This is a genomic window from Butyrivibrio fibrisolvens, from assembly GCF_023206215.1.
Taxonomy (GTDB): domain Bacteria; phylum Bacillota; class Clostridia; order Lachnospirales; family Lachnospiraceae; genus Butyrivibrio; species Butyrivibrio fibrisolvens_C.
This window is the reverse complement of sequence record NZ_CP065800.1, coordinates 1,384,115-1,441,785: the sequence shown is the minus strand read 5'-3', so window position 1 is coordinate 1,441,785 and position 57,671 is coordinate 1,384,115. Positions and strand designations below refer to the sequence as shown.

40 protein-coding genes, 7 tRNA genes and 3 rRNA genes (2 of these 50 running past the window's edge) are annotated in these 57,671 nt (G+C 39.8%); 9 read left to right on the top strand and 41 right to left on the bottom strand.

What is annotated here, in order from left to right:
• The 16 genes from ptb to I7804_RS05780 all read right to left on the bottom strand — a co-directional run.
• On the bottom strand, positions 1–830 hold the 5' portion of the coding sequence (gene ptb / locus I7804_RS05855) for a phosphate butyryltransferase (RefSeq protein ID WP_248405442.1). Its footprint begins 97 nt before the window's first position; 830 of the gene's 927 nt are visible here — the first part of the coding sequence; the start codon lies at positions 828–830; its stop codon lies beyond the left edge, outside the window.
• 143 nt (positions 831–973) lie between these two features.
• Complete coding sequence (locus I7804_RS05850) at positions 974–1,477, bottom strand: acyl-CoA thioesterase (RefSeq protein ID WP_022754405.1); 504 nt, start codon at positions 1,475–1,477, stop codon at positions 974–976.
• Positions 1,478–1,839: 362 nt separating this feature from the next.
• Positions 1,840–1,925, bottom strand: a tRNA-Leu gene (locus I7804_RS05845).
• A 25-nt stretch (positions 1,926–1,950) separates the two neighbouring features.
• Positions 1,951–2,023 (bottom strand) — tRNA-Val (locus I7804_RS05840).
• 26 nt (positions 2,024–2,049) lie between these two features.
• A tRNA-Ile gene (locus I7804_RS05835) sits at positions 2,050–2,123 on the bottom strand.
• A gap of 38 nt (positions 2,124–2,161) precedes the next feature.
• Positions 2,162–2,233 (bottom strand) — tRNA-Glu (locus tag I7804_RS05830).
• 55 nt (positions 2,234–2,288) lie between these two features.
• Positions 2,289–2,361: transfer RNA gene (locus I7804_RS05825), tRNA-Asn, on the bottom strand.
• A gap of 58 nt (positions 2,362–2,419) precedes the next feature.
• Positions 2,420–5,332, bottom strand: a 23S ribosomal RNA gene (locus tag I7804_RS05820).
• Positions 5,333–5,666: 334 nt separating this feature from the next.
• A 5S ribosomal RNA gene (gene rrf, locus I7804_RS05815) occupies positions 5,667–5,784 on the bottom strand.
• A 164-nt stretch (positions 5,785–5,948) separates the two neighbouring features.
• Positions 5,949–7,492: ribosomal RNA gene (locus tag I7804_RS05810) — 16S ribosomal RNA — on the bottom strand.
• Together the 16S, 23S and 5S rRNA genes with 7 tRNA genes alongside form the textbook arrangement of a ribosomal RNA operon.
• A gap of 275 nt (positions 7,493–7,767) precedes the next feature.
• A tRNA-Ser gene (locus tag I7804_RS05805) sits at positions 7,768–7,856 on the bottom strand.
• 101 nt (positions 7,857–7,957) lie between these two features.
• Positions 7,958–8,043: transfer RNA gene (locus I7804_RS05800), tRNA-Ser, on the bottom strand.
• Positions 8,044–8,838: 795 nt separating this feature from the next.
• A complete protein-coding gene (locus I7804_RS05795; RefSeq protein ID WP_248404858.1) occupies positions 8,839–10,131 on the bottom strand; it encodes an IS110 family transposase in 1,293 nt (430 codons plus the stop codon).
• Between the two features lie 174 nt (positions 10,132–10,305).
• A complete protein-coding gene (locus tag I7804_RS05790) occupies positions 10,306–11,430 on the bottom strand; it encodes an acyltransferase family protein (protein ID WP_248405440.1) in 1,125 nt (374 codons plus the stop codon).
• Positions 11,431–11,577: 147 nt separating this feature from the next.
• Positions 11,578–12,780 (bottom strand): IS110 family transposase, encoded by a 1,203-nt coding sequence (locus I7804_RS05785; RefSeq protein ID WP_248405439.1) that lies wholly within the window; start codon positions 12,778–12,780, stop codon positions 11,578–11,580.
• Positions 12,781–13,385: 605 nt separating this feature from the next.
• Positions 13,386–14,024, bottom strand: coding sequence for a hypothetical protein (locus tag I7804_RS05780; RefSeq protein ID WP_248405437.1), 639 nt, complete (start codon positions 14,022–14,024; stop codon positions 13,386–13,388).
• Positions 14,025–14,435: 411 nt separating this feature from the next.
• On the opposite strand from I7804_RS05780, the gene I7804_RS05775 reads away from it, so the two are divergent.
• The 4 genes from I7804_RS05775 (at position 14,436) to larC (ending at position 18,889) form a co-directional block, all read left to right on the top strand.
• The gene (locus tag I7804_RS05775; RefSeq protein WP_248405435.1) at positions 14,436–15,563 is read left to right on the top strand and encodes an aldo/keto reductase; all 1,128 of its coding nucleotides are present in this window, start codon (positions 14,436–14,438) and stop codon (positions 15,561–15,563) included.
• Positions 15,564–15,676: 113 nt separating this feature from the next.
• Positions 15,677–16,489: an ATP-dependent sacrificial sulfur transferase LarE gene (gene larE, locus I7804_RS05770; protein ID WP_248405945.1), complete on the top strand. Its 813-nt coding sequence runs from the start codon at positions 15,677–15,679 to the stop codon at positions 16,487–16,489.
• 108 nt (positions 16,490–16,597) lie between these two features.
• Complete coding sequence (gene larB, locus I7804_RS05765) at positions 16,598–17,407, top strand: nickel pincer cofactor biosynthesis protein LarB (RefSeq protein WP_331477860.1); 810 nt, start codon at positions 16,598–16,600, stop codon at positions 17,405–17,407.
• Positions 17,408–17,428: 21 nt separating this feature from the next.
• Positions 17,429–18,889, top strand: coding sequence for a nickel pincer cofactor biosynthesis protein LarC (gene larC, locus I7804_RS05760; RefSeq protein ID WP_282570493.1), 1,461 nt, complete (start codon positions 17,429–17,431; stop codon positions 18,887–18,889).
• 719 nt (positions 18,890–19,608) lie between these two features.
• On the opposite strand, the gene I7804_RS05755 is transcribed toward larC, so the two are convergent.
• The 3 genes from I7804_RS05755 to I7804_RS05745 all read right to left on the bottom strand — a co-directional run bounded on the left by I7804_RS05755 (position 19,609) and on the right by I7804_RS05745 (position 25,051).
• On the bottom strand, positions 19,609–22,590 hold the full coding sequence (locus tag I7804_RS05755; RefSeq protein WP_248405434.1) for a TOTE conflict system archaeo-eukaryotic primase domain-containing protein: 2,982 nt from the start codon (positions 22,588–22,590) through the stop codon (positions 19,609–19,611).
• 40 nt (positions 22,591–22,630) lie between these two features.
• Positions 22,631–22,741: a hypothetical protein gene (locus tag I7804_RS05750; RefSeq protein WP_331477884.1), complete on the bottom strand. Its 111-nt coding sequence runs from the start codon at positions 22,739–22,741 to the stop codon at positions 22,631–22,633.
• Positions 22,742–24,076: 1,335 nt separating this feature from the next.
• Positions 24,077–25,051 (bottom strand): glycosyltransferase family 2 protein, encoded by a 975-nt coding sequence (locus tag I7804_RS05745; RefSeq protein ID WP_248405432.1) that lies wholly within the window; start codon positions 25,049–25,051, stop codon positions 24,077–24,079.
• Between the two features lie 250 nt (positions 25,052–25,301).
• On the opposite strand from I7804_RS05745, the gene I7804_RS05740 reads away from it, so the two are divergent.
• A complete protein-coding gene (locus I7804_RS05740; protein ID WP_248405430.1) occupies positions 25,302–26,480 on the top strand; it encodes an SGNH/GDSL hydrolase family protein in 1,179 nt (392 codons plus the stop codon).
• 152 nt (positions 26,481–26,632) lie between these two features.
• On the opposite strand, the gene I7804_RS05735 is transcribed toward I7804_RS05740, so the two are convergent.
• From I7804_RS05735 to pseB, 12 genes are all read right to left on the bottom strand, one after another.
• The gene (locus tag I7804_RS05735; protein WP_248405428.1) at positions 26,633–27,793 is read right to left on the bottom strand and encodes a DegT/DnrJ/EryC1/StrS family aminotransferase; all 1,161 of its coding nucleotides are present in this window, start codon (positions 27,791–27,793) and stop codon (positions 26,633–26,635) included.
• Positions 27,794–27,942: 149 nt separating this feature from the next.
• Positions 27,943–28,890, bottom strand: a complete 948-nt coding sequence (locus I7804_RS05730; protein ID WP_248405427.1) for a glycosyltransferase family 2 protein — start codon at positions 28,888–28,890, stop codon at positions 27,943–27,945.
• Positions 28,887–29,303: a sugar 3,4-ketoisomerase gene (locus I7804_RS05725; RefSeq protein ID WP_248405425.1), complete on the bottom strand. Its 417-nt coding sequence runs from the start codon at positions 29,301–29,303 to the stop codon at positions 28,887–28,889. The genes I7804_RS05730 and I7804_RS05725 overlap by 4 nt, the downstream gene beginning before the upstream one ends.
• A 223-nt stretch (positions 29,304–29,526) precedes the next feature.
• Positions 29,527–31,428, bottom strand: coding sequence for a DUF6044 family protein (locus I7804_RS05720; protein ID WP_282570492.1), 1,902 nt, complete (start codon positions 31,426–31,428; stop codon positions 29,527–29,529).
• 158 nt (positions 31,429–31,586) lie between these two features.
• Complete coding sequence (locus I7804_RS05715; protein ID WP_248405422.1) at positions 31,587–32,588, bottom strand: radical SAM/SPASM domain-containing protein; 1,002 nt, start codon at positions 32,586–32,588, stop codon at positions 31,587–31,589.
• A gap of 154 nt (positions 32,589–32,742) precedes the next feature.
• Entirely contained in the window at positions 32,743–33,708 is a 966-nt protein-coding gene (locus I7804_RS05710; protein WP_248405420.1) for a glycosyltransferase family 2 protein, read from the bottom strand.
• 137 nt (positions 33,709–33,845) lie between these two features.
• Positions 33,846–34,928 carry an NAD-dependent epimerase/dehydratase family protein gene (locus tag I7804_RS05705; RefSeq protein ID WP_248405418.1) on the bottom strand — a complete coding sequence of 361 codons (1,083 nt, stop codon included), beginning with the start codon at positions 34,926–34,928 and terminating at the stop codon, positions 33,846–33,848.
• Positions 34,929–35,088: 160 nt separating this feature from the next.
• Positions 35,089–35,865: a glucose-1-phosphate cytidylyltransferase gene (gene rfbF / locus I7804_RS05700; protein WP_248405417.1), complete on the bottom strand. Its 777-nt coding sequence runs from the start codon at positions 35,863–35,865 to the stop codon at positions 35,089–35,091.
• Positions 35,866–35,980: 115 nt separating this feature from the next.
• Positions 35,981–37,309: a lipopolysaccharide biosynthesis protein RfbH gene (rfbH, locus tag I7804_RS05695; protein WP_248405415.1), complete on the bottom strand. Its 1,329-nt coding sequence runs from the start codon at positions 37,307–37,309 to the stop codon at positions 35,981–35,983.
• 95 nt (positions 37,310–37,404) lie between these two features.
• Complete coding sequence (locus tag I7804_RS05690; protein WP_282570520.1) at positions 37,405–37,908, bottom strand: GNAT family N-acetyltransferase; 504 nt, start codon at positions 37,906–37,908, stop codon at positions 37,405–37,407.
• Positions 37,909–38,053: 145 nt separating this feature from the next.
• Positions 38,054–39,394 (bottom strand): sugar phosphate nucleotidyltransferase, encoded by a 1,341-nt coding sequence (locus tag I7804_RS05685; protein ID WP_248405412.1) that lies wholly within the window; start codon positions 39,392–39,394, stop codon positions 38,054–38,056.
• An 87-nt stretch (positions 39,395–39,481) separates the two neighbouring features.
• A complete protein-coding gene (pseB, locus tag I7804_RS05680) occupies positions 39,482–40,477 on the bottom strand; it encodes a UDP-N-acetylglucosamine 4,6-dehydratase (inverting) (protein WP_248405411.1) in 996 nt (331 codons plus the stop codon).
• Between the two features lie 204 nt (positions 40,478–40,681).
• Between pseB and I7804_RS05675 the strand changes: the two genes are divergently transcribed.
• Together I7804_RS05675 and pseC are read left to right on the top strand one after the other, a co-directional pair.
• Entirely contained in the window at positions 40,682–41,740 is a 1,059-nt protein-coding gene (locus I7804_RS05675) for an SGNH/GDSL hydrolase family protein (protein ID WP_248405409.1), read from the top strand.
• Between the two features lie 90 nt (positions 41,741–41,830).
• Positions 41,831–43,027, top strand: coding sequence for a UDP-4-amino-4,6-dideoxy-N-acetyl-beta-L-altrosamine transaminase (gene pseC / locus I7804_RS05670; protein WP_248405408.1), 1,197 nt, complete (start codon positions 41,831–41,833; stop codon positions 43,025–43,027).
• A gap of 364 nt (positions 43,028–43,391) precedes the next feature.
• Here the strand turns inward: pseC and I7804_RS05665 are convergent, their stop codons facing one another.
• The 7 genes from I7804_RS05665 to I7804_RS05635 all read right to left on the bottom strand — a co-directional run bounded on the left by I7804_RS05665 (position 43,392) and on the right by I7804_RS05635 (position 51,657).
• The gene (locus I7804_RS05665; protein ID WP_248405405.1) at positions 43,392–44,732 is read right to left on the bottom strand and encodes a lipopolysaccharide biosynthesis protein; all 1,341 of its coding nucleotides are present in this window, start codon (positions 44,730–44,732) and stop codon (positions 43,392–43,394) included.
• 63 nt (positions 44,733–44,795) lie between these two features.
• Positions 44,796–45,746 carry a glycosyltransferase family 2 protein gene (locus tag I7804_RS05660; RefSeq protein WP_248405404.1) on the bottom strand — a complete coding sequence of 317 codons (951 nt, stop codon included), beginning with the start codon at positions 45,744–45,746 and terminating at the stop codon, positions 44,796–44,798.
• A gap of 173 nt (positions 45,747–45,919) precedes the next feature.
• The gene (locus I7804_RS05655; protein ID WP_248405403.1) at positions 45,920–46,570 is read right to left on the bottom strand and encodes a hypothetical protein; all 651 of its coding nucleotides are present in this window, start codon (positions 46,568–46,570) and stop codon (positions 45,920–45,922) included.
• 55 nt (positions 46,571–46,625) lie between these two features.
• Positions 46,626–47,783, bottom strand: a complete 1,158-nt coding sequence (locus I7804_RS05650) for a hypothetical protein (RefSeq protein WP_248405402.1) — start codon at positions 47,781–47,783, stop codon at positions 46,626–46,628.
• Between the two features lie 20 nt (positions 47,784–47,803).
• Positions 47,804–48,853, bottom strand: coding sequence for a hypothetical protein (locus I7804_RS05645; protein WP_080659061.1), 1,050 nt, complete (start codon positions 48,851–48,853; stop codon positions 47,804–47,806).
• Between the two features lie 62 nt (positions 48,854–48,915).
• Entirely contained in the window at positions 48,916–50,115 is a 1,200-nt protein-coding gene (locus tag I7804_RS05640) for an ATP-grasp domain-containing protein (RefSeq protein WP_248405399.1), read from the bottom strand.
• Positions 50,116–50,163: 48 nt separating this feature from the next.
• On the bottom strand, positions 50,164–51,657 hold the full coding sequence (locus I7804_RS05635; protein WP_248405397.1) for a DUF6056 family protein: 1,494 nt from the start codon (positions 51,655–51,657) through the stop codon (positions 50,164–50,166).
• Positions 51,658–51,844: 187 nt separating this feature from the next.
• Between I7804_RS05635 and I7804_RS05630 the strand changes: the two genes are divergently transcribed.
• On the top strand, positions 51,845–53,716 hold the full coding sequence (locus I7804_RS05630) for a hypothetical protein (RefSeq protein WP_248405395.1): 1,872 nt from the start codon (positions 51,845–51,847) through the stop codon (positions 53,714–53,716).
• Between the two features lie 48 nt (positions 53,717–53,764).
• On the top strand, positions 53,765–54,478 hold the full coding sequence (locus I7804_RS05625; protein WP_248405394.1) for a glycosyltransferase family 2 protein: 714 nt from the start codon (positions 53,765–53,767) through the stop codon (positions 54,476–54,478).
• An 84-nt stretch (positions 54,479–54,562) separates the two neighbouring features.
• On the opposite strand, the gene I7804_RS05620 is transcribed toward I7804_RS05625, so the two are convergent.
• The 3 genes from I7804_RS05620 to I7804_RS05610 form a co-directional block, all read right to left on the bottom strand.
• On the bottom strand, positions 54,563–55,594 hold the full coding sequence (locus I7804_RS05620; protein WP_248405392.1) for an acyltransferase: 1,032 nt from the start codon (positions 55,592–55,594) through the stop codon (positions 54,563–54,565).
• On the bottom strand, positions 55,581–57,149 hold the full coding sequence (locus I7804_RS05615) for a hypothetical protein (RefSeq protein ID WP_248405387.1): 1,569 nt from the start codon (positions 57,147–57,149) through the stop codon (positions 55,581–55,583). Before I7804_RS05615 ends, I7804_RS05620 begins: the two co-directional genes overlap by 14 nt.
• Before the next feature lie 67 nt (positions 57,150–57,216).
• On the bottom strand, positions 57,217–57,671 hold the 3' end of the coding sequence (locus tag I7804_RS05610; protein WP_248405385.1) for a hypothetical protein. The gene runs 1,609 nt beyond the window's last position; the window shows 455 of its 2,064 coding nt (coding positions 1,610–2,064); its start codon lies off the right edge, out of view; it ends in the stop codon at positions 57,217–57,219.

Genomic DNA, 57,671 nt, shown 5'->3' with positions numbered 1-57,671 from the left:
ACAGGAGCCTTAGTTCCAAGAAGAATGTTACCATTCTTAACTTTAGCAAGACGAACGATTGTCTTGTATGTAAGGTTACCAGCGTGAATATCAGGGAAAAGAAGGATATCAGCATCACCAACGATCTTACGGCTCTCAGCACCTGGTTTGAACTTAGCAGCTTCAGGATCAATAGCAAGATCCATGGAAAGAGGTCCATCAACTATGCAGTTCTTGATCTCTCCTGCTTCGCAAGCCTTAGTAAGCTCATCAGCTTCTACAGTAACTGGCATCTTAGGATTTACAACTTCTACAGCTGCAAGAGGAGCTACCTTAGGCATATCTACGCCGCAAGCTCTTGCAACATTAACTGTATATTCTATGATCTGTTTTTTATCTTCAAGTGTTGGATAAGGAAGGAATGCAACGTCTGTAAGGAACAGAAGTCTGTCGATACCCGGAATTTCGAAAACGCAAACGTGAGAAAGTGTCTGTCCTGTACGAAGACCAACTTCTTTGTTAAGAACACTCTTAAGGAAAGTCTTGGAATCAAGAGAACCCTTCATGTAAATATCAGCCTTGCCATCATGTACAAGCTTAACAGCACATATAGCAGCTTCCTGCATATCCTTAACATCAATTACTTCATACTCATCAAGGTTCATGTTAAGAGACTTAGCGATCTCAGCGATCTTCTCAGCATCGCCTACAAGAACTGCGTCAACAATCCCCTTCTGGTGTGCAAGCTCTACAGCCTCCAGTACATGCTCATCCTGTGCATATGCAACAGCAAGCTTCTTCTTGCCTGTTGTCTTGAGCTTAGACAGGATATCATCAAAACTCTTACTCATTTTAAAACTTCTCCTTTCACATATCCGTGCTTTTATGAGTGCTCATGAAATATGACACTCTTTTATTCATGCATTTTGTTAAAATAATAACACACCACATTTTAATTTTCAATACTGCCATCTATATGGCTTATATTTAGTAATTAAAATCCCTCTGCCCTACGCTTCTTGCGCATTGCGATTCTCTTTAGAGCACCTTCCCATTCTGCTTTCTGGCACTCAGTCTCTATCTTAAGACCATAAGGAATGGTAAGAGGCTTTTCGTCATCATCAAGACACACTTCTGTAAGATAAGCTCTGTTTATGACATGACGAAGACCTGTCTTTCGATCCTCAACATAGGTATCAACTCTGACTTCCATAGAAGTTCTGCCAACATAGGTAAGATATGCTTCAATGACTACTATATCCATAAGAAATGCCGGTTTCTTGAACTGAAGATTATCAACTGCAGCTGTTGTAACAGTATGAGCACAGTGTCTTGTAGCAACAATACCTGCCGCTTCATCTATCATAAGCATCAGGTTGCCACCAAATAAACGTCCATAGCCATTGATATCTTCGTGCATCATTACTTTATATCTTTCGACTTTAGAATCTTCCACTGTTTTATATCCAAGTTCGCGTTCAATCTTATCTTCTACCATAAATACCTCCAAAATAAGAACTTTATCTTTTATGAATTCTATATTAATCCTATCGATACATGTTATGTCAGATCTCTATATAAGAGTTATATCACATACCTCTAAGACACATTATATTTACTTTTGATAATAATATATCTATCTTTGTTGTATATCGTATTTATTTATACAAGCTATATTATCTATCTTTGTTGAATATCGTATTTATGTAAGTCATATTATCTATCTTCAAGAGCTATCATATCTATATATTCGACATAATGAAATATAATAATATATTTGATTTGTGAAAAAGCAGTGATTATAACCTCTTGTATATAGACAAAATAAAACGACAAGCTATTAACTTGTCGTTTAAAATATGCCGGCAACCGGAATCGAACCGGTACGGGTATTACTACCCATGGGATTTTAAGTCCCAGGCGTCTGCCAGTTCCGCCATGCCGGCGTATTAACATTATTTATAAAGAAAATGGGACCTATAGGGCTCGAACCTATGACCCTCTGCTTGTAAGGCAGATGCTCTCCCAGCTGAGCTAAGATCCCATGTCTTAAACATATTTGAAAAAAAGTGGAGCTTCGGGGACTCGAACCCAGGACCGACCGGTTATGAGCCGGTTGCTCTAACCAACTGAGCTAAAGCTCCAAAAAACTACGCTTTCGCGTCATAAGAAAACTTCTTAATGACCCCTAGCAGGTTCGAACTGCTGTTACCGCCGTGAAAGGGCGATGTCTTAACCGCTTGACCAAGGGGCCGCGTTGTCTCGCCTCACAGCGAAATACATAAAATATACAGAAGCTAACTCTGTAGCTCCCCAAGTAGGACTCGAACCTACGACACTTCGGTTAACAGCCGAATGCTCTACCAACTGAGCTATTGAGGAATGTTTTAATTGTTCCTTCAAAACCGAACACTGAATCTCCAAACTTATCTTAACTTCTTTGGTTAAGTCCTCGACCTATTAGTACACATCAGCTGAGAATGTTACCACTCTTACACCTTGTGCCTATCAACCTCGTACTCTCCAAGGGGTCTTACCACTTGCGTGGGGATATCTCATCTTGAGGGGGGCTTCACGCTTAGATGCCTTCAGCGTTTATCCCTGCCAGACTTGGCTACCCTGCCTTATGCGATTGCCTTCGCAGCAGATACACCAGCGGTCCGTCCATCCCGGTCCTCTCGTACTAAGGACAGCTCCTCTCAGATATCCTACGCCCGCGCCGGATAGGGACCGAACTGTCTCACGACGTTCTGAACCCAGCTCGCGTACCACTTTAATGGGCGAACAGCCCAACCCTTGGGACCTGCTACAGCCCCAGGATGTGATGAGCCGACATCGAGGTGCCAAACCACTCCGTCGATGTGAACTCTTGGGAGTGATAAGCCTGTTATCCCCAGGGTAGCTTTTATCCGTTGAGCGATGGCAATCCCACGTTCTGCCACCGGATCACTAAGTCCTACTTTCGTACCTGTTCCACCCGTCGGTGTCACAGTCAGGCTCCCTTATGCCTTTGCACTCTTCGGATGGTTTCCGTCCATCCTGAAGGAACCTTTGAGCGCCTCCGATACTCTTTCGGAGGCGACCGCCCCAGTCAAACTCCCCGCCAGACATTGTCCCCGGACCGGTTTCACGGTCCATGGTTAGAAATCCAGTACGGTAAGGGTGGTATCCCAACAGCGGCTCCTTTGCAGCTGACGCCACAATCTCTTAGCCTCCCACCTATCCTGTACATACAATACCGGATCCCAGTATCAAGCTGGAGTAAAGCTCCATGGGGTCTTTCCGTCCTGGCGCGGGTAGCCAGCATCTTCACTGGCACTTCAATTTCACCGGATGCATTGCCGAGACAGTACTCAAATCATTACGCCTTTCGTGCGGGTCGGAACTTACCCGACAAGGAATTTCGCTACCTTAGGACCGTTATAGTTACGGCCGCCGTTTACTGGGGCTTAAATTCAAAGCTTCGATTGCTCTAACCTCTCCTCTTAACCTTCCAGCACCGGGCAGGCGTCAGCCCATATACTTCACCTTTCGGTTTCGCATAGACCTGTGTTTTTGCTAAACAGTTGCTTGAGCCTCTTCTCTGCGGCCCTCATATACTCATACATGAGGGCTACCCTTATCCCGAAGTTACGGGTACATTTTGCCGAGTTCCTTAGCAATGCTTCTTCCGTCGGCCTTAGGATTCTCTCCTCATCCACCTGTGTCGGTTTACGGTACGGGCAGATATCACACTATAGCGGCTTTTCTCGACAGGTCCTCCGGACACTTCACTACTTTATTTCGCTCCGCATCACACAGCTCGATCCTGAAAGGGGTTTCTCCCTTTCCTCTTGCCATGCTTGCCCCGGGCTGCTCTCCCGGGCTGTCCTTATTACCTGTGTCCCCACAGTTCTGATGATATCTGGTGCAGGAATATCAACCTGCTGTCCATCGGCTACGCCTTTCGGCCTCGTCTTAGGTCCCGACTTCCCCAGGGCAGATCAGCTTTACCCTGGAATCCTTGGATATTCGGCCTGAGGGATTCTCACCCTCATCTCGCTACTCATTCCGGCATTCTCTCTTCATAACGCTCCGCTGCTCCTTATCGGTACAGTTTCTACGCTCTTATGAATGCTCCCCTACCGATCACTTATACCCGTAGATACAAGCAATCCCTAGGCTTCGGTGTCGTGTTTTAGCCCCGGTAATTTTCGGCGCAGGACCTCTCGGCTAGTGAGCTATTACGCACTCTTTGAATGCGTGGCTGCTTCTGAGCCAACATCCTAGCTGTCTATGAAATCCCACATCCTTTTCCACTTAACACGTACTTTGGGACCTTAGCCGTAGATCTGGGCTGTTTCCCTTTTGACTGCCCAACTTATCTCGTGCAGTCTGACTCCTGTGCTAAACCTGACTGGCATTCGCAGTTTGATAATCTTTGGTAAGCGGTGAAGCCCCCGCGGATATTCAGTGCTCTACCTCCAACAGGCACGCTACAAGGCTAGCCCTAAAGCTATTTCGGGGAGAACCAGCTATCTCCGAGTTCGATTGGAATTTCTCCCCTATCCACAGCTCATCGCCACCCTTTTCAACGGATGTGCGTTCGGACCTCCACAGCCTTTTACGGCCGCTTCATCCTGTCCATGGATAGATCACCCGGTTTCGGGTCTATGTATACTGACTATTCGCACTATTCACACTTGGTTTCCTTCGGCTTACGTGTCTTAAACACTTAACCTTGCCGGTATACATAACTCGCCGGACCGTTCTACAAAAAGTACGCGATCACTCGTATATAGAGCTTTCGCAGCTTGCAGGCACAGGGTTTCAGGTTCTCTTTCACTCCCCTCCCGGGGTCCTTTTCACCTTTCCCTCACGGTACTATGCGCTATCGGTCACTAAGTAGTATTTAGCCTTACGGGGTGGTCCCCGCTCTTTCAGACAAGGTTTCACGTGTCTCGTCCTACTCTGGATTCTGCCTCGTCTCTTCCACTTTCACATACACGGCTTTCACGTTCTCTGGCAGGTCTTTCCAGGACCTTTCTGTTAGCAGATTTGAATCGATCATGCAGTCCGAACCCCGGAAAGCAAGCTCTCCGGTTTGGGCTCTTCCGCGTTCGCTCGCCGCTACTTACGGAATCACTTTTGTTTTCTCTTCCTCCGGCTACTTAGATGTTTCAGTTCACCGGGTTCCCGGCCTTAACCTATGGATTCAGTTAAGGTCAACCAGGGTCTCCTGGTTAGGTTGCCCCATTCAGATATCTGCGGATCTTGAAGTATTTGCCTCTCCCCGCAGCTTTTCGCAGCTTATCACGTCTTTCATCGGCTCTTAGTGCCAAGGCATCCGCCCTGCGCCCTACATAACTTAACCTGTTATGCAGGAATCAGTCCTGATCTTTCGATCATCTGGATTCTCTTCTTATCTTTCTCACAGCGATATGAGTAAGATAAGGCCCATTTCTTTCGAAATGGTCTTGATGAATTTCTTCATCTTTTTTGATGTCTTGATTTTTGGTTTGGACATAGAACATATCTTTGATCTTTTGGATCTTGATATAATCTATATTTCAGTATTCGGTTTTCAAGGAACAATTACCTTATTCATGATCTTCGATCACGATCTAAGTCTGACTGTTTGAACAGTCATCAGAAATCGGAAGACTTTTGTTTTCTGATCTCTCATCATCATTCAAACTTTTTTATAAATCTGGCAGCCACCTATCCTCCCATACCGTCACCAGTATAGTACTTTCGGCCGCTAAGGTCTTAACCGTCGTGTTCGAGATGGGAACGGGTGTTTCCCCCAAGCGCATCGCCACCAGAAATATTTTGTTGTTAATGTTCAGCGCTTTGATATCTTACTCTGCAGTCTTTCGCCTGTCAAGCTTGATTTTTCAAAGACTTTTCTTTGCTTTTTAGTTAATAAATAACCTTAACAACTAAACAGTAATGCAACTCCCTACTTCTTCCTTCTATATTTTCCTTAGAAAGGAGGTGATCCAGCCGCAGGTTCTCCTACGGCTACCTTGTTACGACTTCACCCCAGTTATCCGACCTGCCTTAGGCAGCTCCTCCTTACGGTTAGGCCACTGACTTTGGGCATTTCCGACTCCCATGGTGTGACGGGCGGTGTGTACAAGACCCGGGAACGTATTCACCGCAGCATTCTGATCTGCGATTACTAGCGATTCCAGCTTCGTGCAGGCGGGTTGCAGCCTACAGTCCGAACTGGGTCGTTATTTTTGGGATTTGCTCACCTTCGCAGGGTTGCTTCCCTTTGTTACGACATTGTAGCACGTGTGTGGCCCAGATCATAAGGGGCATGATGATTTGACGTCATCCCCACCTTCCTCCAGGTTATCCCTGGCAGTCTCCATAGAGTGCCCATCTTACTGCTGGCTACTATGGACAAGGGTTGCGCTCGTTGCGGGACTTGACCCAACATCTCACGACACGAGCTGACGACAACCATGCACCACCTGTCTCAGATGTCCCGAAGGTCTTATGGCATTACCCATAATTCATCTGGATCTCAAGATCTGGTAAGGTTCTTCGCGTTGCTTCGAATTAAACCACATGCTCCACCGCTTGTGCGGGTCCCCGTCAATTCCTTTGAGTTTCATTCTTGCGAACGTACTCCCCAGGTGGAATACTTATTGCGTTAGCGCCGGCACTGAAAGACTATGTCTCCCAACACCTAGTATTCATCGTTTACTGCGTGGACTACCAGGGTATCTAATCCTGTTTGCTCCCCACGCCTTCGAGCCTCAACGTCAGTTGCTGTCCAGTAAGCCGCCTTCGCCACTGATGTTCTTCCTGATATCTACGCATTTCACTACTACACCAGGAATTCCGCTTACCTCTCCAGTACTCTAGTCTACCAGTTTCCAAAGCAAGCCCACGGTTGAGCCGTGGGGTTTCACTTCAGACTTGATACACCGTCTACGCTCCCTTTACACCCAGTAAATCCGGATAACGCTTGCCCCCTACGTATTACCGCGGCTGCTGGCACGTAGTTAGCCGGGGCTTCTTACTCAGGTACCGTCATCCCCTCTTACGAGGTCTTTCTTCCCTGCTGATAGAGCTTTACATACCGAAATACTTCTTCACTCACGCGGCGTCGCTGCATCAGGCTTTCGCCCATTGTGCAATATCCCCCACTGCTGCCTCCCGTAGGAGTTTGGGCCGTGTCTCAGTCCCAATGTGGCCGTCCGCCCTCTCAGGCCGGCTACTGATCGTCGCCTTGGTGGGCCGTTACCTCACCAACTAGCTAATCAGACGCGGGTCCATCTCATACCTATAAATATTTTCACACTAGATCATGCGATCCTGTGCGCTTATGCGGTGTTATCAGTCGTTTCCAACTGCTATCCCCCTGTATGAGGCAGGTTACCCACGCGTTACTCACCCGTCCGCCACTAAGTTTAACAAGAATCTGCCGAAGCTTCATCAGCGCTAAACTCCGTTCGACTTGCATGTGTTAGGCACGCCGCCAGCGTTCATCCTGAGCCAGGATCGAACTCTCACTTTAAAATGCGACAAAGATCATAAATGATCTTCTTACGCTTGGAATCACTTCGTGATTCCGAGTTCGCCGGTTCAGACTTATGCTGACTTAATCAGAATAATTCTGCTCCACTGTTATTTCTAACAGCTTGATGGTGGCTAAACCATCAAAAATTTACTTTTGGTTTTTGTTCTTCTGAACATTCTGTCCTTCTTCAAAAGAAGAACTGGAATTTTCAGGGTTGCATTACTGTTAAGTTGTCAAAGTTCTATGTAATCTACATCTGCTAAGCAGATGAGCGCAGAAGGAGGGATTTGAACCCTCGCGCCGCTATTAACGACCTGCACCCTTTCCAGGGGTGTCTCTTCAACCACTTGAGTACTTCTGCAAAAAGGTTGATTCATAGATCATATTCAAATGAACTTAGATCTAATCTCTTAATTAACAGCGGACGATGTATCCTGTCCTATGCCGCTTTATGATTACTAGCGGAGCGAAAGGGATTCGAACCCTTGTGGCGTTGCCGCCAAACGGTTTTCAAGACCGCCTCGTTATGACCGCTTCGATATCGCTCCATATAAAAGCTATATATCTTTCAGCTTTATTCCTGCGCTGTTTTCGTAGAAGCGTTACCGCCGCAGCGCAAGATATATACTATCAAACTCAACCTATGGTGTCAAGCAATTTTTCTAATTTTTTTCAATATTTTTTTATCGTCAAAATATGTATTGTACGTCGTAAAGCGATCTCACACCTAAATCTGCCGTAATCCACGTAAATACAACATTTACAGCTGATTTATATTAGAACTGCTCTTCAAACAAATCAGCCCATAAATATACTTTGATTAAATCCCTGTTTTAAAAAATCTCTATGCCAATAACACTATTTACACTTTTCACTGCCTACTTTTCATTTAGATAATCAGATCTTATCGTCATTACTAATCCTCTCCATATAATCAAGTGTTTTCTTCAGTAATTTCAAGTTTTTTTCTATCCTCAGTATGAGTAGAACTTAGGTTATGGAGTAATCCTTGTCTATAAATGACAGATATATAGGTATAAATGGGTACTCCAAATAAAACGTCTTATGATTACGATTTAAAAATGGCCTCGATGTATACCCATCCCTATATGGCAGCTCACCTCTCATGTCCAACAGGATCATCCCAGCAAGGGGAGTCCTCACTTCCTTCGTTCTGCCTATCCATAACCAGGGTGCCAGCTCAGCTAATCAACAGGGTCAAAGCCCTCCGGAAAAAATTCCTGCTGGCTACCAGCTCACTCTTTGTTTGTTACTGATCCAAAACACTTTGCATTACAGCACCTTGCGGTGGACGCTTCCTGTAATAGCTGTGAGTTGTGGGATTATGCAGCTATAAGCTTTGCTCCTCCCGGATACTTGATGTCCTCAAGCATCTTTGATGCATCGTAGCTGACTCCTTTTACAAGGACTACATGGAATACTCTTATCAGCTTACAGGCTACTGCTGTTACCGACTGCATCTTCTTTAACGGATTGTCATTTCTGGTAGTGTAATAATTATGGATCTGCTTGAATTCTGCATTCTTTCCGATAACCGATATGGCTGCCTGAATGAGCAGATATCTCAAGCGCTTTCGCCCTCTTTTACTTATCTTGGTCTTGCCATTATGCTTTCCAGAACTGTCTTCTACCAGTTCCAATCCAGCAAGTTTCTGAAGTTCTTTGGAATTATCAAAGCGCGTGATATCTCCAACTTCCGCTATAAAACCTGCTACTGTTATTATCCCTACACCCTTTATCTCAAGCAACTTATCCACATGCTTTATCTGAAGGGTGAGGTTCTTGATCAGATCATTGATCTGTTCAAGCCGTTTTGTCTGTGTCTCATAATCCTCTATGAGATCCTTTATTTCGATTCTGGCCTCAGTAAGACCTTCCTTAAAGCCTATACTGTTCAAAGCCCTATTAAATATGGTTATGGCCTTCTTATGACCATTTCCACGCAGTTTTGCGTCCTTCCATATCTTAATGATACCTTCAACACCAATCTCTATTATATCTTCCGGAGTAGGTGCATTCTTTAAAAGGAGTATGCCTCCCTTGGCATCTATATGTGTATAAATTCCTTTGTATTCAGGGAAATATACGCTGATCCATTTATGAATCCTGTTCTTACAACGTATCTGCTCCTCTACCAATGTAAATCTACGGTTTGAAGCATTTCTGAGTTCCGCATATATTCCTGATGGCATATATGTGTAGAAGTAGCGGCCATCTCTTACGAGATTAGCAATGACCTTAGGATCTTTACAGTCATTCTTTGACGGACTGTTATCGTCAAGCTCTTTGGACTTATGTACATGATGAGGATTAACCATGACAAACTTTATATTTTTGCCATTCATATACTGCCCAAGGTTAAACCAGTAGTGCCCCGTGGGTTCCAGACCTACAAGGGTAATCTCAAGGTTGTTCTTGTCCATCAGGTCATTTACTACATCATGGAAAGCGTTGAATCCCTCCATTGAATTGGTGAATGGGATAGGTCTTCTGGTGAGTTCGATTCCTCTCCAATCAAAAGCCCTGAAATAGTGCTTAACGCTTCCAACATCAATACCGACAATCATTGTCTTTTCTGTCACTTGTCTAATCTTTTTGTTTTGTGTAGAATTCATTTGTAGATACCTCTCTTTTTCTGTTTTTGCCAACTTCGACGGGTCAGCAATAAACAGTTTAACTGAGGTATCTCTTAATATCCAGAACTACTTGTTTCATCTACACTTTGAATTATACAGGAAGCTTATTTTCAATCCTTCTTATCAGCCCTTATTGTCAATCCTTAATTTCCCTTATTTTCCCTTATTTAGCTTATATTTGAAATAACAGATCACTTCCGCAACTATCACTGATGCTGCAACGGCTATCAATGGTTTTAGCCAGCTCAGAAGTTCTTTTCCATCATATATATAGAAGAGCCTACTTATAATAGAAATTATCATGATATGAAAATAATATACCGACGCGGACAGGTCTTTGCCCAGATGATATAGGTAGTTAGGGACGGCGAATCTGTTATGTAACTGGCCGTAGACTTCGCCAAGGAGCATGACTGCGACGAGGGTCACTACAGAACCCGCATATACTGTCATATCTCCAAATCGTCTGTATTCAACAACTGACATGATAAGGCCTGCCACGGCCAGAATGTGAAGTATGATGCGATTCTTACGGGCAGAAGTACTGAAAGTGCAGGATTGAATGACGCGGCGCACTGCATCTGCTGCCCTAGACTTTCTTGCATCATTGACTACGCTGTCAAGCCAGACTCCGCCCATGATAAAGGGAATTCCTTCCAGGAGCCAGTTTCTGACAACGTACCAAGTGCGGATGCTGATGTCAAAAGGCCTTATCGGATAATATAATTGCAGTAGTTCTGCGAAAAAGAGCATTCCGGTAAAAAACAGACTAAGGAACCCGCTCCATTTTTTGGCATACTTTGAGAATATGAATACGAGGACGAATACATAAAGGACAGCGTACAGATACCAAAGATGATCTATATCATATGTATAGTCATAGATTATCTTGCCGGAGTTGAACACGAACAGGAGCCAGAGCTCATGAAGGTTATATTTCTGGGATGCAAGGTCCTTGATCCCGTAGCCTACTGTGCCTGCTATGATCAGTGAATATACATTGTACAAAAGAGTAAGTGAGAGCGTTATCACCGCAAGATGGCTTATCTTGGACAGCATGCGTTTTCTGATAATAGCCGGATCTGTGCCGATTGGTAGGTCTTTGAGCAAGAATCTGCCTGATATCACGAAAAAATAAAGCACTGCAAATCTGGACAATGCCTGAACGTCTTTGCCAAATGGTCCCGGGAAAAGACAATGAATGAAAATGACCAGAATGCATGCAATAGCTTTGAACATATAAAGAAAGCTGTTACCAGCTTTAGTATCACCCCTCATAATATAACCACCTGTTTTACTATAATAAAACCTGCTAACAAATGTCAATAGAGAAACGGCTTATTTTTAAGTGTTTTCAATTTCACCATTTTAAGCATCACAAAAGGGCTGGATGAATAGTCCAGCCTTCTTATAACCTGTGGATACTTATTTGTAGACCGCGGTTACTCTCGCATAATATATACGTAGAAATTTATTCAATCCCGCTATTTTAGCGTGTTTTTTGCACTTTCCCTCATTTTCTTTCTTGATTATATAATTATATACAGCAGCATCTTTGGGTGCCGGATGACTCTTAAGTACCCTCATTACTTCATATCCTACTTTTCGTAAAGTTGATGACCCTCTCTTTGTCATCCTTCGATTTGTGCCCACAAATTGTCCTGACTCGTAAGGTGGTGGATCTATACCGGCACAGGCAATGAGAGCTTTTGCACTATGAAGTTTTCTTACATCTCCTATTTCTGCAATTAGTTTTGGTGCTAGCACATCCCCAACACCACCCATTTCTCTAACTGTAGAGTATTCTGGTAAGGACTTAGCAAGAAGCTGCATTCGTGCTAATATAGTAGCCAAGGAGCTATCTATAGCCCTTAATACTGATACTGCTTCCTGTACTAACATTTTGGTCGATGGGGTACTGGAAGATAGTGTAGGAATACCACCGGATGCTAATTCATAGACTTCTTCAGCTTTGGATCTGCTCCGGTGATATTTCTTTTCTTTTGCCCAGAGAAGGTACTCATCTGTGAACTTTTCAAGACTCATGGAAGTAATTACATCATAATGCCAGAACTTTTCCACAAAATCGCTTAACTTGTCCTTGTTGTTTGATTCGTTCCAGCTATTAAACTTTTTCTTGATTCCAGGCATGACATAATCGAGGATATGAGTTAATTCTTGTAAAGCCTTAACATGGAGTTCCATATAGTACCTATATCTGCGCCCTAGCAGCTTCAACTCAGCATATACCTCTTCGGCACCTTCATACTTTTGGAGCTTAAACCACTTTTCAATTCCATAATTAGCAATCATGATCGAATCAAGTTTGTCAGTTTTTACACCCCTAAAGTTGTTATCCTTTGCGAATGACTTCATCACAAAAGGATTTACTACAGATACGAAATAGCCTTTCTCTGTAAGATAAGTCAATACTGGCAAGTGATAGACGCCCGTTGCTTCCATGACTATACGTATTTCACCATCTAACTTCTGGAGAATACTATCGAGTCCATCTAGCTCCTTCTCTACATGTTGCATTTCAAAAGGACTGCACACTATTTCTCCATACGGCTTAAGTATGCAGACAGTGCTTTTTCCTTTTGATACATCAATTCCAACACTAATCATTCTGAACCTCCTCCAACTGTAAATAGTAATTGTTCCAGCCACACTTATTACCATTCAGTTTAGTTGGTTACACGGGTGTTTCTCCCTACCTGCTTAAGCGAATGCTTATAATAAGGGGTTGGTTAACGGTTTTATTGACGGATGCAATGATCCAAAAAAGCACACGTCAGACCAATTACTCCCCTTATTATAAAAAAATAAGTGCAGATGTCAGAGTTAATTACTCTCTAACAACTACACTTTTATGGTACTAAAAATCACCCTAAAAAGCGGCAGCCTTTGCAGCTACCGCAATATCTCATATGTAGATGTCTTATTATAACATGTTAGTTCAGCGGCCGCGATATAAAGCTTTAGCTGTGATTGTCAAAAAGCGGTATTTCGAGTTTGAAGCTTTATCCGTGATCATCAAAAAGCAAAATCTCGAGTTTAAAGCTTTATCCGTGATCGTCAAAAAGCAGAATCTCGAGTTTAAAACTTTATCCGTGATCGTCAAAAAGCAGAATCTCGAGTTTAAAACTTTATCCGTGATCATCAAAAAGCAGAATCTCGAGTTTAAAACTTTATCCGTGATCATCAAAAAGCAGAATCTCGAGTTTAAAACTTTATCCGTGATCATCAAAAAAGTGGGGCTGTATATTTGAAGACTTCGTCATGGCGGAACGATAGCTAAATGCTACTGCAGCGTTTTGCCTTGCTTCCTTATCTAAGCTTTGTAATACTTCTTTATCCATGCCCTTCCCTGCTTCTTTATCCATGCCCTTCCCTGCTTCTTTATCTATTCCCTTCCTTACATCTCTATCTATGCCCTGCCCTACTTCATTATCTATCCCTCGCCTTATTCCATTGATTCCATTTTTCTTTAAACCGGAATATATCCCAGAGTAAATATTGTCTGCAATCTCTTTATTTCTGGTCTCCTGGATCTCGATGGTGTTAGAGATATCTGTTACAGCGCGGATCAGGTCCTGCATGTGCTCGATCTGAGCGCGGTACCTTGGCTTATCAGCATTAATATCATCTTTGACTTTGTCATAGAGACCGGCGAAGCCTTCATTTAATTCAGTCAATCTGTCAATAAGGCCAGTTTTGATCCTGACAGCATCATCAAAAGTCTCTTCATCGAATCCATCTTCTGTGACAAGAGCCTCTTTTTGCCTTATGTTCTGTGCTTCAATCTGCTTCATAACTTCAATTTTCTTAATGAGGGATGTTTCCATCATATCAAGATAAGTCTCGGTCATAAGCACCTCTTTTGATATTTATTATCGTATATACGTATACTATACCACTATTATTCGTATGCGTCACATTCCATGAAAATGCCACCTCACTCATAAACGCCCCTGCATCTACTTGACATATATCTCAAAGTTCCCACTTGGACGGACTGGCACACCCCAGCGGGAAGTCATATATTAAATAATCATAAAAGTTTATAATTACTATTGATACAAGTGTCTCGTTATTGATAACATTATATATAGGTTTTATACACAATTTAATTGATGCAAATATTAGGCAGATATTTGCATTTATAACGCCGGCAATACAAAGCATCTGGCAGGTTTGTGGCAATATAATGGCCAATAGATCATTCATGAAGATAAGGCGATGATGTCAACTTCAGGCATTACAGGTAAGGAGAAGAGATTATGAAAGAAAGATATTTTGGAGAAAAAACACCCAAGCTTGGTTTTGGTCTTATGAGACTTCCAAGGATTGAGGGGACAAACACTATTGACGTCGAGCAGACCTCTAAGATGGTAGACATGTTCCTTGAAGCTGGTCTTACTTATTTTGACACAGCATTTGTATATGAGGGTTCTGAGGAAGCTACAAGGAAGGCACTTGTTGAAAGGCATCCGCGTGATAGCTACACTCTTGCAACCAAGCTTAATGCTGGCTACTCAGGATGTAAGAATGCAGAGGATGCCAAAAAAGAGCTGGAGATCAGTCTTGAAAGAACCGGCGCAGGATATTTTGACTACTATCTTCTGCACGCTCTTGGAAAGGGCAATATTGACAAGTACGACGAGTATGGTATCTGGGATTTTGTAAAAGAAATGAAGGAAAAAGGTCTTATAAAGCACTGGGGATTTTCTTTCCATGATACTCCGGAGTTTCTGGACGAGCTTCTTACAAAGCATCCTGATGCTGAATTCGTACAGCTTCAGATAAACTATGCTGACTGGGACAATCCGACTGTTCAGTCTCGTGCATGTTATGAAGTTGCAAGAAAGCATGGCAAGTCGATTGTTGTAATGGAGCCTGTCAAGGGCGGCGCTCTTGCTAATCCGCCTGCATCTGTTCAGGAGATTTTAAAAGATGCTGCGCCTGATATGTCTTTTGCTTCATGGGCTATCAGATATGTAGCTTCTATGGACGAAATCCTTACAGTTCTCTCTGGTATGTCCAATGTGGCGCAGATGGAGAACAACCTTTCTTATATGAGAGATTTTAAGAAGCTGTCTGAGGATGAGCTTGAGACTATACACAAGGCCCAGAAAGCTCTTGCATCTGTTAATTCGATTCCTTGTACAGCATGTCACTACTGCACTAAGGGATGTCCTATGCAGATTCCGATCCCGGACATCTTCGCAGCCAGGAATAAGCAGCTGATCTGGGAGCAGATTGAGCAGGGTCAGGCTGATTATAAGAGAGTTACTGAAGGACGAGGCCTGGCTTCGGCATGTATCGGATGCGGTCAGTGCGAAAGTGCTTGTCCTCAGCATATTGATGTTATTGAAAGGCTCAAGGACTGCGCTAGAGTTTTTGAATGATGTTTTGGAAAAATAAGCTGCGCAGATTGTTGTCTTTTCTTAAGAAAAGCAGCTGTGTAGATATTATTGATAAGCGTATTGAAAGAATTAAAAGATCATTCGTTGGAGTTTTAATGAGTACTAATAAGTTAGACGATTTAAAAGAATATTTAAAGTCACTGGGAAGTGTGGCCGTTGCTTTTTCGGCAGGGGTTGATTCTACTTTTCTTCTAAAAGTTGCGCACGATGTGCTGGGAGATAAGGCGATAGCTGTGACTGCTGCTTCAGCTTCTTTTCCCAGACATGAGTATGATGAAGCCGATGCCTTCTGTAAAAAGGAGGGAATCAGGCAGTTTATAATTAATTCAAATGAGCTTGAGTCTGAGGACTATGCTTCAAATCCCAAGAACAGGTGCTACTACTGCAAGCACACTCTGTTCTCCGGGCTTATTGATATAGCAAGGCAAAACGGGATTGAGTATGTGGCAGAGGGTTCGAACATGGACGATCTGGGTGATTACAGGCCGGGGCTTGAGGCTGTGAAGGAGCTTGGCGTACTGAGTCCTCTTAGGAAGGTCGGTCTTACTAAGGCTGAGATAAGGTCTTTTTCCAAAGAGCTGGGTCTTCCTACTTCGGACAAGCCGTCGTTTGCATGTCTTGCCTCCAGGGTTCCGTATGGCGAGAGGATCACTGCCGATAAGCTTAAGATGGTGGAGAGGGCAGAAAACCTCTTGGCAGAGCTTGGGCTTGTGCAGTACAGGGTGCGCGTCCATGGGAATATTGCAAGGATTGAGGTCCCGGCAGGGGATATTGCAAAGCTTGTGGACGATAGTGTTCGTAGTAAGATTGTTAGTAAATTCAAGGAGTTTGGATTTTCATATGTGACTTTGGATATGCAGGGCTACAGGACTGGCAGCATGAACGAAGTTATTAATACAGCAAAATAGGATATACTAAATATAGGATAATCCTACAATAGGAAAACGATGCTGATTCTGATGTTGATGCAGGAAGATGGATTATTTCTTACTAAAACAGCGATAAGGAGGCAAGTCGTGGAAAATATCCATGAGATGCTTGAAAAAATCAAATCCGGCGAGATCTCAGTTGAGGAAGCAGAGCTTTTTTTCAAAAAGAGGCCTTTTGAAGATATAGGCTATGCCAAGGTTGATACTCATAGGAAGATACGAAACGGGGCTTATGAGGTCATCTATGGTGCGGGCAAGACTGCAGATCAGATCGTCGGGATAATCAGAACCATGGCAGACAGTGGCCAGGAGCGCATCCTGATAACAAGGATGGATCCGGATAAGGCTAAGAAGGTAAAGAGTAAGCTTGTTGGACAGATTGGTTTTAATGATCTTGTAAGTCAGGCTAATGTTGATTCTTACAATAAGACTATCAAAATCGACTATCATGAAGAGGCTAATATAGGGATCATCGGAGACTATCCGAAAGCTGACGGGCTTGGCAAGATTGTCGTAGCTACCGGCGGAACAAGCGATATACCTGTTGCCGAGGAGGCTGCGCTTACTGCTGAGTTTCTGGGTAATGACGTGACAAGGCTGTATGATGTGGGAGTTGCCGGGCTTCACAGAACTCTTGCTCATATGGATGATATTATGAGTGCTAAGGTCATAATCGCTATCGCCGGGATGGAAGGGGCTCTCGCAAGTGTTATTGGCGGTCTTGCCGAATGCCCTGTTATTGCTGTTCCGACTTCTGTCGGGTACGGTGCATCTTTTCACGGGTTATCAGCTCTTTTGTCAATGCTGAATTCATGTGCAAGCGGTGTGTCTGTGGTCAATATCGATAATGGATTTGGAGCGGCTTATCAGGCTAGTCTTATAAATCATATGAGGTAGGATCGGAAATTGGAGTTTTATATGAAAATACTGTACCTTGATCTGGGAATGGGAGCTGCCGGAGATATGCTCACTGCTGCCCTTCTTGATGCAATGGATGAAAAAGAAAAAGAAGAAGCGATCAAAGATCTTTCTGCTCTTAATATACCTGATGTGCATTTTGACGTGGAAAAAAGCGTCAAATGCGGGATCACAGGTACTCATGTGAGTGTGAAGGTGCATGGCACTGATGAGGGCAAAGGGCTGCATGAGGATCATCATGGACACCACCATGAACATGATGACTTCCATGAACATGATCACGCGCACCAGCATGGGCATGATGACTTCCATGAACATGATCACGCGCACCAGCATGGGCATGATGACTTCCATGAACATGGTCACGGACATCAGAATGGGCATGATGATTTTCATGAGCATGGCCACGATCATGAACACCACCACAGTCATGCAAGTCTTGAGAAGATCAATAGCATAGTAGATAATTTAAATGTATCAGATTCAGTCAAATCTGATGTCAGATCAATTTACAAAATCATAGCCACTGCAGAAGGGCATGTCCATAACAAGCCGATAACGGATATACATTTTCACGAAGTGGGGACAATGGATGCTATCGCGGATATCACAGCTGCGTGTATTCTAATAAGGCGCATCGGTGCCGATAAGATCATAGCATCTCCTATTCATGTTGGTAGCGGTCAGGTAAGATGTGCTCACGGAATACTTCCTGTTCCTGCTCCAGCAACAGCTTATATACTAAAAGGCATACCTATGTACAGCACGGACATTAAGGGCGAGTTGTGCACTCCTACTGGAGCTGCTATTTTAAAGTATTTTGTAAATGAATATAGATCCATGCCTTCTATGATTTCTGACAATATAGGATATGGGATGGGCTTTAAAGACTTCGAACGAGCCAACTGCGTCAGAGCGATAATCGGACATGATACTTACGCTACAAGCAGCAACAATTATAATCCTAGCCCTGATATGGCAATGCCGGATGATACAGCAAAAAGGCCTTATCCGGATGCACCTACCTCTCAATCTGCAATCAACGATTCTATCATAGAGCTTCGCTGTAATATCGACGATATGACCGGTGAAGAGATAGGCTTTGCTTTTGAAAAGCTGTTAGAAGCCGGTGCCAGAGACGTTTTTTCCACTCCAATAACTATGAAGAAGAATCGACCAGGCATTCTCTTAACAGTTATATGCTCTGTATCAGATAAAGATACTATGGTAAAAAATATATTCAAGCACACTACAACAATCGGGATCAGAGAAAATGTCTGCAACAGATATATCCTAAGCAGAGAGTCCGAAACGCTTAATACTCCTTTTGGACAAGTCAGGGAAAAGAGGGTATCTGGATACGGAACGACTAGATCAAAGCTTGAATATGATGATATAGCTAAGATTGCAAAAAATACGGGAATGAGCATCAGGGAAGTCAAAGATGCGATAAGGAAGTAAAAAACTATAAGAAAATAAAAGCTATAAGAAAGTTGCTACGAGGTATTTGTTTTTAATCAATGATTTACATGCAATAATGATGGCAATTTGCGTTATCATCATATATTATAGAGGATGACAATAACGCATATACCTAGAACCTATCGTTTACTAATCCCCCATTCGTAAACGCGGTATGGATCTCTGCGGATCCGACAGTACTTGGTCTGTTTTATAAAAGTTGCCCCTTTTATGATGGCCAAGCCCGAAAGAATTATGTGCGCTCTTCGCAAGCACAAATTAATTATATTATGCTAAAAATTTTTTTGTTCATTTTCCGACGAAACGTCATCCTAGGGGGTATCGAGCAAATGATTAATCTCGTTCGTAATTTTGATAGTATCCTTATAGCATTGATGTGTTCTATCACTTAGTATCGATATGCACTGTATAGTTTCCATGTTTTTCTCTGAAATCGCAGTCGGTTATGCAATTATTAATTAGCGTTTTATTAGTATTTTCCTAGCATTTTGGTAATATTTTAAGCATTTAATATGCTATATACAGCCTTTTCAGACTGTTTTTCCACATGCTTTTTTACATGTTTTATTACATGCTATTTCAAACTTTTTCCACAAGTTTTTCACCTATTTTACTACAAGCTTTTTCAGACTTTTTTCACAAGTGACAGGCAGTGTATAAACCAGTTCTTTTATCGCTTTTTCTATTTTTTGGAAAAATCATCTAAAAGTGATCTCCATTAGTTCTACAGCAGTTTCTCTGCTCTTTACTCTCATGAGATTATCATCTGCTTTGGCTCTCGATAGCAGATTCATACTTCCATACCATATGATCTCATCATCGATGATAGCGAAGTGTTCATGCATATATTCTTTAAGATGCACATTTATAGCATTATCCCGTAGCAGATGTACAAGCTGTCTTGTATCTTCAATCTTCTCCTCCGGATATCCTTCCGGATCAAGCGTGACTATTGTAATCTTAACGCCACTTTCCTGTCTTTGCTTCACCAATCTTATAAAAGAATTTACTTTTGACTGATTTAATCCTGGGCTTGAAATGATAATTTCTTTATTTGCCTCCATCAGATCCTTTTCATATACTGTCTCATAAGTATTCATATCAAAAATAGAGCCTGCGCTTTGTTTTTCCAAAATAATATTGTTGCATATTTCGTACCCAATCTTTTTATACGTTCTAAGACGCTTGTGGTACATTTTTTCAAGAACACGAATATGAGAATCTACGTAATCATAAATGATTACTTCTGTTTTGCCTTTATAATCTCGATGCAATCTCCCGGCAAACTGCTCTATATTGCCTTCAGCTGCTGCCGGCATAGCAAGCATCATAGTATCAAGTCTTGGAAAGTTAAAGCCTTCGCCAACATACTTATCAATAGCAATAAGAATAACAGATTCATTCTCCGGTGCTGATTTCATCTGTGTTCTCATCAAATCTTTTTCTTTTCTGCTGCCGCCACCTTGCAGCAGATACACATGATCCGCTTTTTCTTGCAGCTTCTCAAACAAAATCTGCGCATGTTCTTTGTACTTAGTTAAAACAAGCGGAGTTCTTCCATTTTGAATGCAACTTTCCACATCAGCGATGATCTGTTCATTTCTTACCTCTGATTCAACGACCGCTCTATTAGCTTCTGTAATCTTTAGATCAGTAGCACTAATAAGTCTTGTAAAGCGAGGATATACATAGTGAGCAATACCTTGTTTCTCTGCCCTTTCCTTAGCCGTATATCTGAATCTGACAGGGCCAAATTGCATGAATACTTTCTTTTCAAGACCATCTTCCCTCTTAGGTGTTGCTGTTAGTCCATAGATGTATCTTGATTTCGCAGCTCCTATTACATCTTCGACAGTCTGTGCAGCTCCATGATGACACTCATCCATGATCAACATTCCATAGTTTTCAATGATCGGATCAATATCATCACCCTTGCCAAGAGACGAAAATATTGCAACATCAACAATTCCTGTCATTGAATTATGCCCTGCATATAACTTACCTATCAGACTTTTTCTTTTTTTAACTCTTCCTGTTTTTGTCTTATATTCCGGAAGTTCAGCTCTTATATCCAAGAATTTTTCTAAATCTTCAATCCAGTTTTTTTGTATTTCTGTATTATGGACAAGTATTAACGTGTTAGTTTTCCTTTGGGCGATCATATATGCACCTACAACCGTTTTTCCAAAAGATGTAGTTGCGCCCAGGACTCCGTTATCATGTTCAAGTATGGCACTAGCAGCTCTCATCTGCTCTTCATAGAGTTCGCCTTTAAAAGTGACATCTAATGGTGTTCCCTCACACCTATCATCCGTTACAGAAAAAGATATATCTGCATCATTAAGCTTTTCTATCAACGAATCCAGAAGTCCTCTTGGAATACATATATATCTGCCTTCATCCTGACCACAATAGATGATTCTCGGGATCCCTTTTGTCGAAAATCCCATACGTGATTTTTTATAAAACTCCGAATTACTAAATGCAGCCATACGTCTTATAGCATTCTGCATCCTTTTGCCTATATTTTTAGTATTGATGTATATTCTATTCGATACTATGATCTCAACCTTAGATGGTGCATCTTCTTTGTGGAAAAAGAGTTGTTTCTTTTCCCACGGTTTTGGCTGAGAATCATCATTATCATCTACATCAAAGTCATCGCATAATACGCCTAGTACGCCTTCCTTGCTCCATTCTTTGATCTTATCATCGATATATTCAGAAGATATTCTTTTGACATTTTTAAGACACTCCCACTGATCAGGATATGCATTCCAATTCTTGTCTATAAATGCGCTGTTGCCGGATTTCAAAGCAAGACCTTGCAGTGGAAGAGCTATAAGATTACCAAGTCCGGGCTTACCTGTTTTTGAATTAATGGGAATATGATCCTGAGCAGGAAGCATTCTGTCATAATAGGTAAAACTCTTCATATTGACAGATTCTGCTCCCTTGGTAAGTAAAGCTGATCCGAATCTTCTTGCAGTGCTTGCCAGGATCGGTCTTTCAAAGAACATCCAAATATGAGCGCCATTGCCTGATCTAGAGCGTTCAACTAGTATTGGAATATCATTATCTTCACATATCTGTCTAAATGCATTCACTTCTTGCATCCATTCAGCATCAGGGTTTGCACCGTCATCGCCACAGATATTTTCATCATGGCAGTCGAAATCGAATACCAGAAAATTTATGGTTTCATCAGGTAGTAACGGATATATTCCAAGTACATCCGAGGCATCTGACTTTTTTCCCATCATATGATTATAAACATTTTCATCAATTAGCCCTTTATAATTCTGATTACTACACTCTCCGCAGGTTATCTTTGCGCCATTCTTCCTAGGACATACTCCATCCTTCCAGAAATTCCAGCACTGGGTATAGTAATCGTATTTTCCTGTTTTCTTATTGGGCTTACCTGAGCGAAGGCTGTACACATCGCTTCGCCCATTAAAGAGATTACGATAGAATCGGATACGCTGCTTAGTGATTTCTAAAGGCTTGATTCTGGCACCTTGATCTGGATCAAATAAAATATTCTTGTCAGGAGAAAGATCTTCTATATCTTTGGCTTCACGCTTATAAGGTATACATGCGGCATCGAGGAGGCCATGCAAGTAGTCAATTTCTATTTCAAGTGCTGCTATCTTGGATAGGTACTGAGATTCATTCATATTATACGGCTCCAATCTAAGGCTTTTTTATCGCTGTGGTTCACATCGAAGTGCCAACTTCTATAAGATTCCCAGCATTGTCTGATATTGGCTCCAGCCCAAATAGGTCATGATAGAAATGTTTGGAATTTTCGATGTCGTTAACTACTATTAGTATATTTCTAAGATTTATTATTTCCTTTCACAAGGCATTTTATTACTGTTTCTGCTGTTTCTTTTGTTTCTGCTGTTTTTTGTTGTTTCTGCCGTTTTTGTATATTAATAGTATATTGTTTGTGCGATAAAGTGAAGGTTTATGGAGGTATTATTAAAGTCTTAGTTTTAGGAAAAATCTATGCTCATTAACTGATAAGTTATCGCTATTAATTGTTATGGAAATTCAAAGAAGCTCTTAAATGATATGATTTGTAACTACCGGTTATACCAGACGTAGATAGATCTGCCAACATCGTCTCATCAATGCTCATCACTTTATTACTGGCAAATGATGGCAGTTTGCGTTATTATCATATATGATAGAGGATGACAATAACGCATATCCCTAGAACCTATCGATTACTAATCCCCCATTCGTAAACGCGGTATGGATCTCTGCGGATCCGACAGTACTTGGTCTGTTTTATAAAAGTTGCCCCTTTTATGATGGCCAAGCCTGAAAGAATTATGTGTGCTCTTCGCAAGCACAAATTAATTATATTATGCTAAAAATTTTTTTGTTCATTTTCTGACGAAACGTCATCCTAGGGGGTATCGAACAAATGATTAATCTCATTCGCAATATTGATAGTATCCTTGCAGCAAAGAACAGTAGTCATTTACGGTGTTTGGTGCAGTGATATAGTTTCCTCATTTTTGCTCCAAAACGCATTCGTTATTGCGATTATATGTTATTGTTTTAATCGTATTTTTCTAGCATTTTAATGATATTTTGAGCATTATATATGCTATTAATGTGTTCATTTATATCTTACTGTTTAAGATAAACTATTCAATCCAAATAATTCAATCCAAATTTTTCAGACAAAAGAATACAAACAAAATTATTCTGGCAAAATCATTCAGACAAAATCATTCAGACATAATTATTCAAACATAATTATTCAAACATAATTATTCAGACATAATTATTCAGACATAATTATTCAGACATAATTATTCAGACAAAATATTTTAAGCAGATTTTCAAGCCAAATTGTCCAGACTAAACAATTCATCCCCAATTATTCATCTCAAAATCTTAATATCAAAATCATGGTTTCATGATTATTTACCGGTTATATAATACTTCAGCCACTTATATCCTCAACCCACCTACGTCTCTTGACACCTGCATTTTTATGCTGCTGATCCTTATGCCAAATCGACAAGAATCCGGCATAATGCCCCACGTATCAAAAAGGCAGCCCGTCACAGCTTGTATCACCAATCTAACATACATGATGACACAAGTAGTGACAGCTGCCCAATTAATTCTAAGCAAAAACTACTATCCTTTATAATGCCTTTCATAAGGCTCCCAGGTCTTTTCACTGATAATGTATCTCGGCCTGTGCTTGCTCTCCATATATATCTTACCGATATAGGTTCCGATGACACCTATTGATATCAGCTGTATACCTCCAAGGAAACAAACTATACAAATAGTAGATGCCCATCCCGGCTGCCCCTTACCTGTGATAGCTACTATGAAGGCCCATATGATTCCTATGATACCTATAAGACTTACGATGGTTCCAAGGCCTGTAATAATGGATATAGGCTTTACAGAGAGCGATGTAATGCCATCAAATGCGAGGTGGAGCATCTTGCTAAGGGGATAGTGACTCTCACCAGCCATACGCTCGTGACGCTCGTAATATACTATCGCAGACTTAAAGCCAACAAGTGGAACCATACCTCTTAGATAGATATTAACTTCGTGGAAGTCAGCAAACTCTTCAAGAACTCTCGAGGAGATAAGTCTGTAGTCAGAATGGTTGTAGACAACTTCTGCTCCCATCCAGTTAAGCAGTTTATAAAAAGACTCTGCTGTGAATTTCTTAAAGAAAGTATCTGTATCTCTCTTGGATCTGACGCCATATACAACCTCAGCTCCATTAAGATATGCATCTACCATCTTGTCCATGGCGCTTATGTCATCCTGACCATCGCAGTCTATAGATATCGTGATATCACAAACATTTCTAGCCTCCATAAGGCCGGCAAGGACAGCATTCTGATGGCCACGGTTTCTGCTCTGAGATATTCCTATAAAATGCTCATTGCTATCAGCAAGTTCTGTGATGATATCCCAGGTTTTATCTTTGGATCCGTCATTTACAAATAATATACGGCTCTTATCAGATATCTTCTCTTCTCCTATCATCTTCTCTAGCTGCTGTAAAAAAAGCGGAGACGTGATAGGGAGGACGTTTTCTTCGTTATAGCATGGAATTACAATCCATAAAATAGGTTTAGACATCTTCTACCTCTTTTTTATTCAACTCATTGTATGCTTGTTATTCAGGTACGTATTTATGAAGATACATTCCAAAGCATACTAGAATAATTATGCTCACTTTTATGAAACACATAACACTAAAACATTATAAACTCTATAGCCCCAAAAAGCTATTATATATCGTTTTTAAGTTATATTTATGGCACAGTGATTATTTCTATGTTAAAATATCTTTTGTAATAATTTTGTAATATTTCTAAGGGGAGGAAAAATGTCTATACATAAACTACTATCAACTACATCGTTAATCATGATGATGTCTCTTGTAACAGGTTGTACTTCTCCAAGTTTTCCAAATCTCGGAGTCACCGGTGAAAAGATGTCTGGTACATCCAACTCTGCTGCTTCAGTCAATAATGCTTCTGTAGCAGGTTCTTCCGGATCCGATCAGGCAACTGCACAGACTACAATGATTTCAGGTGAGGCTGCTACTGATTCATCAGAAGGTGCTTCAAGTGATTCAGGAGAAGCTAGTACCGGCGCTACATATAATACAGCTGCCGCTGCAGAAGCTTCTACTACAGAAACAACCACTGTCCACAAAGATCCTTACGGCGGAGGCAATGAACCTGTTCCTGATGGTGACCTTCAGCTTGTGTTTATTGGAGACAGCCAGTTCGACAGATGGAGAAACTCCAGTACATCAATTTCTGAACTTGTTGGTGAAGAAATGAATGCACTTCATTATAACCTTGGAGTTGGCGGAACTTGTGCTGCAATAGAGAGAACCCAGACTGGAAACAGCACGACTGAAGGTAATAACGATTATGAAGAGGCTAACTTCACAGCTATCTGCCATATGTTGAAGCGAGACCTTAATACAGATGATTATCCAATATCACTGGATGAAGAATATGAAACTGTTCTCTACTCCATTCAGCCTGAGAAGGTAGATTATTATATCATCGAATATGGTTATAATGATTACTACATGGGTCTTGATATCTACAATGAAGAAGATCCTTATGATGAGCATACTTATTACGGTGCTTTGAATCTTGGAATCAAGATGCTCAAAGAGATCTCACCGAATGCCCATTTTATCATCTGTACACCATGCTATTGCAGATTCTATAATGGCTCCGGCAAAGACATGGGAGATGCTTATAATGTTTCAAAAGGTCAGGGATCACTTGCATATTATGCTGATTTTGCACTTAGACTGGCTGATAATATAGGCGCCAAGAAACTTGATGCTGTAAGCGGTACAACCTTTAATCTTAACTCTTATACATACAAGGAGTACCTTGAAGACAATGTACATCTGTCTTACAAAGGACGTGTTGTATATGCCAAAGCACTTAGAAGGATCATATTAGATGATATGGGAATATATGATTCTGCAAATGAAGGCGATGTTAATGCTATGCTTTCAATAGCTGACTATTAATAAACATAGTCACACAAGGGACTATGTCCGGATAGCCAGACCATCAGAGGGTTTGAGTTCCTTTTAATAAAACAAGCAATCTGGATTCTACATAAAAATTCAGATTGCTTGTTTTTTATACGCTCTAATATATACTTTCTCTACCTAAAGAATCAAAAATTATTAAGAGCATCGATTACATAATCCTGCTCTTCCATAGTCATGCCATTGTACATCGGAATAGAGAGAACTTCATTAGCATATTCTTCTGTTATCGGATATTCGCCTTCCTCGTGACCAAGATATGCATATGCTTCTTGAAGGTGAGGTGGAACCGGATAGTGGATGATGCTTCCTATCTCTTTTTCATTCAAATAATCTATTAGCTTATCACGGTTCTTGCATCTGATAACATACTGATGCCATACCGCATAGCTATTATCTACCTCTTTGGGTATGATAATCTGAGGGTTATCAATCTTTTGTGAATATCTTGACGCAAGACTACGTCTTTCATCTGTAATCTCGTCCATATATTTAAGTCTTACTTTCAAAAGAGCTGCCTGCATCTCATCAAGTCTTGAGTTGGCACCTACCACTTTATTGTAATAATGCTTGTGGCTTCCGTAGTTACGATATGTCTTAACCTCTTCTATAAACTTAGGATCATGAGCTATAACAGCACCTGCATCGCCAAAAGCTCCCATATTCTTAGTAGGGTAAAAAGAAAAGCAACCAACATTGCCAAATGTTCCGACCTTCTGGCCTTTCCACATAGCACCATGAGCCTGAGCACAGTCCTCAATAAGTAACAGACCATGCTTTTTGCATATATCCACAATTCTGGTCATATCTGTAACCTGGCCATAAAGGTGGACAACCATAACCGCTTTAGTCTTATCTGTAATACTTCTCTCTATAGCATCTATATCTATCTGCGAATTCTCATCCGGTTCTACGAATATAGGAGTGGCACCGTTCATAGTAATACCCATGACACTTGCTATATAAGTATTGCCCTGAACTATAACTTCATCCCCTGCTCCAATGCCCAGCATACGTATACCAATCCAGAGGGCATCCAGTCCTGAAGCAAGTCCTGCGCAATAAACTTTGGATGTATCGCAATCATCAGTATTTGCAGTGCAGTCAAAAGACTCTAATCGTCTATTATCACTTCCAAATTCGTTATATGAAGCAAATTCTTCTTCAAAAGTTTTTAATTCATTTCCAAGAATATACCATCCGGAACGAAGAACACGTAGTGCCGCTTCTTCATACTCTGCTTGATGTTTCTGAAAACCAAGATCCATCCTGTTAGCTAATATTTTCATCTCATACCTCAAGACTCTACTTCTTATACTGAATAGCTAGAAAGCTTTATAGTGCGAGTCTTTTCAATTATTTTTATGATAAATCTCTATTTTTATCAATCTCTGAGTTTATAGTATCGGAATTTATAATATCTATATTCTCAGAATTATTATTTATTATCATCTATACTTTTAGTGTCTTTGACTACAGTATCAATAACAAAAGGCGGCCTATTTCTGGATTCTTCAAGTGCTCTCCATACATATTCGCCTATGATACCGACCATAAGAAGTGTAAGACCTGAAGAGAATAAGAGTACGCACATAAGTGATGCATATCCCAGAATAGGTGTACCCTCTGTAAGCTTCTCATGAATAACTGAGATCATGCCGATTATCGCAAACAGCCCGAATAAAACACCTGTCACCTCCATAAAACGAAGTGGTACATATGTGAAACTCATCATGGAATCTACAACAAGTTTAAACTTCTTGGAGAATGTCCACCTAGACTTACCTACTTCTCGGTTCTTACGGTCGAAATAAATCTTCTCAGACCTAAATCCAAGCCACATAACCTGAAGCGTCAGTGATGAATTCTTCTCATCCATTTTCTCGAGCACTTCTATTACCTGTCTATCTACCAGATAGCAGTCACATCCGCCCTTGGGCATATCCTTGTTGATAAGTTTACGAACGATACGATAGTACATTCCTGCGAAGAACTTCTTAACAACACCTTCATCTCTGGATCTTCTGATAGCAAGAACGACCTTGTTACCACGCTTCCAACTCTCGTACATATCCAGAATAAGTGTCGAATCTTCCTGAAGATCAGCCTGCTTAGTTACCGCACAATCTCCTGTACATACGGAAAGACCAGCAAGAAGAGCTGCATGCTCACCAAAATTACGTGACAATCTTGTACATACCACATTCTTGTCACGTTCTCTTATCTTGTTCATGATCTCCCATGAATTATCTCCTGAGCCATCATCAACGAATACTATTTCATAATCACCAAGCTTATCTAAAATCTTGGCTTTCATATCTTCATATAGCATTTCAAGGGTATCTGAATTCCAATATACAGGTACTATAATAGATATCTTACTCAATGTTTTTCCTCTTTTACTTCTTTTATAAATTCATCATAATCACGGATATACTCAGATTCCATATAATGTTCACTTGCAAGACACATAAGAACAGAGTCGGGAGAGAAGTTGTACATCTCTTTCCAGACCATTGTATCGAGGAACAAAGCCATCCTTGGCTTATCCAACTTAATTATCTCTTTGTGTGTACCATCGTCTACTAATACATCACTGGATCCTGCAACATTTATAAGGACAAACTTGGTAAGTCTATTAGCATGCTTACCTCGTACAACCTCAGAATCTGAGCCGTATATATAAAAGGCTCTCTTTATAGCAAACGGAATATCCTTACCATCTCCTTCTGCTACAACAAGATTGCCTCTCTCATCACCATACTCCTTGAACTCAAGGACTCTGTACCTTTTATCCACTAATATTATCCTTTCAAGCTTAATCTTTAGATATAGATTATTCTCTTATTATGCTCTATATCTTTTTTGACAAAGATTAGCTATATTATTATACACTCTATAATATCTATTATCTATATTTGTTATAAACTACAATTTAAAAACGACCAAAATAAGGGATTATGAACGCAATTAGTCTACATGTTAACAAGACTTGCAACATCAATTTGTAATGGTTAATGAATTATTTTATTTCTTCATTCTCTTCTGTAATGACAGGCTCAGAAAGTTCATAGACATAAACTTTATAAGCTTCCCCCTGACCACTTGCTATAAGTGAAAGATTTACATCTTCTGCATTTGTGATCTTAACTCTTGAGAAGACATACTTACATCCAAGATCGTATAATGCCTTGGGATCAATATACAGATCATCCTCTGTTATTCCTCCAAGTGTACCCGTATACATTGGGACAGACTCGTAATTCCCGGAAAAGAGAATACATCTGATACCTGACTCATCGAAATATGCAGCAGATGTAGGCTGCATATCCAAAGCAGGGGCAATGACCTGCCTCCATTTATTCTTATAATCCTGAGAATAGAAGCCAAGATAGCCATCAAGAGTTGATATATCATTATATTCAAGCTGTGCCGGATACATAAGATATGCCACACTCTGCTCACCTTCCTTATAGCCAATCTCCGCCTTCAAGGATTCAAAAAGCTCTGTATCATAGAATTCCTTATAGCTTAAATTATCCTTATTGGACTCTCCATTATGGCAGTGCCTGTAGTACTGACCATATGCTGTATAGAACAGATCATCATATCTTGCCGTCTGACCAAAAGGAAGTACTGGCTGAAACATAACAACTAATATAGCCAGTAATACCAACAGATATGTAGAAATTTTTATGATCAAGGATTTTTTAGGTTCCAGCCCGCCTTGAGAAACATCAAGGATTATCCTATAGCACACAATAAAAAAGGACGCATACCAAAGGAAAGGATTAAAAAATATCGTTCTATTAAACTGCCATCCTTTGAGAGGCGGTACAATTGTTTCAAAAACTGTTCTGATAACTCCGCTGTTATATAGACCGTATACAACACTGTTAAAGACTATACCAAGAGCACACAGATTATAATAATCATGTACAATTCCTATACTGTTGCCATCTTTGATATATTTACTATTAAGATAAAAAAAGTAGATCACACATGTTGGAAGAACAATATATAAATGCGCATCATTGGCATGCATCATTCCACTTGCCCATGATGTAGCAATCTCTTTAAGAATCTCAATGACAGACAAATTAGCTTCTACCATTGTAGATCTGATCGTCACTTCATTTGAGAAAAGCATTGTAGCAAAAAGCCTGTATTCACAGATAACACTTCCAGCTGCCAGAAGCACAAGTCCAAGTGCAAGCTGCCAGGGGAATTTGTGATTACGGATCCATATCCATATAATAGCTATAACCAGATATCCCATGATAAAGATGCCATGATAAGAAAAATATGACAAGAAAGGATAACAGAAAATCAAAAGAAACATCCAAAAGGAAGGTTCCAGATAAGCTTTTCTTAGGAAATAGATTATAAGCGGAATTGATGCAAATGGAATGCCAAACGCAGGAAAAAGATTTAAAATACCATAAGTAAAAGATATTAAAACCGTAAGGGAAACAATGTTGGTATAATCGCGCTTAACAGGATGTATATAATAAACACCTCTCTTAACCCATGTATCAAGTCCTTCCTTGGTAAGAATATCATAAGCAAGAAGTCCGCTTCCTATCATCGCGATGATAATCTTAATAAAATATCCTGCAATATATGCTTTGAAAGAAGGAAAAATCATATACAAAACTGTATATAATGAAAATTCAGATGGTAGAACATTTCTGCTAATATTATTCAAAAAGTCAGTACTTGCTTCTAGGGCAAAAAAAGTTCCATCATTTCTCATCATCTGAAACTGAGGAATAAAAAGGTCAAGATTATCATGAATCGCAAGATAACTATCATTTCCCACTGTTGTATAAAGCATTATTGTACAAATCAGAAAGAAGCCAACAAAGATAAAGGACCAAAACCTTTTAAAAAAACGTACAATTGCCTCAAAATAATCTGTCATACTATAACTCTCCTACTGCTGCAACTAATCCTCAATCCCTTGTAACATATCTTATTTAAGAAAAGCGATTTTATTTTTAAAAACAAAATCGCTCTTCTATGATTCCTTTGTATGAATCAATAGTATTATTTTTATTCAAAAGATAAATTGCTTAAATATCACTTCTCTTTTTTGAACAATTTCATTCTTTCCTGGCCGCCTATATTATGAGCAGCTTCTTCTCCATGCTTCAATATTGCATTAACAACTTGCATTCTGAATCCGGCATCAATAAAGTCACAATGTGTACAGAACTTATAATTCTGACGACCTAATGCTATATCTTTTCTTGCAGCCATTAACTTAGGACTTCCCCAAGCTTCTTTAAGAGGAATCTTATTAAGATCACCAAAATCAGTAACTTCAAAGTTATCACAACAGCAAAGACCTATCTTACCATTCGGCATAATCCACATATCAGTAAATGGAAGAAGACAAGTTTCCTTTATAACCTTCTCTGTAGCCTTCTTATTAGGCGCACTTCCAGCTCGGTTTGTAAGAACTTCCTGAAGGTATCTCATCTGAATCTGTATATCAATATCTTCGAACTCTTCAGGATGTGACTTAACATAGTCATAAATCTTCTGAATGTTAGGATGAAGCTTCATCTCCATTGAGTAGTTATTGATGATCAGCTGATTAACATAAGGCTGAATCTCTTTAACCTTCTCAAGTGTAAGAATAAGTCCATTAGTGGACATGAAGATAAAACTTTCCGGTAGCTTCTCTCTGGCATATTTGTGAAATTCTACAATTCTAGTATCAAGCCATGGCTCGTTATTACCATAAAGTGTCAGATGTCCCTTGTATCCCCAATCTGCAAGCTGATCAATAATTGATTTATAAAGATTCTCGTCAATCTTTGCAAGCGGGCGCTTTTCGGCATGTACATTAGCTGTACAAAAAGCACAAGTAGAATTACATCTATTGATAGTCTCTATATTTACCACGTTAGGCTTTGGTACCTCAGGGCTATTCATAAAATAGTCCACATATTTCTTCTGTGAACGAGATCTTGTAATAAACTGAAGCTTAAGATAAGCATTACTTGCAAGATTTGGAAAATATTTTCTGGCATTCCAGCCAAGTTTACCCATGAAACTATTAACTCTGATTGGCATACAAATTACTTCTTTCTATTTTTATTTTTATAAATTGAGTAAATACAGATTAGTTATAACTATCAATATTATTCTTCTTTGATAATAATACATTGGAATTCGTATTAAAATAAACCACTAAATCCGCCACTACTATTATCTACGATACAAAATATTAGTCAATGTCACTTTCATCATCTATCTTTGTGATAAGCGACATCTTCTTTCTATGAAGCCCATTAAGCTGCATCTCAAATGCTCGTCTATTATTGATTGCCATGTTCTGAAGTGTAAGGCCATTAAAGAATGCCTGAAGAGCAGCAATCATTGTAAAGCCACACACAATAAGCGTAGGAAATCTTCTAACCTCTCCTGTCTCCCAGTACTCAAAAAATACCGGTATAATGAAAAATATCGCAAGAAAAGCAAGAACAACTGCCATAGCTGAGAAAAATCCCAAAGGCTTATAATCCCTATACAACCTTGAAATAGTCCTTATAACTTTAAATCCATCAGCATAAGTATTAAGCTTGGACTCAGATCCTTCCGGTCTGTCACGATATTCTATGACTACATTTTCTATCTGCATGTTATTAGAAACCGCATGTATAGTCATCTCAGTCTCAATCTCAAACCCCTTGGACAAAACAGGAAAAGTCTTAACAAATTCATAGCTAAAAGCCCTATATCCGGTCATTATATCTCTGACATCGCAGTCAAAAAGTTTATTAATTGAACTTCTTACCAAGCTGTTTCCAAAATTGTGAAAAGGTCTTTTGTTCTCTGTAAAATATGTAGAAGAAAGCCTATCTCCTACTACCATATCTGCGTTATGCTCTAAAACTTTTTGTACCATCTCCGGTGCTGATTCCATCGGATATGTATCATCACCATCAACCATTATATAGCACTGCGCTTCTATCTCACGGAACATTCGCCTTATTACATTACCTTTTCCCTGCATGTATTCATTCCTTACAACTGCTCCGCAACTAGCAGCTATTTCTGCTGTCCTGTCAGAAGAGTTATTATTATACACATATATAACAGCTTCAGGTAATGCTTTTCTGGTATCTTCTATTACTTTTTTTATTGTTTTTTCCTCGTTATAGCATGGTATCAACACCGCAATTTTGTCCATAAAAACCTCTATATTATTGTTTTATTTTGCTAATAGTCAATCCTTATTTGGATATTAGATTCAAATAATAAATCCAAACAATTTACGAATATTTCACGTCCATTTGTAACTAAATTTTTGAATCACTATACAAATTACTAACCTATTTTATAATAGTCCTTATACCATCTAACAAAAGAATTAATACCATCCTTCAAAGTTGTATCCGGCTTAAATCCAAAATCTCTTTGAAGTTCAGTCACATCAGCATAGGTTTGATAAACATCACCTGCCTGCATAGGAAGAAATTCCTTGGTAGCCGTAACTCCAAGAGCCTCTTCAAGGAAAGTGACCATATCCATAAGAGATTCAGGATGATTATTGCCAATATTATAAACTTTGTATCTGGCACCCTTACCATTATCACAAGGAGCGCTCGGAAGGATATTGAGTATCCCTGTAACTATATCATCAATATAGGTGAAGTCGCGCTTCATATCTCCGTTATTATAGATCTGGATAGGCTTACCTGCCATGATCTTATCTGTAAATTTGAAAAGAGCCATATCAGGTCTTCCAAGTGGGCCGTATACTGTGAAGAATCTAAGTCCTGTAGCAGGAATTCCATAAAGTTTGGAATACGCATGTGCCATAAGCTCATTAGACTTCTTGGTAGCTGCATATAAGCTTACCGGCTCATCAACCTTATCCTCTGTTGAAAATGGAACCTTGGTATTGCCACCATAAACAGAACTTGATGAAGCATAAACAAGATGCTCAACACCGCTATAATCCTCAGTCTTATTGTCATAACTATGTCTGCAGGCTTCGAGGATATTAAAAAAACCAATAAGATTAGATTCAATATATGAGTCCGGATGATCAATAGAATAGCGAACGCCTGCCTGAGCAGCAAGATTCACAACTATGTCAGGCTTATATTCCTTGAACGCCTTGTCTACTTCATCTTTATTCTTAAGATTTCCTTTTATGAATACGAAAGATCCGCAAGATTCTACGCTGCTGTCAGCATTTTTTACAGCTGACTTCTTAGCATCTTCTACAGCTTTATTTATCAGTCTTAATCTTTCTTCTTTAAGTGAGACATCATAGTAATCGTTCATGTTATCGAAGCCTATGACTCTCGCTCCGGCTTCAATAAGCCTCTTCGAAAGATGATAACCGATAAAACCGGCTGCACCTGTTATCAGATATGTTTTATTAGCATCTATTGTTTTCATCTGTTCTACCTTTTATCTTAATTTATATCTTATTCACTTTGTATAATTAACTCTTTGTTATAAACTTTATATTATCGACTTTTATCTTATCAGCTTTATATTATCAGCTTCTTATAGTTAGCTTCTTATTTTTTGGCTTTATCTTGTCAGCCTTACAATTTTAATCTTCCCATGTCTTCCAAGGAGCATTGCCACTTGACCACAGTTCTTCAAGTCTGTCCTTTTCACGCTTGGTATCCATGCACTGCCAGTATCCATCATATCTATAGCCCATAAGCTGGCCGTCTATTGCAAGTTTTTCAAGTACATCTTTTTCGAAGACAGTACTGTCATCCTTGATATAGTCGAAGACTTCTGGTTCCATGACCATGTATCCTGCATTGATGCGGCTTCCATCCTCTTCATTTTTCTCATGGAAAGAAGTGATCTTAGAGCCATCCATTTCAAGTGTTCCGAACCTCTGGCCTATATTGACAGACGTGATAGTTGCTATCTTACCATGCTCCTTGTGGAAACGAAGCAGGTCATTCATATCAATATCACTAACACCATCACCATAGGATACCATAAAAGTCTCATCACCGATATATTTCTGAACTCTCTTGATACGACCACCTGTCATAGTATCTATGCCGGTATCAACTATCGTAACTTTCCAGGGTTCTGACATATTGTTATGTATAGTCATCTTATTATCAGCTGTAAGGTCGAAGGTCACATCACTATTATAAAGATAATAATTAGCAAACCACTCCTTGATCACATACTGCTTGTATCCGGCACAGATGATAAAGTCATTAAAACCTCTATACGAATACTCTTTCATGATATGCCATAAAATAGGCTTTTCACCTATCTCTATCATAGGCTTAGGTTTTAAGTGACTTTCTTCACTTATTCTGGTACCATATCCGCCTGCCAAAAGAACAACTTTCATATCTGTCACCAATTTTGTAAATGCAATCCTCTATTCTGACCCATCAACATGATACAAAAATAATCTGTGATAATATCTTTAACAATATATAAAACATTCACTGTCTATAACCAACTTATAATTCAAGTCCTTCATGAATGCGCTTTGACATCTCTTCAAGCATATCATCTGTCATTCCTGGATATACCCCGATCCAGAAGGTATCATGCATTATCTTGTCTGTATTATCAAGACTTCCTATAACTCTATAGCCTGACTTATCATCTCTCATCTCATCAAAACATGGATGACGCAAGAGATTACCTGCAAATAACATCCTGGTCTGGATTCCATGCTGTTCAAGATAAGGTACAAGCTTATTGCGCCTTTCTTCTTCTCTACAGGTCATTGCAAAACCAAACCAGCTTGGATTAGAATGTTCTGCTGCTTGAGGCAGTATCAGTTGATCCGCTGTATCATTTAACAGCATTAGAAGATATTTAAAATTATGTCTTCTCTTATCTACAAAAGATGAGAGCTTATCAAGCTGAGCACATCCAACCGCCGCCTGCATATCAGTTGCTTTTAGATTATATCCAAAATGAGAATATACATATTTGTGATCATAACCCTTGGGAAGCTCTCCAAATATTCCATCAAATCTGTGACCACACATATTATCATGTCCCGGGGCGCATACACAGTCGCGTCCCCAGTCGCGCATAGAACGTACTATCTTGTTAAGAAGAGGATTGTCTGTATATACAGCACCGCCCTCTCCCATAGTCATATGATGAGGCGGATAGAAACTTGATGTTCCTATATCACCGATAGTACCTGTCTTTCTATAACTGCCATCCCCCATATCATATTCACTGCCAAGAGCATCGCAGTTATCTTCAATAAGCCAGAGATTATTTTTATCACAAAAAGCTTTAACAGCCCTTAAATCAAAGGGATTACCAAGTGTATGTGCTATCATGACAGCCTTGGTGCGCCCGGACATAGCTTCTTCCAACCTTGTAATGTCAATATTGTACTGAGGAATAGTTACATCCACAAATACAGGAACAGCGCCGTATTGGATCATAGGAGTAACAGTCGTAGGAAAACCTGCAGCAACAGTTATCACCTGATCTCCCCTGTTTATACGCCTCTCGCCAAGAAGAGGTGATGTAAGAGCCATAAAGGCAAGAAGGTTAGCAGATGAACCTGAACCAACCAGACTACAGAATCTAACTCCAAGGTAGTCTGAAAGTTTTCTTTCAAATTCATCCGTATATCTTCCTGATGTAAGCCAGAAATCAAGAGATGAATCTATAAGATTCACCATCTCATCATGGTCATAAACACGGGATGCATAAGGTATCCTATCACCATGCTCATATTCTTTTTGTGAATGGAATCTGTCACAGTAAGCTCTTACCTCAGATAAAATCTGCTGCCTCGCTTCCTGCTCGCTCATATTATCAAACAATTATAAGCACCTACTATAATATATTATTCCTAAACAATTCATACAATTACTATCTTATAAAACTACTTTCAAATGATCTTTAATCAATCTCTACTGTCTGTATCAAGAATTGACATGAATAAAACTGTCCTATATTCGTCACCAAGCTTGACCATATCCCTGAATTCGCCTTCCTTCTGAAAACCGACACTGGTATATGTCCTTGCAGCTGCAGCATTCCCCTTAACAAGCCGAAGTTGTATGCGATGAAGGCCAAGCGTCTCAAAACCAAATCTCACGAATAATGATGTAATCTCTTTACCATAGCCTTTGCCTCTTGCATCATCTTCACCGATAAAGATACCAAACTCAGCACTATTATACAGTTCATTAACATCTCTAAAGTAAACCGAACCTATTGGCCTTTCTGTCTTTTTCTCCTCGACAATGTACTGGATCACCTGACCAGTCTCAACCTTATTGTGTATCCAATTCTCATGCATCTGTCTGGTGAATTTCTCTCTGAAAATAAAGTTCTGCACTACAGACGGATTATTTCTCCATTTCACAATTAGATCTGTATCATCTAGAGTTATAGGTCTAAGTATTATTTTTTTCCAACAATTGGTACCAGTTTAGTTTTATTCATCAAAATTTTGTCCCCGCTAGTAGAAATTATTATAAATACAAGTTAAATCGAACAGATCCCTACTCTCTTAGTAACCCAGAAAAAATGATGTCTATATTACAATCTTAAAATTCAGGAAAAGAATACTTGATCTTATCTTCTACAGAGATCTCATGTCCCATCTGAACTTCTATTATCTTCATATGTGTCTTGGCTATTACAGTATGCTTACATCCTGCAGGCATCCTGATAACATCTCCCTCAGAGACATCCCTTCTCTTACCATCAAGGATGACAACACCTTCTCCTGTCATGATAGTCCATACTTCATCTCTATGCTCGTGACTATGATAGTTGAGCTTGTGTGAAGGCTTGAGCTCTACACGGATAGTCATAGCTTCCGGCTGAACATCTATTACTGTAAAGCTGCCCCAGGACTTCTCTGCATAGCGGATATCCTGATCCATCTTCTCTACGAAAGGTTTGATATAGCTGGACTGAGTCTTATCAGATATAAGAATTCCATCATTAGACGCAGCTATTATCATATGTTTAAGACCCATTCCAAGAATTGGTACATTAAGCTCATTTACAATATTACTGTCTTCGCAGGTATCATCCATCTGAGCATTGCCGATTATCTTATCAGGCATCTCTTCTGCAAATGTATTCCAGGATCCGATATCCTTCCACTGACCGTCATATCTTACAACTCCTATGGAAGATTCATGCTCAACTACAGCATAATCAAAACTTATCTTCTTAGAATCCTCATAGTGCTTAGAAAGATCCCTATAATCTTCAAAATCAAGCAATTCGTGAGCCTTATCCAGAAGATATCCAAGCTTGAATGCAAATACGCCGCAGTTCCAAAGAGCGCCTTCTTCAAGATACTTCTTAGCTGTCTCTACATCAGGCTTTTCTTTAAATTCCTTTACACTGCTCATATGATCTTTGCTATTAGGAATGATATAGCCATACTTCTCACTGGGATATGTCGGCTCAGCGCCCATAAGATTAAGAGAATATGTACCCTGGCTTGTCATCCTGTCAAGCTCTTTGAAACACTCGAAATATTCTCTGTCAACATATGGATCTACAGGACATACTATAACAGTATCATCCCTGCTGATATTCTTCTCATAGTGAAGGAAACTGGCTGCAAGAGCGATAGCAGGGAAAGTATCACGTCTTGCGGGTTCAACGCATACAGACACTTTGTCACCAAGCTGATTCCTTATGGCAGATACCTGATGACGGCTTGTTGCTATGGTAACATCTGCAGTATCATCAGCTTCCTTGATCTGGCGATATACACGCTGAACCATAGATTCAAGATCCTCAGGATCTGTTGTATTCTCAGCTCCATCCTTATGGAACATCTTTATAAACTGTTTAGAACGAACATCATTGGAAAGAGGCCAAAGGCGCTTACCGCTTCCACCTGATAATAATACTATATGCATCAGTAACTCCAATCCTTATATCCACTTACGCTATAAATCAAATTGTAATTAAGGAGTCAAAATCCATTTGACTCCTATAAACCCAAATCAGTGCTTATCAAGATCTGTCTTTAGCTTAGCCTGAAGCTCTTCTACTGTAAGGAATACTTCGTTATTACCTGACGAATACTCGAATCCAGGCTTTACAAGCTTTCCACCGGGGACGATCATAGAATCGCTCCACCAATTATAATGAGGATAGATTATATAATTCTTCTCATACTCATAAGTACGTGCAGAATCTTCTGCAGTTACCATGATCTCATGAAGCTTCTCACCTTCTCTGATACCAACTTCCTTGAGCACGCAGTCAGGCTTCATAGCCTTAGCAAGATCCGTGATCTTGAAAGAAGGGATCTTAGAGATAAATGTTTCGCCGCCCTTACTGTCTTCAAGTGCTTTGATAACAAGTTCAACTCCCTGCTCAAGACTGATCCAGAAACGTGTCATACGGAAATCTGTTATAGGAAGTTCTGTTCCACCATTATCAATAATATTCTGGAAGAAAGGTATTACAGATCCGCGAGAGCCTGCAACATTACCATATCTAACTACAGAGAATCTCGGGCCACCCTCGCCTGAATATGCGTTAGCAGCACAGAAAAGCTTATCTGATACAAGCTTGGTACCACCATATAAGTTAATAGGGTTAACTGACTTGTCTGTAGAAAGAGCTACAACCTTCTCAACACCCTCATCAAGGCATGCATTGATAACATTCATGGCACCATTGATATTGGTCTTGATTGCTTCATTAGGATTATATTCACAAGCAGGAACCTGTTTAAGAGCAGCTGCATGGATCACATAATCAACACCCTTCATAGCTCGATGAAGGCGTGCCTCATCACGGACATCTCCAATGAAGAAACGCAGAATATCGCTATACTCTTTGTACTCATTCTGCATATTGAACTGTTTAAATTCATCTCTTGAATATATAATAATCTTTTTAGGTTTATAATGAGCCAGAACATAATCAACAAAATGATGACCAAATGATCCTGTACCACCCGTTACAAGAATTGTCTTATTGTTTAACATACAAATTTTCTCCTTAATCCGCGTAGGAATCAGTTATAATAGTATTTTATAACACGCCTTCATATAGCAGAAGGCAAAAACACAGAATATTATAGCAACATTATACGATATTTGCAATTTGCAGGCACCAGTATTAATAACTATAATATGATAGAGTAATCAGCAATCCTAAGTAATCCAACTAAAAAGGACGTGTACACAATCATGAAACACAAATTTAAATTCACATTACCTATATTAATAACAGCATTTACTATTGCCGGATGCAGCACAGATACAACTATCAAAAGCGGCGTCGATACATCCGGAACTATCACCAGGGCAGATGCTCTCTCTAATGAATCCTCTACTGCTACAACATCTGATCTCTCAACAAAGGATTCATCTTCATCTGCTAGTAGCGCTTCTTCCAGCTCTACATCAGATGCATCTACTGAGTCAACCACCAATACTACTGCCGACTACGATTCATCTCTTCCAACAGTAGTATTTCTTGGAGATGATCAATTCGATCTTGGGAGGAAAGATAATACTTCTATTTCGTATTATGTAGAATCTCTCCTAGGTACTGATGCCAATGTTATCAATCTTGGATGCAGCGGTGTAACAGCAACTACAGCTCTTGGAACTGACAATGATACCAGTATGAATTTTGTTAATACTGCCAAGTTCCTTAACGGGCAGATGGACGACACCTTCTTCAACAACTTCCCGGATGCCAAGGCAGAAGCCTTCCTATTCGATCCAGCCGACGTAGACTACTATGTCGTAGAGTATGGAATCAATGATTTTATTCAGGGCAAAGCTCTGGTAAATGATGATAAAAAATCTGATACAACCTGTTATATAAATGCAATGACTGTTGGTCTGGATCTGCTCGTACAAGCAAGTCCCAATGCAAGGATCATCCTTTGCAGTCCTGTATATTCAATGTTCTATAGTGAAGACGGCTCTACGCTTGGAAGTGGCAATACATATTCCAATGCATTTGGTCGATACATGGATTACTGTGCAGGATGTACCCAGCTCAGTCCTCTTCATGACAGCGTATCATTCGATGCTTTCGGAAGCGCAATCATGAACATAAACGACCAGACAATAAGTGATTATATGGAGGATGACGGTATTCACCTTTCAAGAGCCGGAAGAAATACATTTGCTGCAGTTGTAGCACATATGATCAACAAACAGCTAGGCCTTGACAATACAGAAATCGAAGTCGCATATAACATCGACGATTATAAGCTGGAAAGCGAAAAATAATAGTGCTATATCAAATCAAGATATAGATCATTATATTTTTTATCACCAAAAATGGTAATCAACATAAATATTGAAAGGTAACAACAAACAATGGAAAAACTTGCAATAGAAGGCGGCACACCTGTCCGTCCTGAAAAACTCTATTATGGCCGTCAGTGGGTCACAGAAGAAGATGCAGAAGAAGTCAAAAAGACTCTTCTTAGTGACTACATAACCTGCGGTCCCAAAGTTGACGAAGCAGAGAGAATGCTCTGCGAATATACAGGAGCAAAATATGCTGTAGTTGTATCTAACTGTACAGCAGCTCTTCACCTTGCTGCAGCTGTTGCAGGCATAGGTCAGGGAGATGAACTTATCACAACTCCTCTTACGTTTATGGCAAGTGCTAACTGTGCACTGTACTGCGGCGGAAGACCTGTATTTGCAGATATCAATCCTGATACCTACAATATAGATCCTGACTCTATCGAAGCTCATATCACTCCTAACACCAAGGCAGTTGTAGCTGTTGACTTCACAGGCCAGGTAGTAGAAGCTGACCGTATCAAAGAGATATGCAAGAAGCACAATCTTGTATTCATCGAAGATGCAGCTCACTCTATAGGTTCAAGCTATGATGGCAAGAAAGTAGGCTCTATTGCAGATATGACCTGTTTTTCTTTCCATCCTGTCAAGACAGTTACTTGCGGTGAGGGCGGTGCTATCCTTACTGATAACAAAGAATATTATGAAAAGCTCCTCCTTCTTCGTTCACATGGAATGGAGCATGATGAAAGCAAGATGCTGGAAGGCCCTCACGAGGGAATCTGGTACTATGAGCAGCAGATGCTGGGATTCAACTATCGTATGACAGATATACAGGCATCACTTCTTTGCAGTCAGCTTAAGAAAATAGACTCTTTTGTAGCAAGAAGAAAAGAGATTGTTGCAAAGTACGACGAAGCCTTTAAGGATATACCTGAGATAATAGTCCAGAAGAATACTCCAAAGTCAGATACATCAAGACATCTGTATATAATACAGCTTGATCTTGAGAAATTAAACTGCACACGTCGTCAGTTCTTCGATGCTATGAGCGCTGAGAACATCCAGTGCCAGGTTCACTACGTGCCTGTTTACTGGTTCCCTTATTACAAGAGTCTTGGCTACAAAGAGGGGCTGTGTCCTAATGCAGAGAAGGTATATAAGGGTATCATGAGTATACCGCTCTATCCAAGACTTACAGACAAGGATGTAGATGATGTCATCCACGCAGTGAAAAAGATAGTGGAAAATTACCGTAAATAATTTCATACTTAAGCGGCGCAGAAACCTCTAAGGCTTTGCCTAGACGGGAAGAAGATAAATGATTGCCACGCTGTTAATTGTTTTAAAATTCATGGCATGATATCTGGCGCTTTTTATTCTGGGGTCCAAACTCGCTTCGCTCAGACATGTGGACCCCTGACAGAATAAAAAAACTTCATCTATCATGCTCATGAATTTTATAAAACAATTAAAAGCGTGGCAATTATTTATCTTCTTCCCGCCTAGGCAAAGCCTTAGAGGTTTCTGTCCAATCCAAACAGGAAAGTTAAATCAATAAAAAGCGCTGTGTATAAATGCTATACCCAAAGCTCGATATAGCATTAGTACACAGCGCTTTTCTATGTTATTCTGTGTCTTTGGTCTTTATAGAATATGCGATAACTGCAAATAGCATAACTGCAAGGAATAGGTTGCATATGTCATACTGGATAACTGCACCTGTAAATCCTGCCAGGGTTATAAGGCTCTTGCTACTCAGAAAGCATACTATAGCGCATACTCCGTAACATATAGCGATTGTATTTTGTCTTCTCATGACTGTCAGGATCGCTGAAGCGAAGGTTGCAAGTGCATAGCCTATTCCGCCTAAGAGAAGCAGCATAAACTCGGTCTTGTAAGGAGAGAGGTCTGTGCTGTACAAGATAGACAGAACGGGGATTCCAATAAGAAATCCTCCTGCAAGTATCACAAGGGCCATAGCTCCGACCACTAAGAGCTGTCTGCTAAGTTTTCTGCCAAAGGCTTTGCCATCTCCCTTATTATATAACTCACTTAAACTTGGAAGTATGGGTCTGTATACAGAGTTACTGAGGATGAGGATCACGAAGGATGGCATGAGGATGTATCCAAATATAGCTTGAGCGCTGTCATCCATGAACCAGTCTATAGAATATTTTGGAGCATTGCCTATATAGTTGCCAAGAGCTCCGCTTATAGCAAGCGGGAGGCACTGTATCAGGATCTGCCTGACTCCTGTAAGGACGCTATAAGCTCCATCTCCATTAAAGCTTCTGCTATTATCATTTCTAATATCGTTAGTACCGGTAGTATCCACAGCGCCCTTAACATATGGATATGTCAGCTTGAAGCTCACTAGAGTCGCAATATAGCTGAAGATACATACGATCATCAGGATAGATATAAGATCAAGTCCTGTAACTGTCAGGATGCAAAATAGAGCTGTTGAAGACATAAGTCTTATAGCATATGTCCTTGCCCCTAATGCCAGATACCCTCTTTGCTGGTACATGCCATATACAACATCTTCAAAGATGCTATCCAGCTTCCAGATACATATGAGGATAACAGCTACTGCCTTGGGGATCGTATAGCTGGATCGTAATAGCAGTATTCCCAGATATATACACACAAGGACAAGGCTTGTAAATATCGTTAATAACCTTGCCACAAGATAAGATTTAAATCTGTATCTGTTATTAACATCAGTGACCTGATAATTACGAACACCGTACGCACCTATCACACAGGCGATCGTTGATATAGCATATCCTATAGAGAATATTCCTGCATCGTTGATGCTCATACAAGCTGATATAAAAACAAGAATAAGCGCAGACTGTCCTGCGCTTATTCCTTCAGCTATAAGATTCCATAGAAAATCTTTTTTTAATCCTTTTTTGATTCTGACATATATTATTCCAAATTCGTTATTTCCGCAAAACATCCTAAGACGTATTAATGCTAACTTTTCTGATAAATTTATCTTGGTAATCTAACTACAATAATATTACTCTTTTACTTCATCATTCTTGTCTTCAAAGCCAGCCTTCATACGCACGATATACTGGGGCTTACGACTGGTACACATATATTCTCTTCCAATATACTCTCCCATCTCTCCTATGCAGAAGAGGATGATACCACCAAGGAATGCAAGGAAAGCTATCGTAGAACTGTAACCTGCCTGAATAGCGGGATTAAGGAGCTTCCTGACTATAGTCACTATTGCAAAGATAATTCCGAATGCTGCGAAGAAAAATCCCATGGCAGTAGCGAATCTAAGCGGCAGTATAGAAAAAGATGTAAAGCCGTTGAACCAAAGTCCAAGGAGCTTTTTAAAAGTATATCCGCTTCTTCCTTCTTTTCTTTTACGCTGCTGGGCAGGGAGATTAGTAGCATTGTGAGTGATACGGAATATGAGACCGCTTATATATGGATATGGTCTGTCATATTTGATCATATTATCAGCTACGTACCTTCTCATGCAGAAGAAACTTGCAGTCTCAACACCTCTTGGCTTTTCTGTAAGAACTCTTGCCATCCAGGCATTGATCCTTGAAGTAAAGTTACGGAAAAAATTCTGCTGAACTTTATTGTATTTAGCAAAGACTACATCATAACCTTCATCTATTTTATCAAGGAAATTAGAGATCTCCTCAACAGGAGCCTGTCCGTCATCGTCCATGCAGAACACATAATCTCCTGATACCATAGATAGGCCAGCAAGTATCGCAGATGCCTGTCCAAAGTTCTTGGAAAAAGATGCTGCCTTGATGCGATCATTCTTGCTGCATAGTCCCTGCAATGTCTTCCAGGTACCATCTGCAGATCCGTCATCCACAAGGATTATCTGCGCATCTATATCATGACTGCCAGCGAACTGGCTTATCTCTGTTGTAACTGCCTCTATTGTCTTCTCGCAGTTATAACATGGTATTACAAAGGATACTCTTCTCAAAATCAATTCTCCCAAATATGAAACTAAGTCTAAATAAAACTCAGTAAGCTCAAATGATGATCAAGTAAATAAAAACCTGATCATTTACTTATTTATGTTTCAATCTATTAATGCGTCAATCTATTATTGCTTCAATCTCACTATAATATATTCAAAGCTCTATCAATTATTATTTACAATCTCGTATCAGGCCTGTCCAATTCATAAGACCTTGGCGGAACGATAGTAGTACCTGATACCGTGTCATGCCGTATATATGCTCCGGCGCCCACAAAAGTATAATCATTAACAGTAATCCTATTTTTAATAATAGCGTTGTTACCAATATAACAGTGGCTTCCGACCTTAGCATATCCGGAAAGTGAGGCTGTTGGCGCTATGTTGTTGTAATCGCCTATATAATTGTTGTGCGGGAATACCACGCCCGGCCATATGATATTACCATCACCTATATGTGTATCAAATCCAAGTGATACATTCTGCATTATCACATTACCTTCGCCGATCTGCACAGCATAGGATACATCTGTATCTATCACGTTAGCAAAAGAATAACCAAGAGCCTTGTACTCATCGCATTTCTTCTGCCTTATATCGAACATAGGAGATCCGATGAAACCTGCTACAAGCTCTGTAGTATCAGGCGTGTATATCTTAATAAGCTCTGACCTTCCTATCACAGGAATATCCCAAAAGCTTGTATTATCATCACTAAGATATTCATCATCAACGCAGAAGCATACAACATTCCTCTCATGCTTTCGCAAGATCTGATATACTATTGAAGCAAAATCACCTGTGCCAATGACAGCAATATCTTTCATCTACCTATATCTCCATTACATCATATATAACTAATAATCTCTCGCCTTAGGATGATCACCTTTCAGCCATACGATTCACTATATCTATTATATATTTTATATCTTCTTCGTCATATCTTTGATCCACAGGAAGGAACAGAGTATTCTTGGACAGAAGGTACTCATCAGTACCTGCAAACTCATCTTCAAGTGTATCAGCCCATAACGTGGGAACGAATATCTTATTCTCTATAAGTCTCTTTCTGATATCAACTCCGATATTAAGCGGATATAGATAAGGGACACTGTCGTTATCTGCTTTGATAAGATTAGCTGACCTGAAGGCTTCTTCATAGAGTTTAAAATTAGCTACTCTCCTATCCTTCACGTATTCATAATCAATTGCTCTTATCATCATCCTGGTTATCTTAGATGCCTGGAGCTTATCAGAAGCGATTTCTTCATCAACTTCCTTCTTGCGCTTATACCACTTGTCAGTTCCCTCTACAAGGCTTCCTAGAAGATAGTCACACTTGGATATGCCATCCTCCTGCTCTAGATGATAGTTCTCAACATGAGAGCCGATAACGAAAGCGCCGTCCGGAGTTCCGAAATCTTTTTTGAATGAATAAAAGTTAAGGACATTGTCTGCCATAACAGGCTCTGAGTAGAAAGCCTGGCAGTTGTCTATTATAAGATTAACTCCCAATAACAGCCACTTATCTACGTGGGATCTGCATACTCCAAAATAGTTGACTACAAGCACTGCATCTTCTGAAGTAAGCTCTACCTGATCATGGTAGAAGTCAAGTGTTTCAGAAGTTCTGACATAGCACAGATCGAAATTCGAGAAGGTTCTATTTTCATCAAGATGATCTTCATTGCTTGACTGTGCCTGAGATGATTCATTATCTTTGGCTATCTTCGGTGTATCAGCAACAACATTCTCAGTAGGTGGGCATATCGCCTTACGAGGAAGATTCACAGACAGGTCTCTAAATACATGATAATATATAACCTCAGTTCCAATCTCACCTGCAGCCTTTTCAATAGCAGCTTTGGTAGATGGGCAATAATACCTTGGAACAAAGAGTCTCTTTGGCTTCATCTGCATGAGGCAGTAATACACAGCAGTCTTGCCGCTGTTATAGTATTGAATATGATCTTCACTATATTTATAATATTCCTGCCCCTTACTAAGTTCAAAGGGCATAAAACCGCCATATGTTTTCATACAATCTACCTTGATTTTACTCAGTCTACAGAATAAGTCTTCTTAAAATACTGTCTGAAACTATAAGGATTGATGCCTGTATCTACAGGAAGTGTCTCAGCTACCTTATAGAGAAGATCCCTGTCCATGGACTTCTGATTCTTGTCAGCATAGGCGATTATAAGCCTTAGAGGATCAACATTCTTATCTTCACTGCACTTATATATATCCTTGAGATATCCTGAATGGAAGCCTGCATAGCCGCATATAAGATCGAGCGGATTCTGAGGTGCTCTGTCTGTAGCATTCCTTATGAAGGTAAATCCGGACTCAAGGAGTCTTGGAATATCTATGTCAGTTCCAACATCTATACCTTCCCTTAGAGCAGACATTACGAACATCTCTGTTGCAGTATTACCAATACTCCTTCCAAGTCCCTGGAAAGAAGTATCTATGATATCAAAGCCATCCTTAGCACAGGCAAGTGAGTTACTAACTGCAAGGCCAATATTATTGTGACCATGATAACCAATAGCTATATCACTTTTTTCTCTAAGAGCTTTTTTATAAGCAAGTATATCTGCTTCTAGCATACAGCCTGCAGAGTCAACTACGTATACGCAGTCAGCGCCTGCCTTCTGGAGATCTACTGCCTTAGTTGCAAACTCCTCTGGAGTGATAATGTAGGTCTTCATGTAATTGACAGTGACCATAAGCCCTTTTTTCTTAGCATGCTCTATGTATGGAATGGTATCTTCTATCTGATCAGCATTGTCACCGATCCTGACAAAAAATCCTCCATTTGCTGCAAGAAGGTCTATATCTTCAAAAGAAGCAACGCCCGGAATACAGAAGAATCCAAACTTGGTATTCTTAAGATTCTCACGTGCTGTCTTCATGTACTCTTCATCAGTGTTGAGTGAGAAACCGTTCTCAGCATTGCTGGCGCCAAGGCCTCGTCCGTGCCCTATCTCAAAATAGGGAATTCCGAGCCTTTCTACAGCGCGGGCACACATCTTGACATCACTGCATGAAAATTTAAAGTCTACGGCATAACTACCGTCTCTGATTGTGGTATCTAATATCTTCATGATACTCCTTAAAATAGGTCAACCCAAAAGTTGATAATGAAATAGACTTATAAAAACAAATATTAATCAAAAACCACTCTTACCTTGTCGATGATCTCCTTAGCTTCAAGCTTAAGAGATTCATAATCTTCATTACCGATAATAAAGTGACCCGGGCGAAGTCTTCCGTACTTAGGGTTCTTAAGCTCATCACCCGGCTTAACATTAAGCTGATAATCAATAAGATTCTTGGATGAAAGGAGGAAATCTTTACCTTCTACGCTCTTAACTGTACCTTCACCAAAATCAAAGAATCTCATGATAACAGCTTTTTTCTCAGGAAGGTGGAGGTTCTTTAAAGGCTCTTCATCTACAGGCTCTCCCAAGACGCTCTTGATATAATACTCATAGTTATCAATACCGCTCATAAAGGGAACTATCTTGCCTGATAAGTTACTTCCGCCGCCTCTTGCGCCTGCCTCTATGAGATAATACTTGCCATTGTGACTTCTATATTCAGAATGAGTCAGACCAAATGGAAGTCCTGCTTTCATGATAAGGTCGCGATTAGTCTTTCTAAGAAGATCGTAGTCGTGATCAGGGCTTGAATAGGTATAAGTCTGAGTCTTAGAGATATTCATGTTCTGCTTGTACATCTCTTTGACGGAGATGCATAGAGGATAGTGATTGCCATTAACTACAAGGCCATCAATAGTGAACTCATCGCCGTCTATATACTCTTCTGCCAGGAATACTTTCTCCCTGTTAGAGTATGATATTGTCTCTTCAACATGCTCTTTGAGCTCTTCTACACTAGTGATCGTGAATACTCCGCGACTTGACTGGGAATCAAGAGGCTTTATGATGATCCTGCCAAACTCTTCAAGCATATCAAGCGCATCTTCTGCATTCTTACATACTTTGTACTTAGGGATATTAATTCCGTTCTTACTTGCAAACTCTCTCATGATACCCTTGTCTGTAAAGAGCCTTGCCTTCTCAGTTCCTATTCCTCGAAGTCCCATCTTCTCACTGACATATGCAACTGTTGGAACTGCGATATCGCTCTGATCTGATATTACTGCATCAGGCTGATACTTCTGGGCAATCCTTAAGTTACCTTCCTTATCAAGTACATTGCATACTTCGCAGGCATCTGCATATGGGAACGCAGGTGATACCTCGTATAGGTTAGAACATATTACATAATGTCCCATTGCCTTTGCTTTTTTTATAAGTTCTATCTGCCAGTCACCACCGGCGATTACCATTATCTTAGCCATGTCTTAAGCCTCTTATTACTTTGAGTTATTTCGTTTTTCTTTTTATCCTTAATGATCAGTCCTTACAGAATTCTTGCCATAATAATCCGATACAGCGGTATTGTACCAGTCATATGGATCACTTGTTATGAAGAAAGGATTGAACGACTCAGGGCATTCAGGAAGTGTATCTATCACAACGTCTGCTTCCGGTGAATTCTCTATAGTATCGAGAATCTCATTAACTGATTTATTATAGTCACTTATCTTGCCATGAGCAATATCTGACAACATATTCTTCCAGGATGCATCAGAGAACATTACGGAAGCATGGGTAAATGCGATAGCTACGATAATAGCAGCTGTCGCAACCTTAAGATCAGGTGATACGGACAGTCCGCTCCATCTCTTAATATAAACTCCGCATGCAAATGCGCATACCACAAGGCATGTATATGTAACAAAATCAAATACAAACAGGCATCTTACAGGGAGCGCCTCAATGCCTGTTGCACTATAGCCTAGAAGCACTGTAAAGCATGTGGACACCATCATGATAAAAGAGATGATAAGAGTAAATGTAAACTTATATCCGCTTATCTTAAGGTCTTTAGAAGACTTAATGCCAAGAAAGAGCATGATCACAAGACCGATAAGAAGATATGGGTTATGGAATGCTGCTGAAAGCTCATCAGCTGTTGTATATATGCTGTAATGGATTGCGCTCAGCGGATGAAGTCCTGTAGAGTCCAGCGTATCATGCCTTACGAAATTGCCAGGAGCAAATACATGAATAGCATATCCGATAACAGCCATGATAGAAGGAATCGCATATGCAGGTACTATCCTCTTATGACGTCTTATCTGGTCAAGGTTAAGTATAAGCATGAAAAAGCATGCCGGAAGTCCTGACTGAATGGACATACCTCCCATAAGAAGGGCAAGAAGTACTGCAGGGATGTATAACCACTTTTTCCCTTTACCATTAGTATCTCTATTCTTCTTGTCAATGATCATCATGAATGAGATCACAAGCAAGTTGATACTGATAGAAAGGTCATAAGACAGATTGCCTACAAACCAGTACATAACTTCAGGATATGCGTTAAATCCAAGGAATGGAACCAGAATACATACATATACCCAGAAACTGATATGCCTTTCGCCGGACTTAATATTGAAGTAGTCCATGAAACACTTAATGAAAAGGCGAAGCGATACAAGAAGGATTATGAAGGAAATGATAAGACTGATACCAACAACTCTCCTACTCTTCATAATGAACCAGGCGATTGTATACTCAATGATGATGCCGCCATAGCCTGCCGACCACTGAAAATACAGCCTCTTTACAGTATTTATTATCTTAACAAGAAGTATACCGCCCTCTGCATCTCTGATACTCTTCATAGCGGAGAAGTCATCTGCTGATAGTACCGCATAGCCTGATGCTATGAAGATCGGGACTATAGTCAGTATGAGAAAAAAAACTGCTATGATATAGCAGACATCCTTTCTCTTTAATGATTTAATTCTATCTATTAAGGGTGCTAAATTCTTCAATGAAAATCCTCCATGCTAAACCTGATATAAGTTCGCAACAAATATCAAATTTTTGCTTAGCAAATTCTATTATTACTTATATTTATATTTTTGCCAACAAAACAATAATATGATACCATAAAGCAGGCAAAATTCCACTAGGCAAATAAGCACCGCTTCATAAGCCACATAACTTAGGAGAACAAAAATGTCTTTTAATTTAAAAAATCTCAAAGAGAAATTCGCCAATCAAAAATACATAAAAGCTGCTCTTGTAGCTCTTATAACTATCATCGCTATCATCTATATACTACCTGCAGCAGGAATCTATACCATCATCCCTGATGATGAAAAAAGACCTGAAACAGGTGATTATACTCTATTTGAAATAAGTAAGGATAATGCCTTGTGTCAGACTTTCACAGCTGAGACCAGAAGGCTTTATTCTATGTACTTCTACATGCTGAATCTGTCTGATGCAGAGATATCAGATACAGCATGTGTTAAGATCCAGCTTCTGAAAGGAAGCGTGACATCATCTACAGGCGGATCTGTTATCGAGTCTCACACAGTCCTTATGTCTGATATTCCAAACGGTGAATGGTTTGAAGAAATCTATAACAGAAGCCTGTCTAAAGGAAAGACCTATACAGTTCGTATAACTGCAGCAGACTGTACTCCATCTGTTATAGTAAGCACCAGCGGTTCAACCCTCGATATCCTAGGAGATGGTTCTAAAGTATATGGCGCTTCAGAAGAGATATCCGAAAGTCTCCTTATGGACATGCGATATGCGATCCCTGCTCCTTCTAAGATAAGGCTCCTTGCAAGCGCAATCATCTTAGTAATTGCAGCGCTTTCAATCTGGCGTATATTAAGTACAGGCTCATGCTCTATCTCAAAGCCAGAAAATATGCTGATCGATTTCATATCTAAATATCATATGATCATCCTGTATGTTGTAATAGCAATTGCCGCATTTGGTGCACGTCTTTGCATGTTTGATGATATAAGCGGAGATTATATGGAGTGTTATGGCCCCTGGTACGATGAGATCAAAGCTAACGGCGACCTGTCAGGGCTTGTCGGTGACTATACCCTTCCATATCAGACGTTTGTACTTCTTATGAGTAAGACAGGAATCAATCCTTTATATGGATATAAGCTGTTCTCTGTATTCTTCGATTACCTTCTTGCAACAGGAAGCGCTATTTTAGTTCATATGATCACTGGTAAAGAAGACCATTATCAGAAGTACAAAGCATTCGCTGCTTTTGCGATAGTACTTCTATCTCCACTAGTAACACTTAACTCTGCATCATGGGCACAGTGCGATGCTATATATACATCATTTATAGTACTTTGCCTCATTTGTCTTGAGAAGAAGCAGTACTTCCTTATGTTTGTAGTATATGGGCTGGCATTTTCATTTAAGCAGCAGGCAATACTCCTTCTTCCTTTTGTATTCCTGGTATGGTTTGTAACAAGAGCTTTTTCACTTTTGTATTTTGCAATAATCCCTCTTGTTATGGAGATTACTGCTATTCCAGGTCTACTTGCCGGCCACAGTCTTGAAACACCATTTTCAATATACCTTGATCAGCAGGCTGAGTTCCCTCACTCTATGACGCTTAACTATCCCGGATTTTTCAGCTTACTTGCAGAGGATATGAGTACACCAAATGTCCCATTCTTCAAAACCTGGCAGATACTCTTCACTGCATCAATACTGCTGATACTATGTGCTTTCCTTTACCTTAAGAAGGTCGAACTTAAAGGCAAGATGATGGTAGTATGCGCATTTATAACAACCTATACATGTGTGCTGTTCCTGCCTGTAATGCATGAACGTTATGGCATGATCTACGAGATACTTGCTATCATCATAATGCTCCTTGATATAAAGTTTGCTCCGATTGCTATAACACTCAACTGGATAGCTCTGTGTGTATACTGCAAATACCTGTTTGCACTTCCTGTAAACCTGCCGCATCTTGCAATAGTTAACACTATATGCTATCTTGCAGCATTGTATTATACTTACAGAATGATCGAAGCTTCAGCTAAGGCACAAAAATAAGAATCCTTCAATGGATCAAAAAATATAATTCATATTAAAGAGGACTTTATGAGCGACACATTATTTATAATCGTACCTGCATACAATGAATCTGCGAACATTGAAAATTTTATAAATGACTGGTATCCGGTAATTGAAAATCATAATACATCAGGTCAGTCCAGACTTGTGATCATAAATGATGGAAGTAAAGATAATACTGAAGAGATATTAAAAAAGTGCGCAGCTAACAGGCCGCTTCTCGTACCACTTACCAAGCCCAATGGCGGCCACGGCGATACGCTTTTGTTCGGATACTCATATGCGATAGAACATGGCGCTGACTACATCTTCCAGACAGATTCAGATGGTCAGACTCTTCCTTCAGAATTCGATAGTTTCTGGGAAGACAGAAACAAATTCGATGCAATCTTTGGAAATCGTACAGATAGAAAAGATGGAAGTTCGAGAATATTTGTTGAAAAGACACTTTGTTTCATCCTACGTATGATATTTGGTATCAAGGTTCCTGATGCAAATGCGCCATTTAGACTTATGAAGTCTTCAACTATAGCCAAGTACATCAATAAGATGCCTCAGCACTATAATCTTCCAAACGTAATGCTGGTCACATATTGTAAGTACTACAATGACAGGATTACATTCAAACCCATAACTTTCCGTCCAAGACAGGGTGGCGTCAATTCGATCAACATAAAAAGCATCGTAAAGATAGGCCAGAAAGCCCTAAAAGACTTCAAAGAAATGAAGAAAGCTATGTAATATTTCAAACTTAAAACATTAGACAATATAACCATATAAAAAAGGTGATAGCTACAAACAATACGCTTAACTATCACCTTTTTATTATACTAATTTCTTTAATCCCGGTATGATTTTCATTACAGCAGCAATAAACGCTCCTGTAATATATGAAAGAGCTATATATATACAACAAGCCACTACTCCAAGAGTTGCATCACAAAGCCTTAGATATACAGGAAGCCATATCCTTCTGGCGATAAGCTCTACCAGATATATTCCAAAACTAAGACTACCAAGATAAGCAACTATCCTATAAACTTTATCGCCGGTTATGCATGTTCCCAATCTTCTGCCTAGAATAAAGATCAAAATAGTTATAGGCATTACAGATAGATTGTATAGTCCCCATTCTCCGCTAATATGATGAACAAGAAGCTCAAACAGCATATTAAAAGCAATTATAGTCACAAGGACAACTATATACAAACCGCTCTTACTTAGCTTTTCGACACTTTTTTTCCTTCCAAGATAGTACCCAATAAGAGGATAGAAAATCAGCTGTCCGTCGAAAAAGAAATCAATACTCTGACTTGTATTAAAAACAGTTAAAGCTTTCAATACTTTTGGTATATAATTCCATGCAATCGCTACAACCATCATGTACTTATATCCCTGCTCGGACATATTCATAGCAAGAGGCCTTAGAATCGGAAGTGATATAAGAAAAGCAAGATATGCATACAGATACCAGTACTGCTCTGTCATATTGCCTTCTATAAGTCTTTCAAAATAGTACTGCAGATCAAAGGACATCTCACCTTTCATAAGAATCATAGCGATATACTGAACCATTGAAAACAAAGGTATCACAATAAGAATTCGTATGATTCTCTTGAAAAACAGATCCTTTATACTTTCTTCTCTTCCAAGAAGTGTTACACCTGAGATCATAAGAAAAAGAGGAACAGCACTATTGCATATCGTTGATACAAACAGTGATATGAGCATAGTAAAAACACTTGATGACGGATCCTGATAAAATCCCGCATTCATATCGGTATGTACCATAAGTACAAAAATAATGGCAATGATCCTTAACAGTTCTATATAGATTTCTTTCTTATTTCTGTCCATATAATTCCTCGTAACGCTCATACCATTCATCCCTGTTCATACCTATGACGGAATTTTTACCATAAAATAGAGCTGTTGCATAATTGGTATAATCGCCTTCACCTTCCAAAATAGCCATATGCATATATGGTCCCTGATCATCATTCATAAGAGGAAGAACAGGGTCTGTTATAGTAGGGTCATTAAGGATTGCATTGCGCTCTTCCATCTGCGCTACAAAGTCAGCAAGACGTCCACTTGAAGCAAATGTAATACATTTATAATCAAACATATTTGAAACCAGATGCCTTCCAAATACAAGAATAAAAAGTATCACAAAAGCCATATAAGGTATCTTGCCACAATAAGAAATCTTAGACGGATTACAAACGCCCTTACATCTATCTGCTACTCTCGCTTTAATAAAGCCAACAACATATATAAGCGCTAGTGAAGTGCACATAAGGAATACGAGATAGTATGTATTATATACGCCACCGGATATACCTGCATCCACTCCTTCTCTTACGAACATCTCCGGCGCATATGTAGAAGAAGAAATCAGGTATAGTTCAATAGTCACTATTATAGGATGATCTAGTTTAAGTAGTGACTTAGATGTATCAATTCTAGCCCATGCAAACAGTATAAGTCCAATATAGTATATAAAAAGTGGTCTAACTGATATAAGATACTGCGGAATCTGTACAATTCCATTTTTCAAAGACAGAAGTAGTGTCATAAAAACCTCTCCAATACTCCAGGAGAAGCTCTCTCCGCCCCTTACAGAATTGCCGGGTGCTATAGCACTAACACCAAATCCAATAGCCAGCAATACCAACGGAATTATGAGAAGCAGCGCTTGGTTTCTTCTATCCTTGTCTACAACAAAAGCATTAACAATAATAAAGAATGCTGTAACTCCGGCAAACATAATATCCGGATATCCCATTCCTCCAACCAGCGTCAATACTATAGAACTAAAAATCAGCAAATGTTTCTTGCCTGTTCTGATAAATCTAAGGCCCCAGGATATCGCTGTACATGCCATTCCAAAAGACAAAGTATACATGATCATACCGCAATAGAAATATAATCCGCCTTTAGTTGATGGCATATACTGAATCAATATAATCTCAAAAGCAAAATAGAATATCAAAAAGCTATTCTTGGATAACTTAAGAAGCTCTACCAACAATTCCTTTAGAAGAAGGAACGGACCTACAGTAAGTGCCAGCAATCCAATAAAACCCGTCACAGTGTATACTCTCTCTCCCCAAACACTGGGTTCAAGTCTCCACAAAAACTCAGAAAACCAGGTACCTTCAAATGTAAGCCAGTATTGATAGATGCTTGTGAATATAGCTTTAGTAGTTCCCAAAAAGCCAAGACCGTTTCTTCTGGCTTCCATAACAACCGAACCTACAAGCAGATCATCTCCTGTAGCATAATCAAAAAAGCACAGTGCTATGATCGGTATCAATGATAAAACGAACAAAAACATAAAAAGGTTCTTTAGTCTTTTTTCTGTAAAATAATCAGATAATCTTGTATTAAGTGTTTTAAACAAAGTCATAAAACAGCTCCTTAAGGTATTAATGCCTATAAAACTTCATTGTGTTGTAAACGGCATTCGTATTATATCATATAAAAGGAACCGGAGTTCCAGTAATATTTAATATCCTAGCAACATGTCCGTCAGGATATCTTGCTACTATATACTGACTCGTATCCATAAAGCTCCAGGTATCATTCTTCCATATGGCATCACCTCTCAAGGAATCCCCTTCTCTTACCAATGGATATGAGTAAATTGCTCCAGTAGCAGCATTTTCAATATTCACATAATATTCTATGTCATCTTCCTGCGCTGAAGTCTTGGCATCTATATGAACCACCTGATAATTATCAGATTGTTTAGTGCTGTCAACATACAAGGATACATCTGTTACCGTTTCATCAAAACTATCTTCTGTAGCTTCTACAGGTGCAACGTATCTTATGAACTGCGTACCTGTAGGCTCATATACATCAACAATTCCAGCAGATACATACGGATTGTAATAATCACATAGATAAGATGCCCAGACATCAGAAT

Coding starts and splice junctions, on each gene's coding strand:
- I7804_RS05655 (WP_248405403.1), bottom strand. CDS start 46,570: ATGAAAGATATTGCTGTCATTGGCACAGGTGATTTTGCTTCAATAGTA.
- I7804_RS05640 (WP_248405399.1), bottom strand. CDS start 50,115: ATGGCTAAGATAATGGTAATCGCCGGTGGTGACTGGCAGATAGAACTT.
- larC (WP_282570493.1), top strand. CDS start 17,429: ATGAAAATACTGTACCTTGATCTGGGAATGGGAGCTGCCGGAGATATG.
- larE (WP_248405945.1), top strand. CDS start 15,677: ATGAGTACTAATAAGTTAGACGATTTAAAAGAATATTTAAAGTCACTG.
- I7804_RS05715 (WP_248405422.1), bottom strand. CDS start 32,588: ATGCCAATCAGAGTTAATAGTTTCATGGGTAAACTTGGCTGGAATGCC.
- I7804_RS05615 (WP_248405387.1), bottom strand. CDS start 57,149: ATGACTTTGTTTAAAACACTTAATACAAGATTATCTGATTATTTTACA.
- I7804_RS05720 (WP_282570492.1), bottom strand. CDS start 31,428: ATGACAGATTATTTTGAGGCAATTGTACGTTTTTTTAAAAGGTTTTGG.
- I7804_RS05745 (WP_248405432.1), bottom strand. CDS start 25,051: ATGTCTAAACCTATTTTATGGATTGTAATTCCATGCTATAACGAAGAA.
- I7804_RS05625 (WP_248405394.1), top strand. CDS start 53,765: ATGAGCGACACATTATTTATAATCGTACCTGCATACAATGAATCTGCG.
- I7804_RS05630 (WP_248405395.1), top strand. CDS start 51,845: ATGTCTTTTAATTTAAAAAATCTCAAAGAGAAATTCGCCAATCAAAAA.
- I7804_RS05735 (WP_248405428.1), bottom strand. CDS start 27,793: ATGAAAATATTAGCTAACAGGATGGATCTTGGTTTTCAGAAACATCAA.
- pseB (WP_248405411.1), bottom strand. CDS start 40,477: ATGTTAAACAATAAGACAATTCTTGTAACGGGTGGTACAGGATCATTT.
- I7804_RS05850 (WP_022754405.1), bottom strand. CDS start 1,477: ATGGTAGAAGATAAGATTGAACGCGAACTTGGATATAAAACAGTGGAA.
- I7804_RS05740 (WP_248405430.1), top strand. CDS start 25,302: ATGTCTATACATAAACTACTATCAACTACATCGTTAATCATGATGATG.
- I7804_RS05790 (WP_248405440.1), bottom strand. CDS start 11,430: ATGAGGGGTGATACTAAAGCTGGTAACAGCTTTCTTTATATGTTCAAA.
- I7804_RS05685 (WP_248405412.1), bottom strand. CDS start 39,394: ATGCATATAGTATTATTATCAGGTGGAAGCGGTAAGCGCCTTTGGCCT.
- I7804_RS05650 (WP_248405402.1), bottom strand. CDS start 47,783: ATGAAAACATATGGCGGTTTTATGCCCTTTGAACTTAGTAAGGGGCAG.
- I7804_RS05785 (WP_248405439.1), bottom strand. CDS start 12,780: ATGATTAGTGTTGGAATTGATGTATCAAAAGGAAAAAGCACTGTCTGC.
- I7804_RS05795 (WP_248404858.1), bottom strand. CDS start 10,131: ATGAATTCTACACAAAACAAAAAGATTAGACAAGTGACAGAAAAGACA.
- I7804_RS05780 (WP_248405437.1), bottom strand. CDS start 14,024: ATGACCGAGACTTATCTTGATATGATGGAAACATCCCTCATTAAGAAA.
- I7804_RS05675 (WP_248405409.1), top strand. CDS start 40,682: ATGAAACACAAATTTAAATTCACATTACCTATATTAATAACAGCATTT.
- rfbH (WP_248405415.1), bottom strand. CDS start 37,309: ATGAGCGAGCAGGAAGCGAGGCAGCAGATTTTATCTGAGGTAAGAGCT.
- I7804_RS05645 (WP_080659061.1), bottom strand. CDS start 48,853: ATGAAGATATTAGATACCACAATCAGAGACGGTAGTTATGCCGTAGAC.
- I7804_RS05775 (WP_248405435.1), top strand. CDS start 14,436: ATGAAAGAAAGATATTTTGGAGAAAAAACACCCAAGCTTGGTTTTGGT.
- pseC (WP_248405408.1), top strand. CDS start 41,831: ATGGAAAAACTTGCAATAGAAGGCGGCACACCTGTCCGTCCTGAAAAA.
- I7804_RS05710 (WP_248405420.1), bottom strand. CDS start 33,708: ATGGACAAAATTGCGGTGTTGATACCATGCTATAACGAGGAAAAAACA.
- I7804_RS05620 (WP_248405392.1), bottom strand. CDS start 55,594: ATGGACAGAAATAAGAAAGAAATCTATATAGAACTGTTAAGGATCATT.
- I7804_RS05665 (WP_248405405.1), bottom strand. CDS start 44,732: ATGTTTTGCGGAAATAACGAATTTGGAATAATATATGTCAGAATCAAA.
- I7804_RS05705 (WP_248405418.1), bottom strand. CDS start 34,928: ATGAAAACAATAGATGCTAATAAAACATATCTGATAACAGGTGCAGCC.
- I7804_RS05755 (WP_248405434.1), bottom strand. CDS start 22,590: ATGAATGAATCTCAGTACCTATCCAAGATAGCAGCACTTGAAATAGAA.
- rfbF (WP_248405417.1), bottom strand. CDS start 35,865: ATGAAAGTTGTTCTTTTGGCAGGCGGATATGGTACCAGAATAAGTGAA.